The 57,671-nt window shown below is 38.5% G+C and carries 51 protein-coding genes (2 of these 51 cut by a window edge); 35 read left to right on the top strand and 16 right to left on the bottom strand.

Annotated features, from left to right (window positions below; translation table 11 throughout):
• The 6 genes from argA to ubiG all read right to left on the bottom strand — a co-directional run.
• On the bottom strand, nt 1–935 hold the 5' portion of the coding sequence (gene argA / locus AC07M3_RS17200; protein WP_375037438.1) for an amino-acid N-acetyltransferase. It extends 421 nt beyond the left edge of the window; only the first 935 of its 1,356 coding nucleotides appear in the window; it begins with the start codon at nt 933–935; its stop codon lies off the left edge, out of view.
• Nucleotides 936–1,056: 121 nt separating this feature from the next.
• Nucleotides 1,057–1,386 carry an RcnB family protein gene (locus AC07M3_RS17195; protein ID WP_494567818.1) on the bottom strand — a complete coding sequence of 110 codons (330 nt, stop codon included), beginning with the start codon at nt 1,384–1,386 and terminating at the stop codon, nt 1,057–1,059.
• A 242-nt stretch (nt 1,387–1,628) separates the two neighbouring features.
• A complete protein-coding gene (locus tag AC07M3_RS17190) occupies nt 1,629–2,042 on the bottom strand; it encodes an RcnB family protein (RefSeq protein ID WP_004795500.1) in 414 nt (137 codons plus the stop codon).
• A 217-nt stretch (nt 2,043–2,259) separates the two neighbouring features.
• The gene (locus AC07M3_RS17185; protein ID WP_092710455.1) at nt 2,260–3,006 is read right to left on the bottom strand and encodes a YciK family oxidoreductase; all 747 of its coding nucleotides are present in this window, start codon (nt 3,004–3,006) and stop codon (nt 2,260–2,262) included.
• Between the two features lie 68 nt (nt 3,007–3,074).
• Nucleotides 3,075–3,776, bottom strand: coding sequence for an HAD family hydrolase (locus tag AC07M3_RS17180; RefSeq protein WP_494567819.1), 702 nt, complete (start codon nt 3,774–3,776; stop codon nt 3,075–3,077).
• On the bottom strand, nt 3,773–4,486 hold the full coding sequence (gene ubiG, locus AC07M3_RS17175) for a bifunctional 2-polyprenyl-6-hydroxyphenol methylase/3-demethylubiquinol 3-O-methyltransferase UbiG (protein WP_003655787.1): 714 nt from the start codon (nt 4,484–4,486) through the stop codon (nt 3,773–3,775). The genes AC07M3_RS17180 and ubiG overlap by 4 nt, the downstream gene beginning before the upstream one ends.
• Before the next feature lie 180 nt (nt 4,487–4,666).
• Here ubiG and AC07M3_RS17170 point away from each other — a divergent pair, with 180 nt between their 5' ends.
• Nucleotides 4,667–5,284 carry a thiol:disulfide interchange protein DsbA/DsbL gene (locus AC07M3_RS17170; protein ID WP_494567820.1) on the top strand — a complete coding sequence of 206 codons (618 nt, stop codon included), beginning with the start codon at nt 4,667–4,669 and terminating at the stop codon, nt 5,282–5,284.
• 108 nt (nt 5,285–5,392) lie between these two features.
• On the opposite strand, the gene AC07M3_RS17165 is transcribed toward AC07M3_RS17170, so the two are convergent.
• On the bottom strand, nt 5,393–6,040 hold the full coding sequence (locus tag AC07M3_RS17165) for a TetR/AcrR family transcriptional regulator (protein WP_005037677.1): 648 nt from the start codon (nt 6,038–6,040) through the stop codon (nt 5,393–5,395).
• 137 nt (nt 6,041–6,177) lie between these two features.
• Nucleotides 6,178–6,816 carry a TetR family transcriptional regulator gene (locus tag AC07M3_RS17160; RefSeq protein ID WP_199990983.1) on the bottom strand — a complete coding sequence of 213 codons (639 nt, stop codon included), beginning with the start codon at nt 6,814–6,816 and terminating at the stop codon, nt 6,178–6,180.
• A 173-nt stretch (nt 6,817–6,989) separates the two neighbouring features.
• Between AC07M3_RS17160 and AC07M3_RS17155 the strand changes: the two genes are divergently transcribed.
• From AC07M3_RS17155 to AC07M3_RS17135, 5 genes are all read left to right on the top strand, one after another.
• Nucleotides 6,990–8,015 carry a ferredoxin reductase gene (locus AC07M3_RS17155; protein ID WP_494567821.1) on the top strand — a complete coding sequence of 342 codons (1,026 nt, stop codon included), beginning with the start codon at nt 6,990–6,992 and terminating at the stop codon, nt 8,013–8,015.
• A gap of 33 nt (nt 8,016–8,048) precedes the next feature.
• Nucleotides 8,049–9,212, top strand: coding sequence for a fatty acid desaturase family protein (locus AC07M3_RS17150; RefSeq protein WP_005037672.1), 1,164 nt, complete (start codon nt 8,049–8,051; stop codon nt 9,210–9,212).
• A gap of 174 nt (nt 9,213–9,386) precedes the next feature.
• Nucleotides 9,387–10,103 carry a ribonuclease PH gene (rph, locus tag AC07M3_RS17145; protein ID WP_199990986.1) on the top strand — a complete coding sequence of 239 codons (717 nt, stop codon included), beginning with the start codon at nt 9,387–9,389 and terminating at the stop codon, nt 10,101–10,103.
• Between the two features lie 290 nt (nt 10,104–10,393).
• Nucleotides 10,394–12,562, top strand: coding sequence for a phosphocholine-specific phospholipase C (locus AC07M3_RS17140; protein ID WP_494567822.1), 2,169 nt, complete (start codon nt 10,394–10,396; stop codon nt 12,560–12,562).
• A gap of 444 nt (nt 12,563–13,006) precedes the next feature.
• Entirely contained in the window at nt 13,007–13,174 is a 168-nt protein-coding gene (locus AC07M3_RS17135; RefSeq protein ID WP_004640355.1) for an ABZJ_00068 family colistin stress protein, read from the top strand.
• On the opposite strand, the gene nadC is transcribed toward AC07M3_RS17135, so the two are convergent.
• A complete protein-coding gene (gene nadC / locus AC07M3_RS17130; protein WP_199990988.1) occupies nt 13,171–14,016 on the bottom strand; it encodes a carboxylating nicotinate-nucleotide diphosphorylase in 846 nt (281 codons plus the stop codon). The genes AC07M3_RS17135 and nadC overlap by 4 nt on opposite strands.
• A gap of 171 nt (nt 14,017–14,187) precedes the next feature.
• Here nadC and ampD point away from each other — a divergent pair, with 171 nt between their 5' ends.
• The 3 genes from ampD to AC07M3_RS17115 all read left to right on the top strand — a co-directional run bounded on the left by ampD (nt 14,188) and on the right by AC07M3_RS17115 (nt 17,911).
• On the top strand, nt 14,188–14,757 hold the full coding sequence (gene ampD / locus AC07M3_RS17125; RefSeq protein ID WP_199990989.1) for a 1,6-anhydro-N-acetylmuramyl-L-alanine amidase AmpD: 570 nt from the start codon (nt 14,188–14,190) through the stop codon (nt 14,755–14,757).
• A gap of 72 nt (nt 14,758–14,829) precedes the next feature.
• The gene (murJ, locus tag AC07M3_RS17120; RefSeq protein WP_494567823.1) at nt 14,830–16,380 is read left to right on the top strand and encodes a murein biosynthesis integral membrane protein MurJ; all 1,551 of its coding nucleotides are present in this window, start codon (nt 14,830–14,832) and stop codon (nt 16,378–16,380) included.
• Between the two features lie 16 nt (nt 16,381–16,396).
• A complete protein-coding gene (locus AC07M3_RS17115; protein WP_307013084.1) occupies nt 16,397–17,911 on the top strand; it encodes a hypothetical protein in 1,515 nt (504 codons plus the stop codon).
• A gap of 83 nt (nt 17,912–17,994) precedes the next feature.
• Here AC07M3_RS17115 and bamJ (AC07M3_RS17110) read toward each other — a convergent pair whose 3' ends face one another.
• The 5 genes from bamJ (AC07M3_RS17110) to AC07M3_RS17090 form a co-directional block, all read right to left on the bottom strand.
• Nucleotides 17,995–18,684 (bottom strand): BamJ family beta-barrel-assembly machinery protein, encoded by a 690-nt coding sequence (bamJ, locus tag AC07M3_RS17110; RefSeq protein ID WP_307013086.1) that lies wholly within the window; start codon nt 18,682–18,684, stop codon nt 17,995–17,997.
• Nucleotides 18,685–18,732: 48 nt separating this feature from the next.
• On the bottom strand, nt 18,733–19,458 hold the full coding sequence (gene bamJ / locus AC07M3_RS17105; RefSeq protein ID WP_307013088.1) for a BamJ family beta-barrel-assembly machinery protein: 726 nt from the start codon (nt 19,456–19,458) through the stop codon (nt 18,733–18,735).
• 192 nt (nt 19,459–19,650) lie between these two features.
• Nucleotides 19,651–21,834, bottom strand: a complete 2,184-nt coding sequence (locus AC07M3_RS17100) for a polysaccharide biosynthesis tyrosine autokinase (protein WP_307013089.1) — start codon at nt 21,832–21,834, stop codon at nt 19,651–19,653.
• A gap of 18 nt (nt 21,835–21,852) precedes the next feature.
• Nucleotides 21,853–22,281: a low molecular weight protein-tyrosine-phosphatase gene (locus AC07M3_RS17095; RefSeq protein WP_307013090.1), complete on the bottom strand. Its 429-nt coding sequence runs from the start codon at nt 22,279–22,281 to the stop codon at nt 21,853–21,855.
• A gap of 3 nt (nt 22,282–22,284) precedes the next feature.
• A complete protein-coding gene (locus AC07M3_RS17090) occupies nt 22,285–23,385 on the bottom strand; it encodes a polysaccharide biosynthesis/export family protein (RefSeq protein WP_307013092.1) in 1,101 nt (366 codons plus the stop codon).
• Nucleotides 23,386–23,762: 377 nt separating this feature from the next.
• Here AC07M3_RS17090 and tviB point away from each other — a divergent pair, with 377 nt between their 5' ends.
• From tviB to galE, 18 genes are all read left to right on the top strand, one after another.
• Nucleotides 23,763–25,058 (top strand): Vi polysaccharide biosynthesis UDP-N-acetylglucosamine C-6 dehydrogenase TviB, encoded by a 1,296-nt coding sequence (gene tviB, locus AC07M3_RS17085; RefSeq protein ID WP_307013093.1) that lies wholly within the window; start codon nt 23,763–23,765, stop codon nt 25,056–25,058.
• A 32-nt stretch (nt 25,059–25,090) separates the two neighbouring features.
• Entirely contained in the window at nt 25,091–26,041 is a 951-nt protein-coding gene (locus AC07M3_RS17080) for a Gfo/Idh/MocA family protein (protein WP_307013095.1), read from the top strand.
• Complete coding sequence (gene wbpD, locus AC07M3_RS17075) at nt 26,038–26,616, top strand: UDP-2-acetamido-3-amino-2,3-dideoxy-D-glucuronate N-acetyltransferase (protein ID WP_307013098.1); 579 nt, start codon at nt 26,038–26,040, stop codon at nt 26,614–26,616. Before AC07M3_RS17080 ends, wbpD begins: the two co-directional genes overlap by 4 nt.
• Before the next feature lies 1 nt (nt 26,617).
• Nucleotides 26,618–27,700 (top strand): DegT/DnrJ/EryC1/StrS family aminotransferase, encoded by a 1,083-nt coding sequence (locus AC07M3_RS17070; RefSeq protein WP_307013100.1) that lies wholly within the window; start codon nt 26,618–26,620, stop codon nt 27,698–27,700.
• Nucleotides 27,701–27,707: 7 nt separating this feature from the next.
• Nucleotides 27,708–28,985 carry a lipopolysaccharide biosynthesis protein gene (locus AC07M3_RS17065; RefSeq protein ID WP_307013102.1) on the top strand — a complete coding sequence of 426 codons (1,278 nt, stop codon included), beginning with the start codon at nt 27,708–27,710 and terminating at the stop codon, nt 28,983–28,985.
• A 95-nt stretch (nt 28,986–29,080) separates the two neighbouring features.
• Nucleotides 29,081–30,313, top strand: coding sequence for a hypothetical protein (locus tag AC07M3_RS17060; protein ID WP_307013105.1), 1,233 nt, complete (start codon nt 29,081–29,083; stop codon nt 30,311–30,313).
• The gene (locus AC07M3_RS17055) at nt 30,314–31,396 is read left to right on the top strand and encodes a glycosyltransferase family protein (protein ID WP_494567824.1); all 1,083 of its coding nucleotides are present in this window, start codon (nt 30,314–30,316) and stop codon (nt 31,394–31,396) included.
• Between the two features lie 9 nt (nt 31,397–31,405).
• The gene (locus tag AC07M3_RS17050) at nt 31,406–32,509 is read left to right on the top strand and encodes a glycosyltransferase (RefSeq protein ID WP_307013109.1); all 1,104 of its coding nucleotides are present in this window, start codon (nt 31,406–31,408) and stop codon (nt 32,507–32,509) included.
• A 3-nt stretch (nt 32,510–32,512) separates the two neighbouring features.
• Entirely contained in the window at nt 32,513–33,583 is a 1,071-nt protein-coding gene (gene wecB / locus AC07M3_RS17045; protein WP_307013111.1) for a non-hydrolyzing UDP-N-acetylglucosamine 2-epimerase, read from the top strand.
• Nucleotides 33,584–33,587: 4 nt separating this feature from the next.
• On the top strand, nt 33,588–34,820 hold the full coding sequence (locus AC07M3_RS17040; RefSeq protein ID WP_494567825.1) for a glycosyltransferase family 4 protein: 1,233 nt from the start codon (nt 33,588–33,590) through the stop codon (nt 34,818–34,820).
• A gap of 52 nt (nt 34,821–34,872) precedes the next feature.
• Complete coding sequence (locus AC07M3_RS17035) at nt 34,873–35,820, top strand: NAD-dependent epimerase/dehydratase family protein (protein ID WP_307013116.1); 948 nt, start codon at nt 34,873–34,875, stop codon at nt 35,818–35,820.
• 7 nt (nt 35,821–35,827) lie between these two features.
• Nucleotides 35,828–36,844 carry an MraY family glycosyltransferase gene (locus AC07M3_RS17030; RefSeq protein ID WP_307013118.1) on the top strand — a complete coding sequence of 339 codons (1,017 nt, stop codon included), beginning with the start codon at nt 35,828–35,830 and terminating at the stop codon, nt 36,842–36,844.
• A complete protein-coding gene (locus AC07M3_RS17025; protein WP_307013119.1) occupies nt 36,834–37,361 on the top strand; it encodes a PglD-related sugar-binding protein in 528 nt (175 codons plus the stop codon). The genes AC07M3_RS17030 and AC07M3_RS17025 overlap by 11 nt, the downstream gene beginning before the upstream one ends.
• 182 nt (nt 37,362–37,543) lie before the next feature.
• Complete coding sequence (locus tag AC07M3_RS17020; RefSeq protein WP_307013121.1) at nt 37,544–39,418, top strand: polysaccharide biosynthesis protein; 1,875 nt, start codon at nt 37,544–37,546, stop codon at nt 39,416–39,418.
• Between the two features lie 11 nt (nt 39,419–39,429).
• Nucleotides 39,430–40,305 (top strand): UTP--glucose-1-phosphate uridylyltransferase GalU, encoded by an 876-nt coding sequence (gene galU / locus AC07M3_RS17015; RefSeq protein ID WP_494567826.1) that lies wholly within the window; start codon nt 39,430–39,432, stop codon nt 40,303–40,305.
• A gap of 117 nt (nt 40,306–40,422) precedes the next feature.
• A complete protein-coding gene (locus AC07M3_RS17010) occupies nt 40,423–41,685 on the top strand; it encodes a nucleotide sugar dehydrogenase (RefSeq protein ID WP_151743760.1) in 1,263 nt (420 codons plus the stop codon).
• On the top strand, nt 41,682–43,352 hold the full coding sequence (gene pgi / locus AC07M3_RS17005) for a glucose-6-phosphate isomerase (RefSeq protein ID WP_494567827.1): 1,671 nt from the start codon (nt 41,682–41,684) through the stop codon (nt 43,350–43,352). The genes AC07M3_RS17010 and pgi overlap by 4 nt, the downstream gene beginning before the upstream one ends.
• Nucleotides 43,345–44,361, top strand: a complete 1,017-nt coding sequence (galE, locus tag AC07M3_RS17000) for a UDP-glucose 4-epimerase GalE (RefSeq protein WP_494567828.1) — start codon at nt 43,345–43,347, stop codon at nt 44,359–44,361. Before pgi ends, galE begins: the two co-directional genes overlap by 8 nt.
• 43 nt (nt 44,362–44,404) lie before the next feature.
• Here the strand turns inward: galE and AC07M3_RS16995 are convergent, their stop codons facing one another.
• Nucleotides 44,405–45,775, bottom strand: coding sequence for a phosphohexomutase domain-containing protein (locus AC07M3_RS16995; RefSeq protein ID WP_494567829.1), 1,371 nt, complete (start codon nt 45,773–45,775; stop codon nt 44,405–44,407).
• Between the two features lie 376 nt (nt 45,776–46,151).
• Between AC07M3_RS16995 and lldP the strand changes: the two genes are divergently transcribed.
• The 4 genes from lldP to dld all read left to right on the top strand — a co-directional run bounded on the left by lldP (nt 46,152) and on the right by dld (nt 51,743).
• The gene (gene lldP / locus AC07M3_RS16990) at nt 46,152–47,819 is read left to right on the top strand and encodes an L-lactate permease (protein WP_494567830.1); all 1,668 of its coding nucleotides are present in this window, start codon (nt 46,152–46,154) and stop codon (nt 47,817–47,819) included.
• 19 nt (nt 47,820–47,838) lie between these two features.
• Nucleotides 47,839–48,591 (top strand): transcriptional regulator LldR, encoded by a 753-nt coding sequence (gene lldR / locus AC07M3_RS16985; RefSeq protein WP_005049187.1) that lies wholly within the window; start codon nt 47,839–47,841, stop codon nt 48,589–48,591.
• Nucleotides 48,588–49,739, top strand: a complete 1,152-nt coding sequence (gene lldD, locus AC07M3_RS16980) for an FMN-dependent L-lactate dehydrogenase LldD (RefSeq protein WP_494567831.1) — start codon at nt 48,588–48,590, stop codon at nt 49,737–49,739. Before lldR ends, lldD begins: the two co-directional genes overlap by 4 nt.
• A 297-nt stretch (nt 49,740–50,036) precedes the next feature.
• Nucleotides 50,037–51,743 carry a D-lactate dehydrogenase gene (gene dld / locus AC07M3_RS16975; RefSeq protein WP_494567832.1) on the top strand — a complete coding sequence of 569 codons (1,707 nt, stop codon included), beginning with the start codon at nt 50,037–50,039 and terminating at the stop codon, nt 51,741–51,743.
• A 50-nt stretch (nt 51,744–51,793) separates the two neighbouring features.
• On the opposite strand, the gene AC07M3_RS16970 is transcribed toward dld, so the two are convergent.
• Nucleotides 51,794–53,008: an amino acid aminotransferase gene (locus AC07M3_RS16970; RefSeq protein WP_003655711.1), complete on the bottom strand. Its 1,215-nt coding sequence runs from the start codon at nt 53,006–53,008 to the stop codon at nt 51,794–51,796.
• Nucleotides 53,009–53,523: 515 nt separating this feature from the next.
• Between AC07M3_RS16970 and AC07M3_RS16965 the strand changes: the two genes are divergently transcribed.
• The 4 genes from AC07M3_RS16965 to acnD all read left to right on the top strand — a co-directional run.
• A complete protein-coding gene (locus AC07M3_RS16965) occupies nt 53,524–54,234 on the top strand; it encodes a GntR family transcriptional regulator (protein WP_494567833.1) in 711 nt (236 codons plus the stop codon).
• Nucleotides 54,227–55,111 carry a methylisocitrate lyase gene (gene prpB, locus AC07M3_RS16960; protein ID WP_004706036.1) on the top strand — a complete coding sequence of 295 codons (885 nt, stop codon included), beginning with the start codon at nt 54,227–54,229 and terminating at the stop codon, nt 55,109–55,111. The genes AC07M3_RS16965 and prpB overlap by 8 nt, the downstream gene beginning before the upstream one ends.
• A gap of 66 nt (nt 55,112–55,177) precedes the next feature.
• Nucleotides 55,178–56,335 (top strand): bifunctional 2-methylcitrate synthase/citrate synthase, encoded by a 1,158-nt coding sequence (gene prpC / locus AC07M3_RS16955; protein WP_494567834.1) that lies wholly within the window; start codon nt 55,178–55,180, stop codon nt 56,333–56,335.
• Nucleotides 56,335–57,671, top strand: the 5' portion of a protein-coding gene (gene acnD / locus AC07M3_RS16950) for a Fe/S-dependent 2-methylisocitrate dehydratase AcnD (RefSeq protein ID WP_494567835.1). 1,270 nt of this gene lie beyond the right edge of the window; only the first 1,337 of its 2,607 coding nucleotides appear in the window; its start codon is at nt 56,335–56,337; the stop codon falls past the right edge of the window. Before prpC ends, acnD begins: the two co-directional genes overlap by 1 nt.

The following is a 57,671-nucleotide window of genomic DNA, read 5'->3' as shown; positions in this document are numbered from 1 at the left end:
CCACCCACATCTTGAATATGGGCTGTGCGAACTTCTTCATAATGTGCATCGGTAATCATGGTACCTATACCATCTCGAGTAAATAACTCTTGAAGAAGGGCGCCATCATAGGCATATGAAATAAGATGTACGCGATGTACGCCAGATAAAGACGCTTTTTTGGCTTGTTGCAAATGTAAAGTGAGCGTCGGACTAACAGTTTGGTATTGTTGAATATAGTAGTCGAGCTGATGTGGGCTTAACTCACGTAATATTTGTTCATCCTCATTAAGAAGCCCTTGTTGTTCCCCAAGAAAAATGAGTTTATCTGCTTTTAAATAAGTTGCAGTTTTGGTCGCAACTTCTTCTGCTCTTAAGTTAAATACTTCGCCTGTAGTGGAATAACCTGTTGGCCCCAGTAGCACAATATTATGATTATCGAGATGTCGATCAATCGCATCGGTATCAATAGAGCGAACTTCACCTGTGAGCTGGAAATCCATTCCATCACGAATGCCATAAGGTTTAGCAGTCACAAAATTACCCGATATCACATCTATTCGAGCGCCGTACATTGGAGAGTTCGCTAAGCCCATAGAAAGCAATGCTTCAATTTCTAGGCGAATGGAACCTACGGCACTCATGACACAGCTTAAAGATTCACGTGTAGTAATGCGGCAGTTGTCATAAAAAGGGGTTTCAATTCCTTTTTCTTTAAGATTTTGATTAATTTGCGGACGTGCGCCATGAACTAAGATTAAACGGATACCAAGAGAGTGTAATAAAGCAATATCGTGAATGATATGTTCGAAATTAGGATGACGGACTGCTTCACCACCAAACATCAATACGAATGTTTTATCGCGGTGAGCATTAATGTAGGGCGCTGAGTGTCGAAACCAGTGTACATAATGCTGGGTGTTATTATGCGACTTTTCTAAAGACTTGCTTGGCATACCGATCTCGAATCAACAGCAAAAAGATATAGAGATGATTCTAAACAAAAAAGATTAAAGTCGCATGTTTTAGATAAAAAAACACCCAAATCAGAGTTTGGGTGTTTAAAGAATTTTAGAATTAATGAACAACTCTAATGATTTTGTGGCTTTGTTCATTTACCAGCACATAATTTCCGTTCACTTTGTACCATTTTTGGTAGCGACCCGGCTTAGTGAGTTTCTGATGTTGACGGTAGTCAATCACGTAACGTGAGTGTTGATATTCACGGGGTACAACCTGACCTGCTCGCCATACATTGCGATGGTCATCTTTTTTAATCACTTTAACTGTTTTTACTTCATGGTTTTGGTAATTGCTATGGTGATTATGATCGTTAGGTGCTGCCATTGCTGTTGTTGCAACTAAACCACTGAGTGAAAGAACAATTGCTGTTGTTAGTTTTTTCATTGTAAACCTCGAATGATGAATTAAATTTCAATAACTAAAGATTAGTGAACAATTACAGATAAATCGTGGAGGCTACGAAGAATAAATGTGAAAACTAACGATGAAATAAGAAGAAATTAAGAAAATACGAAGTGTAAGAATATAAAAAAATCTTTTTATTTTTAAAATATATAAGTCATAAAAAAAGGATAAAACCATACGGCTTTATCCTTGTTGCTCAGCGATAGCGAGGTTCTATCGCGTTAAAAACCACGAATACTAACAATACTATTAGAATCAGTGTCGACTAAAATATAGTCATTGTTGATTTTATACCATTGTTGGTTTCGGTCTGGTTTCGGCAAGTTACTATCTTTATAGTCGACTTTGTAGCCATTACCACGATAGTGCTGTGGCATGACATAGCCAGGCTGCCAGCGATGCTGTTTAAGCCGTTCAAAACCACGTTCTTCGCGCATACGGCGTTCGTCACGGACACGATCTTCATCATGATCACGTCCAAATCCTGGCCCACGATCGTTCCATTCACCGCGTGGTCCTCCACCTTTAGGACCTTTGGGGCCATGGCCTCGGTCAAAAGGAGGATCAGCAAAGCTCGCCATACTTGTGGTGAGTACGGCTATGGAAAGGGTTAAGATTGTGAACAACTTTTTCATGATGCATCCTCGTTTACATCTGATGTCTCTCATGTTGAATACTCTACGCGCAAAATGCAGAGAAACTGTGAAGATCATTTAATGGTTCAATTAAAATTACGGATAGATCAAGAGTTTTTATCAATAATAAAAAAGGCTTGTATATATCTTTTCAGGTATAGGCAAGCCAGATTTGATGATCGGCTGTAATTTTATTTAGCTTTTCATCTTTAACATTTTAATCCTGTGCATCGATACTTTGACCATTGAGTGCCAAGCTATCCTCACCCATTAAATAGAGATAAGCAGGCAAAATCGACTCTGGTGTAGGTAAGGATTTCGGATCTTCTTGTGGGTAGGCTTTAGCACGCATTGCGGTACGTGTCGCGCCTGGGTTAATGCAGTTAAAGCGGATATTTGGATAAATATTTTCCGCTGCAAAAATTTTGCTCACCGCTTCAATTGCAATTTTTGAGACAGAATATGCACCCCATAAAGCACGTGCTTCACGGCCTACACCAGAACTGGTAAATACCACAGAGGCATTTTCTGATTTCTGCAAAAGTGGTAATAGCGCTTGAGTCAAAGCAAAAGGCGCGCGCAAATTAACCGCCATGACATCATCCCAAGTTTCGGTTGGGTAATGTGCTAGCTCTACGCGCTCACCTAAAATACCTGCATTATGCAAAATACCGTCTAGGCGTCCAAACTGTTTCTCAAGAGTATCGACTAAAAAGTCATAATCACGGTCAGAAGCACTCGAAAGCTGTAAGGGTAAAATTGCAGGTTGCGGTGCGCCTAGACTTTCAATTTCATCATAAATAACTTCTAGTTTGTTTAAGGTTCTACCATGCAGTACAACGGTTGCGCCATGTAGGGCATAAGTCAGAGCTGCAGCTCGCCCAATTCCATCGCCAGCGCCGGTAATTAAAATGATTCGATCTTTGAGTAGATCTGGACGAGGTTGGTATTCTGAATATTTCATTGGTAAACCTCCTTCTTTTTATATTGATAAAACGAATAACTGTTAAAAAAGCCTATAAAACTCTTATGTTAACTTATCATACGCTGATTTTCCTGTAGAGCAGGAAGCTTTTGACGTAACATATCGTGTAATTCTGTCACCGTATTTACAATCGAATCGGCCTGCCATGCAGCGAGATCATCACGATGTTCGATTGGTAAATAGCCATATGCAGCCAAAATAGTATACATATTGGCATATCGACCAGCATCAATATCACGTGGATGGTCACCCACATAAATAATTTCATTTGCTGGGATATTTAACTGTTTAGCCGCCAAATACATTGGTTCTGGATCTGGCTTGGTTTGACTGACATCTTCAGGACACACTAAAACTGCACAACGTTCGGTCAGATTTAACTTCTCTAAGAGAGACTCGCTTAAACCACGAGGTTTATTGGTCACAATACCCCACGGAATTTCTTTAGCTTCTAACGCTTCTAGAAGCGGATACATGCCTTCAAACAGGTCTGTATCGACCACAATGTTATTGCCATAAAGGTCTAAAAAGTTTTGGCGATGTGCCAAGAAAATTGGATTGGTCACATCCAGCTCTGGATAGACCAATTTAACCATCGCACGAGCGCCTTCAGAAACCTGAGTACGAATTAGGTCGGCATCAACAACCGGACGTCTTTCATCACGGCACATTTGCTGAATAATACGAATGAAGTCGGCAGCCGTATCGATAAGAGTACCGTCTAAATCAAATAAAACAGCTTTCATCATGCACCTGTATTGATTGTGTGAACCATATAATTAACGTCGACATTTGGCGCTAACCAGTAATGCTTGGTAAGCGGATTGTAGTGCAGTCCAGTCATTTCTTTTAAGGTAAGGCCTGCATTACGAATGTCATGTGCCATTTCAGAAGGGCGAATAAATTTATGATAATCATGAGTACCTTTTGGCAACATGCGTAGTACGTATTCTGCACCAATAATGGCAAATAAATAAGATTTTGGGTTACGGTTAATGGTTGAAAAGAACACATGGCCGCCCGGTTTAACCAAAGCCTGACAAGCTCTTACAATAGATGCAGGATCTGGAACGTGTTCCATCATTTCCATGCAAGTCACCACATCGTATTGACCTGCTTGTTCTTGTGCTAATTCTTCTACAGGAATTTGGCGATATTCAATATTTTGAACATTGTCTTGTTGAGCATGCAAACGGCCTACAGCTAGCGGTGCTTCACCCATATCAATACCGAGTACATCTGCTCCACGACGTGCCATGCTCTCGGCCAAAATACCGCCACCACAGCCGACATCAAGTACTTTTTTTCCAGCAAGACCGCCTACGCGTTCATCAATCCAATTTAAACGTAGTGGATTAATTTGATGAAGTGGGCGAAATTCAGAATGTTGATCCCACCATTTGGCAGCAAGTGCTTCAAACTTTGCGATTTCTTGTAAATCAACATTCAATTGCGACATGGTGCTACCTCTAAACTTGAGTTATCTTTTTGGATGTAATTCGCCGTTAGTGTAGCGATTATTGGGGAAAAAGCGATAAACCCAATAAAAAACTTCACAGAAGCAAAACGAATTTAGCATATTTGTTTTATATTTAGGGCATAAGCTAATGCATAACAACTTAGAGGAAAAGCTGTAGCAATGAAAAAATTGGTTTTGGGTGGTTTGAGTGCAGCAATTATGGCCGTATCGGGTAGTGCAATAGCAGCAGATTTTGTTGCTGGTAAAGACTACACCGTGATTGCCAATCCAGGCAAAGTGGAAGTTCCGGGGAAAATCGAAGTTCGAGAGTTCTTTTGGTATGGATGTCCACACTGTTTTAAACTTGAACCGCATATGCAAACGTGGTTAAAACAGATTCCTAAAGATGTACGTTTTGTACGTACACCAGCTGCAATGAATAAAATGTGGGAACAAGGGGCACGTACATATTATACATCTGAGGCATTAGGTGTACGTAAGCGCACGCATTTACCATTGTTCCATGCGATTCAAGTGAACGGTCAACAAATTTTTGATCAGGCTTCTGCTGCGAAGTTCTTTACTCGTTATGGCGTGCCTGAACAGAAATTTAATAGCACTTACAACTCATTTGCTGTAACTGCAAAAGTTGCCGAGTCAAATAAACTTGCTCAACAGTACCAATTAACAGGTGTTCCTGCGGTTGTAGTTAATGGTAAATATGTTGTGCAGGGTGAAGATGGTAAAGTCACTCAAGTTCTTAATTATTTAATTGAGAAAGAACGTAAAGCCAAATAAGTTGTTTAGGCTTTACTTCAAAAATGGGCTTCATCTGAAGCCCATTTTTATTCAATTAAAATTTATATCGATGTTTAATTTTTTGTTAATTATCACGAAATATTTCAATTAATTTTTTGGGTTTTCATCTTCAATTTGAAAATTTAACACATCAAAATTAACAGTTTGAGTTGGTAGCGATAATGCCTGATTAATATATAAATTAATTAATTTTTGGCGAGAACCAATAGAACGCTGGTAATACGTAGAATTTAAAAGCAATGATGCACCGTAGGTGAGTGACCAGATGTAAGACAAATAATCACGAATCGACATATCATAATTTAATGATTTTAAATAATTTTCAGTAATATCTTTAATAGCTAAAATGCGCTGTTGGCGGATTTCATAAAGTTCTTCGAAAAGATGCTTCAACTTAGACTCTGTCATCGTCAGATTTTCTTCAAGTTGATGCAATAAAATTGTTTTTCCAGGCGTAAGCAAATGGTGAAGCATGTAATGTGGTGCATACTCTTTGAAATCTGTATTATATTTTTTAGAAATTTCTAAAATTTGCTTTTCATTTTGAATAATTAACTCAAGTAGAAGCTCATTTTTGCTTCTAAAATGCTTATAAAGTGTGCCTTTAGCAATATCCAGCTCGGCCACTAACTCATCTAGAGTAATTTCCTGATTGTTTTCTAGTAACAATTTTTCTGCCACGCTCAGAATTTTTTCTTTACGCATCAAAAACTGTGTATGACGATCAAGATTCATAGGTATTCCCACACCAGTTTGGCCTAACTAATAGTTTACTTCCTGTAAAAAGAAAAAGACTTTTCTCGAAATTTTTAGCCTTTTTCTTTCTCTCTTTACGTATTACCACATAACCTGTTTTTTGTCATTTGCCGCTCTTACCGTTCCCAGTTTGCAATCCCTCTAAAGAGTAAGCGAACTTGTGTAGAAGCATTTTCGATAAAGGCAGTTTGTTGCTGTTTGAGCTGCTCGTCTTGATATTGTTTAGATAGATTGAGCCACGTCATTGCCCATGTAAAAGACATGTTGGTCAAAATAGTAGACAAGACATTTAAGTCTTGAGGATGTTGAATATGTTTAAAATTTTCGAGTTTGGTAAGATCGGTTGTTAAATCTTCAATCAGAAATTCGATTTCTCGGGCAATTGCTGCACGGACCGTTTCTGAACCGCCCCAACGCTCGGAAATCATAAATTGCCACTGCTTAGGGCTATGATTTACCGCCTGAACAAATAGCTCAATGCTGGTCTGAGTTTTGGTCGATTTATGTTGTAAATAACTTTGACCCAATTGATGTAAAACACTTTTTAAATGTAACGCAACTTGGTCGACTAGTTCCTTACCAAGTTCATCCATATCTTGAAAATGACGATAGAACGCTGTCGGTACCAAACCAACTTCACGTGCAACTTCACGCAAACTGATACTACTGAACGAACGCCCAGACGTGCTTAGATGCAAGGCTGCATCGAGGAGTGCCTGACGACTTTGCTGTTTTCGTTCATCCCGTATCGACATTAAAAGAGCCTATTTAAACCGTGAGCCAGAGTCTAACAAAAAAGAGCAAACTTTCATAAAAAAAATAGTGAACAAGTGTTGACTGAGTGAGCGGTTATAAATATAGTGTACATATGTTCACTATACGAACATGTGTTCACTCAAATAAATAGCCAGATACAAAAGAGGAACGTATGAACGCAACACTTAGTTATCAGCCACATTTGGTTCGAGAAGATTTCGTTGATTTTGTTTTGCAGAAAATTAACGTGACTTGGGCTTGGAAACGCGTACTTGCAGAAGTTACCGCAGTTCAGTCTCTACATACCGATATGGTGCTTATCAAGCTAAAACCGAATCGTAATTTCAAATTCGATCAGGTATGTGCTGGACAAAGTATTTTATTGACCCTACTTATAGATGGGGTTTACCACCAGCGTAGTTATTCAATTATTGAAGTAACGAATGAAGGTGAAATCTCTTTAGGTATTAAAGTACAGGGCTTAGTGTCTAGTGCAGCTCAACGATTACATGTTGGAGAGTGCATTGAGATTTCACAGCCACAAGGTGATTTTACTTTGCATCAAGGCCAGCAACCTGCGATTTTAATTGCGTCAGGTAGTGGCATTACTGCAATTTATTCACTTTTGCAGCAAGCATTGAAACAGCAGCTTGAACAGATTCATGTCATTTACTTTAATCGCGCAGAAATTTTTCATGCTGAATTAAAAGCTTTGGCAGAACTGCATCCAGAGCTTCAATATCATTTTTTTAATACCACTGAGCAAAAGCAGCATTTAGATGCGAAATTGTTGACGAAACTGGTGCCGAACTTTAAAGACCTACAAATGTATGCATGTGGTCATCACGGCATGATGCGTCAGGCACAAGATATTTATAAGCAACATGATGTGTTGGAAAACTTCCATCAAGAATTTTTCATGCCTGTTCAAATCGAACAGTCTAATGAAGCACAACCCATCATATTCCGTCGTTCGCAACAAAACTTTCTTGCCACGACAACGTTATTAAGCAGTGCAGAGCAAGCTGGCTTACGTCCACAGCATGGTTGTCGTATGGGTGTATGCAACCAATGTACGTGTACCAAAGTCAGTGGTGTCACCCAGAATATATTAACAGGTGAAATTGACGATCAACCAAATCGTGCAATTAAGTTATGCGTGAACCAAGCCCTTAGCCCAGTCACGATTGATCTATAAAAACAAACATAAAAGAGATTTGAGGATACCATTATGAATATGGCAGTAGAACTTAAAGCAACATCAAAATCGGCACATTTAACCCCAGAGCAAACAGAAGCTTTTGGTCGCCGTATTGAAGAAATTCGTCTTGAAGTGATGAAAGATCTCGGTGAAAAAGATTCAAAATATATTTACAAAGTACGTAATTTTGTACGCTACACCGAAATTGCATCACGTGGCATGTTGATGTTTGGTGGTTGGATTCCACCAGTATGGTTGTTGGGTACGGCTATGCTAGGCGTATCTAAAATCGTTGAAAACATGGAGCTCGGTCATAATGTGATGCATGGTCAGTTTGACTGGTTAAATGATCCAACGCTTAACGGTGCAACCTATGACTGGGATACAGTATGTACTGGTGAAGACTGGAAATATACCCATAACTATAAGCATCATACCTATACCAATGTGTTTGGCATGGATCATGATATTAGTGGTTATGGTGTGATGCGCATGAGCCGTGAACAAAAGTGGGAACCTCGTTTTTTATTCAACGTGCCAATGGGTTTTGTATTGTCAACGGGTTTTGAATGGCTACTGGCTTTGCAACGTCTAGAGATGGAAAAGGTGTTGTTTGATGGCACCAAAACTTGGAAAGAAGTGTATGTAGAATCTAAAAATCTACGTAAAAAAATGGTACGTCAGTTTGGTAAAGATTATGTGCTATTCCCACTAATTGCAGGACCAATGTTCTTGCCAGTATTGGCTGGTAACTTTTTTGCTAACTTGATCCGTAACTACTGGGCATCGACCGTGATTTATTGTGGTCATTTCACAGAAGACTCTGAAATTATCACTGACAATATTGATAATGAAACTAAAGCAGAGTGGTACTTGCGTCAGATTCGTGGTTCAGCAAACTTTACTGGCGGTAAAATCATGCATTTCTTGAGTGGTAACTTGAGTCATCAAATCGAACATCACTTGTTTCCTGATGTACCTGCCAACCGCTATCAAGAGATGGCACCTAAAGTACGTGAAGTCTGTGCAGAGTTCGGTCAACAGTACAATACAGCGCCCTTTGGATCTCAAATTTTGAGTGTGTATAAACGTCTGGCTGTTCACTCTTTGCCTGACAATGTGGTTGATCGTTTAGTGGCGACCAAGCGGACCTTTGTTGAGGCGGTGAAAGGCATGTTTGGGAAAGTTGCTTAATAAAGGCAGTGCATTGTTTAAGGTATTCCAAATAGCTCCTTTTAAGGGGCTATTTTTATTTTTGAGTCATTAAAAGTGCAGACTTACATTTGAAAGTAGGGAATAAACTCAACCTGTCAAAATCCTTTGCTATACTATGCCCAGATTTGTATTTAAGAGAAGTTAGGAAGGATTATGCGTATTGACCAACGTGAATTAGACCAGTTACGTGAAGTAAAAATCACACGTAACTATACCCGTTACGCAGAAGGTTCAGTTCTGGTTGAGTTTGGTCACACCAAAGTCCTTTGTACTGCAAGTATCGATAATTCGGTTCCACGGTTTTTAAAAGGAAAAGGACAGGGCTGGGTCACTGCTGAATATGGCATGTTACCGCGCTCAACACACTCGCGTTGTGACCGTGAAGCAGCGCGTGGTAAACAGTCGGGCCGGACACAGGAAATCCAGCGCCTGATTGGTCGTAGCTTACGTGCTATGGTCGATTTGAAAAAGCTTGGCGAAAACACGATTACCATCGACTGTGATGTGATTCAGGCAGATGGTGGTACACGTACTGCATCAATTACTGGTGCGGCTGTAGCATTGGTTGATGCTATGAATGTTTTATTGTCTCAAAAGAAAATTAAGCATGATCCGCTTAAAGGATTAGTTGCTGCAATTTCTGTTGGTATTTATCAAGACGAAGTGTTACTTGATCTTTGTTATGAAGAAGATTCGAACTGTCAAACTGACTTAAATGTAGTAATGACACAAGCAGGTGAATTCATTGAAATTCAGGGTACTGCTGAAGACAAACCGTTTACTCGCGCACAAAGCAATGCCATGTTAGAAATGGCTGAAAAAGGAATTGCCGAGCTAGTTAAAAAGCAACAAGAAGCTTTAGGCTGGTAATTTTACGCTTTCTAAAAAAGCGCATCTTCGGATGCGTTTTTTTATGCCTTCATCAAATCGACATAAAAACATCACTTGCCTGTCACTTTTACGCTTTATTAGTAGTTCGCATTTAAACCGTTTGGAAAAAACCAATGCGAAAACTTTCACTTTTATTAATTACATCTTTAGCACTTATGCTTAGTGCTTGTAACGATGATAACGACTCAGACAATTCATCGCCAACAACACCGCCGACCAGTAATTGCAAAATGCACTGTGCACCATAATAAGAACTCAGGATAGAACTAATGAATCGTCGCGAATTTCTTTTAAATTCTACAAAAACCATGTTTGGGACAGCTGCTTTAGCGAGTTTCCCGCTTAGTATCCAGAAAGCGCTGGCAATTGATGCCAAGGTTGAAAGTGGAACTATTCAAGATGTTAAACACATCGTGATTCTGACTCAGGAAAACCGTTCTTTCGATAATTATTTCGGAACACTAAAAGGTGTGCGTGGTTTTGGAGACCGCTTTACTATTCCAATGACGGAAGGCCGAAAGGTTTGGGAACAATATGATGCTAAGAAAAATAAAATATTGCCTTACCATTTGGATAGCCGCTTAGGAAATGCACAGCGCGTTTCAGGTACGCCTCATTCATGGTCGGATGGTCAAGCCGCTTGGGACAATGGTCGTATGAGCGATTGGGTGGCGCATAAAAAGCCGCAATCGATGGGTTACTACAAAAAACAGGAAGTGGAATATCAGTTTGCATTAGCCAATGCTTTTACCATTTGTGACGCTTACCACTGTGCGATGCATGCTGGTACCAATCCGAACCGTAAATTTATCTGGACTGGAACGAATGGCCCTACAGGTGCAGGTGTTGCCAGTGTTGTAAATGAGTTTGATGGTATTGGTCCTTCAAATGAGGGTTATGAATGGACGACTTATCCTGAGCGCTTACAACAGGCTGGCGTTAGTTGGAAAATCTATCAAAATATGCCGGATAACTTTACCGACAATCCTCTAGCCGGTTTCAAACAGTATCGCCGTGCGAATGAGCAGTCAGGGCAACCTGTAAGTAATGATGCTCTCGTTTGCCCAGCATACGATGACAAGATTGATGCAACACAACCGCTTTATAAGGGTATTGCTAACACTATGCCAGACGGCGGCTTTTTAGGTAGTTTTAAAGCTGATATTGCAGAAGGTAAATTACCTCAGGTGAGTTGGTTGGTTGCTCCTGCGACCTACAGTGAACATCCGGGGCCATCTAGTCCTGTACAGGGTGCTTGGTATATTCAGGAAGTATTAAATGCTTTAACTGAGAACCCTCAAGTTTGGAGTCAGACGGTTTTATTAGTGAACTTTGATGAGAATGATGGCTTCTTTGACCATATTCCTTCACCAAGTGCACCTTCTAAAGATGAAAAAGGTGTAGTTCAGGGGAAAACGACTTTAAGTGATCAACAAGTGTCTTATGAGTACTTTAATCATCCAGCAGTCGCTACAGCAAAATCTCAACCCGCAACAGATGGACGTGTTTATGGACCAGGTGTACGCGTTCCCATGTATGTGATTTCACCATGGAGTCGTGGGGGATGGGTGAATTCACAAGTCTTTGACCATACTTCTATTTTACAGTTCTTAGAAAAGCGTTTTGGTGTGCAAGAACCAAATATTAGTCCATACCGCCGTGCCGTGTGTGGCGATTTAACTACAGCTTTTGATTTTAAAACCCCGAACCTTTTGCCTGTAAATGAGTTAGTAGGTAAGAAAACAAAAGCAGAGGCCGATGCTATTCGTGTTGCTCAAGCTTTATTGCCACAAGTTCCGGTTCCAAGCCAGCAACAATTTGCACAGCAGGAAATGGGGATTAGACCTTCACGTGCTTTGCCTTATATTTTGCACACCAGTGCCAAAGTTGATGCAGCACAAAAGACTGTAAAACTGCTGTTCTCAAATACAGGTAAGCAGGCAGCGGTTTTCCATGTGTATAACAGATTAGATCTTACAGCGATTCCACGTCGTTACATGGTTGAGGCAGGTAAACAGCTCGATGATATATGGAATGCTACAAATGGGCAGTACGATTTATGGGTACTTGGTCCAAATGGTTTCCACCGTGCATTTAAAGGCAATTTGAGTCAAGCTAACCAGACTCAGGCATTGCCAGAAATTAGGGTGTGTGTGGAAGAGTGTGATGCGAATTTGTATTTAAAAGTGCGTCATGATGGTAATAAGTCAGTCAAGCTCACAGTCAAGGCAAATGCGTATCTTGCAAACAAGACATGGAATATAGAAACAGATCGTTCTGAAAAAGAACTGGTTTGGGATATGTCTGAATTTGGTGGCTGGTATGACTTCACTGTGACCTTAGCTGATGATGCTACTTTCAACCGCCGTTTTGCGGGTCGTATAGAAACTCAAGAAGATTCAATTTCTGATCCGTATATGGGTTATTTAGAGTCTTAAGTTGGTAAGTTATTTTCCTTAATGAGGGTATTGGAATTTATTCCTCATTAGCTGGTGCTAAAAGTCATCTGCAACCTGTCTATAATCTATAAGGATCTTATTTTTGCAACAAAATAGGATAGAGGATGAAAGTGGGCAGGTTTTGCAGATGACAATGCCTTTGGTTACTTTGGGCAAAACCAAAGTAACAGAATTAGCTGTTGGCAAAAAATTCTAGACGGTAAGACTCCGTCGCGTAGGTTGATAGAGAGAAACAAGATATCCCTGTCACAATAGTAAATACAGGGTTTAGGCTATTCATATAAAACTTTATGCGGGAAGATGCTGTCGTATAGATGAATAATAAAAATAAAGACTTACCTTTTGTAACAGAATCTCCTAAGCCTCGTCATATTTATCTTTTACCTTGGAACCCTGATTTTTTTAAAGTGATGGGGAAAATTTATGCTGCAAGGTTTTATTGTATTATTAGCAGTAGTTACATTTGTTTTAATGGCTGCCGACCCACGTGATAATGGGGCGCAAGCGACTCAGTCAGCATGGCAGAAAACACAAGCAGCAGACATGACCAAGTCGCAAAAAAATACTAATAACGATGTGGACTTTATTTAAGCATTAAAGCGCATTGATAAATCAACAGCTCTAACGTCTTTAGTTAGCACGCCCATAGAAATGTAGTCAACACCTGTGGTGGCAACTTCACGTAAGTTTTCAATGGTGATATTACCTGATGCCTCTAGCTTACAACGACCAGCAACGTGTTTTACGGCATCAATCATTTGTTGTTGGCTGAAGTTATCAAGCATGACAATATCTGCCCCAGCTTCGAGTGCTTGATTTAACTCATCCCAAGTTTCAACTTCGACTTCAACAGGCTTGCCGGGTGCAATTTGATGGGCTTTGGCGATTGCCTGAGCAATACCGCCTGCCGCCATAATATGATTTTCTTTAATTAAGAACGCGTCAAATAAACCTAGACGATGGTTTTGACCACCACCAATGGCTACCGCATATTTTTGTGCAATACGGAGGCCTGGTAAGGTTTTGCGTGTATCGAGGAGTTTTGTGTTTAAACCTTCAAGATGCTGTACATATTGGGCTGTTTTTGTCGCAACCGCAGATAAAGTTTGAATAAAGTTTAAAGCAGGGCGCTCCACAGTAAGTAAGCTACGTGCAGAACCAGCAAGCTTTAAAAAGGCTTCATTTGCAGCAACACGCTGACCTTCTTGTTTTAACCAAGTCACCTGAACCGTATTGTCATAAGCTGAGATGAGTGCATTGACCCAAGGCTGTCCAGCTAAAACCATATCTTCACGGCTGATAATGGTTGCTGTTGCCTGTTCATCTTCAGGTGTGAGCATAGCGGTAATATCACCGTCCCCAATATCTTCTTGTAATGCTTGTTGAATATTGATTTGAATTGATTGTTCAAGCAAAGACTGAGGTATGCTCATACGGTTTCCATTTTGTAGATGACCCTAAAACTTGCGATATATTAGCACCGTCAACTTTAAAAATAAGCTGTTTTATCAGATTAATCGCGATAAACAATCGCATTTACTACTTTGAAAAGTAGATAACTGTTTTAAACTAAAACAATTGGCAAGCAATTTATTGGCATCTCAATGAAGCAAATCACACCGTATGAAGTTATAGATGGACAATTAAAAGGGGCGAGACAAATCCCTTCTCCAAATTTTAACCAGCGTCCGACTGGTACCGAAATTCAAATGATTGTGGTTCATAATATTAGCTTGCCACCGTCTCAATTTGGAGGTGGATATATTGAGCAGTTTTTTCAAAACAAGTTAGATTGGTCAGTCCATCCTTATTTCCAGACCATTGAAGGAATGCAGGTTTCTACGCATTTGCTGATTTTACGTAGTGGGGAAGTATTACAGTTCGTTAATTTTAATGATCGAGCATGGCATGCAGGGCGTTCGAGTTATTTAGCCAAAGTGGAATGCAATGATTATTCAATTGGTATAGAGCTTGAAGGAAGTGATGATTTGCCCTTTGAAGAAGTACAATACGATGTATTAACCGACGTCACTACTGCCATTCGTCAGGCTTATCCAGAAATTAAAAACCATATTGCAGGACATTCAGATGTTGCACCCGGCCGAAAAACTGATCCGGGACCTTATTTTAAATGGCAGCACTTTAGACAATTGTTGGGTCAGAAAAAAACTTGAGTTTGTTCATCATTTCACAACGAAAAGATTTTCTAGTTTCATTACAATAGCGTCTTTCGAATATAGCTGTAGGTGAGTACGATGGCATTATGGCGATCGACTTTTATTGTCAGTGCAATGACGATGTTGTCACGAGTGTTAGGGTTAGTGCGTGACGTCGTATTGCTCAACGTGTTTGGTGCGGGTAAAGATTTCGATACCTTCGTCGTCGCTTTTCGTATTCCCAATTTCTTTCGACGATTATTTGCCGAAGGCGCCTTTTCTCAGGCCTTTATTCCAGTATTAACTGAATATAAAACAGGCCGAGCACACGCTGAAGTGCAGATCTTGATTAGTCGGGTATTTGGCTGCTTGTTAACAGTCATGACCTTACTTACTTTTGTGGCTATGGTCTTAGCGCCTGCTATCATTTATATGTACGCACCCGGCTTCCATAGCGATCCTGAAAAGTTCGATTTAGCCGTCAGTATGTTCCGGCTGACTATCCCTTATTTATTGTTTATGTCGCTGACTGCTTTTGCCAGCAGTATTTTAAATAGTTATGGTTCGTTTGCTTCACCAGCTTTTTCACCAGTTTTGCTGAATGTCGCGATGATTGCAGGTGCATGGTGGCTTACGCCGTATATGGCTGAACCGATCAAAGCATTAGGTTGGTCCGTGGTGGTAGCAGGGGTGTTGCAGTTAGCTTTGCAGATTCCAGAATTATGGCGTAAAAATCTGCTGATTCCACCTAAAGTTGATTTTAAACATGAAGGTGTAGAGCGTATTTTAAAATTAATGCTTCCAGCATTATTTGGGGTATCTGTTACCCAGATTAACCTGTTATTAAATACGATTTGGGCCTCTTTCATGCAAGATGGTTCAGTATCTTGGCTCTACAGTGCAGAGCGTATGACTGAATTGCCGTTAGGTTTAATTGGTGTTGCGATTGGTACAGTGATTTTACCTTCACTTTCTGCCCGTCATGCAGAACAAGATCAAGCAAAGTTCCGCGGTATGATCGATTGGGCTGCAAAAATTATTGTATTAGTTGGCTTACCGGCAAGTATTGCCTTATTTATGCTTTCTACACCGATTATTCAGGCATTATTCCAGCGTGGCGAGTTTGACCTACGTGATACACAAATGACAGCTCTAGCACTGCAATGTATGAGTGCAGGCGTGATTTCGTTTATGCTGATTAAAGTCTTTGCACCTGGTTTTTATGCACAGCAAGATACTAAAACCCCTGTACGTGTCGGTTTAATGTCGGTCGCAGCGAATGCTATTTTAAACGTTATATTTATTGGTTTCTTTAAGCTGATTGATTGGCATGCAGAGCATATGGCACTTGCATTGGCATCTTCAGGCTCGGCTTTAGTGAATGCGGGTTTACTCTACTTCTATTTACATAAACGTAATATTTTCCGATTTGGTTCACATTGGAAGAAATTAGGACTTCAATATGGTTTGGCGAACCTTGCCATGATTGCAGCACTTTGGTTTGCGTTAAATTGGTACAACGGTGAACTTTCACAGTGGTTACGTGTTGCCGAAGTGGTTGGATTGTGTGTAGTCGGCGTAGTCACTTATCTGGTTGCTCTCGTCGTTACAGGTTTTCGTCCTAGAGACTTAAAACATTAAAAAATGGAGAATAATAATGAAAACTATTAAATTAAAAGTTATAGTGGGTATTATCTTGTTGTATTGCGGTAGTGCAAAAGGCAATACTATAGAAATAGATAACTCTATAAAAAACATAACAGATATTTTAAATAATGCTCCAGAAAACAGTGTGATTAAAATAAAAAATGGTAATTATGAAGCATCAGGAGTACAAATAGAAAAAAATAATATTACTATTCAGGGGGAAACCTTGCAAGGAGTAAAAATAAAACTATATGCTAATAAAAATGGTGTTTTTTTTAGAGTTGGTAAAAGGGGGCCTGAATCCGATTATAGACCAGATAATCTTCCAGTATATAATGGAACATTTAATAGTTGGAGTGAAAATAATTTTAGTCCTTCAACTTTAAATTATCCTAGATACTCTAATATTAATGTAAGTAATATTACTTTTTTATTGAGTAATAAAAATGGAAAGGGTGTGGGGTCAGGTATAGAATACTATAGAGTTAATGATAGTAGTCTTAATGCTATAGTAAAATGGGAAAAATATTTTGATTTCGGTAATGCAGTTAGATTTCATTATTGTAAAAATTTAAGATTACCTTTTTTGAAAATTGAAAGTAATCCTAAAGTTATATTTGGAATGCTATATTATTGGTCTTATGGTTTGAAGGCAGGAGATTTAAATTTTGGTAATGCAGAGTTAGTTTCAGCAGAATTTAAACATAGTATTAATAGTTATATATCTAACCTAGTTACTACGGGAGATGGGAGGCCTAATTATAGAGGTGTTAATATAGGGTATGGTAGTATTAGTAATAAATTTAATAATTTAATAGTGAATAACGGAACACTCAACTTGAAATCCTCTGTCGAGTTTGATTTATCTAGAGATATAGATATAAAGAAGCTTAAAATAATAAATAATAAAGGAGTGGGGTTGTCAATTTCTCGTATCGAAAAACTTAATATTGAAAATTACTTTATAAGTGCTGAAAGTCCAATAGTAGGTACTACTATGAATTATTATGTGGGAAATAGTAATACAGGAAAACTATTAAAAAAAGAATCATTGTTCTCAAATAAAGGGGATTATATTTCTTTTGAAGATGAAAAAAATTATAAGAAATTTTATGATTATAGGCCTTTTCCTATTTTAAAAAATTCTAATTTTAAACAAGGAAATATTATTGTTGTCGGTAATGCTAATTATGGAATTCTTATAAAAATCCCCAAAGAAGCTAATTATATGTTTAATAAATATAAAAATCTTAATAAGTTTGATAATGTAGAAGTAAAAAAAGGGGGATATAAAGAAGAGATTAGAAATTCTTACAAATTTAATAACTCTTTTCCTTTCTCAGTAGAAAATGTTGATTTTGGTAATATGGTTATTAAGAATGAATCAAATAATCCTTTAAAAGCTTTTATTTATTTTGGTGCACCAATAGTGAATACTGAAGGTAATATACAGCTATATGGCGAGGGTAAGGAAATGATTTCTTATTGGTTGAATAATTCTAATATAAAACTAAAGAAAAATTGAGCCAATAAAATTAGAGGAAAATTTATTGAGTTTATATAACAAAAAACTTTATAAAAGTTTTTTGTTATATAAGAATTAAATTGTTATAAGATTTTTATTAATTCAATATCAAAAATTAAAGTACTATTTGGACCAATACTGTCGCCAGCACCGACCTCACCATAAGCAAGATTAGCCGGAATAAAGAAGCGAGTTTTACCGCCTTCTTTCATAGTTTGTAGACCTTCAGTCCAGCCTGCAATGACTTGACTGAGCTGAAACTCAACTGGCTGATTACGGGCAATAGAACTATCAAATACGGTCCCGTCGAGTAAACGACCTTCATAATTTACTTTAACACGAGATGTGGCTTTCGGCTTTTGACCATTACCTTCTTTTAATACTTGGTATTGAAGACCAGATTTAGTCGTGATTACACCTGATTTTTTTGCATTGTCAGCAAGAAATGCTGTACCTGCTTGGGCATTCTGTTGACCTGTTTTTTGAAATTCGACGAGTTGTTTGGCTTCTAAGGTTTTCTTATAGTCATTAATCGCTTTTGCCATTTCTTCATCAGTTAGGCGTGCTGTTTTACTTTGTGCGCCTTCTTGAAGACCTTGGTAAAAAGTATCAAGATTTAGATCTGTTAATGCATCAGTATTATTACGACCCATCAAATAGCCATAACTATAGCTAAATTGTTCTTTTGCTGGGCTTTTATTCGTTATAGGAGTTGCAGCAAGAACAGATAAACTCATTGTTGATGTTGCAATAATTAGACCAATTTTTTTCATGCCGTTTTCCAAAAAAAGGAGAGTAGTGTTCTACTCTCCTGAATGTTTTTATTTCACTGAAATGAGTTCTACATCAAAAATCAGTGTACTGTTTGCTGGAATGCCAGGAACTTCCTGAGGGCCATAGGCAAGATTTGATGGAATAAAGAAAGTCGCTTTACCGCCTTCTTTCATCAATTGAAGTCCTTCAGTCCAGCCTGGAATAACCTGATTGAGTGGAAACTCAACTGGCTCACCGCGTTTATAAGAGCTATCAAAAACTTGACCATTAATTAAACGGCCTTCGTAATGTACTTTAACTATAGATTGCGCAGTGGGTTGTTTACCTGTGCCTTCTTTAGTAATGATATATTGCAAGCTAGACGCCGTAGTTTTTACGCCAGCTTTTGTTTTATTTTCTGCAAGGAATTGAGCATCGGCAGACTCAGGAGCAGCACCAGCAGCTTGTTCTGGTTTATTTTGTTGCTGCATTTTTTGCTGTAATTCTTTTTCATAAGCGGTTACAGCAGTTTTTAACTCTTCTTGAGTATAAGCACTTGGCTGCTTGCTGCGAGCATCATGAATCCCTTTCACAAATGATTTTGTATCTAGTTCAGGTGGAGTTTGCTGAGCAACTTCATATCCAAGAACATAACTAATTTTTTCAATTGGGGTGGCATTCTTATTTGCCTTGCTTCCGACTTCTGTGGTCGGATGTTGGCTTGCATAATATACTGGTACAAGTGCAGCACCGCCTAAAACTACAGCGACAGCAATGGGTAAGGCTTTACTCATAAAAGGTTCCAAAAATAATCATTTGAGTCTAAAAAGGCTGCTTTTGATCTTAGCATGCTTAAGCATAGAATGTTTAAGAAAAAAAACGAGTGGTTTTTTATATATTTTAGTTAGTTTTAGTAGGGATATACTTAAAAAAATCTTAAATAAAAAAACCGGATCATTTGATCCGGTTCTCTTATCACTCTACAATTAATCTTCTTTTTGCGCTTTATAAGCATAGGCGTAGTTATAACCATAACCATAGCCTGCACTAGCACGTTGAATGTCGTTAAGAATAAAGCCGTTGACTTTAACACCTGCTTGTTCAAAGCGATTAAGAGTTAACTCAAGCTCTTTCATTTGTGATTTAGCATAACGGGCAACAATTAAGTTCACACCAGTATATTGCGAAATAATAATACCATCGGTTACTGCAAGCACAGGTGGAGTATCAATAATAATGTGGTCATATTGACTTTGTAGCTGTTCAAGTAATTCTTTAAATTGGTTTGAGCTTAAAATTTCTGAAGGATTTGTTGGGCTCTTACCACGAGTAATCACATCAAGGTTAGCAACTTGAGTTTTGTGAAGTGTCTGTTGAAGATTAGCTTGCCCACTCAATAATTCAGAAAGACCTGGTTTCACATCAACATCAAAATATTTGTGCATATAACCACGACGCATATCGGCATCAATCAGTAATACACGTTTATCACCTTGCGCAAAAATTGTTGCAAGATTCGTCGAAATAAAGGATTTACCGACTTCTGGTGATGGGCCAGCAATCATAATGATATTATTTTTCGCACTCGCCAATGCAAAATGAATCGCAGTACGGATACTACGTAAGCTCTCAATAGCAATATCATCACTATTTTTAACAGCAAGAATAGGAATACTCTTCTTCTTCTTTAAAATTTTGATGCGGCTTTCTTGAATTGGAGAGCGTGGTACAGTTGCATAGACTGGTAAATCCAACTCATTTTCAATTTGACCCGAATCTTTAATACCTGTGCGTAACATATTACGTAATAGAGCAATTAAAGTGCCAATAAAACCACCTAAGAAAATAGATAAAATCAAAATCTGAAGTTTTTTAGGTTTAATCGGTTCAATAGGTTCAACGGCCGTATCTACAATGCGTACGTTCCCAATCTCACCTGCTTTGGCAATACGAAGCTGTTGGTAAGAGTTCAAAAGAGCTGTGTAGAGCTGAGTTTTAACTTCAACTTCGCGGTACAACTGTAAATATTGACGTTGTACATCTGGCAATTGTTTTAAAGTACTATTGAGTTCACCAATTTGCTTATTAATGGCAGCAAGTTGTCCATTAATTTCACGCATTGCTGGGTGCTCAGCAGTGTACTTAGCTGCCATTTCAGCTTGTTTTTGTTCAAGCTCAGCTTTTTTAGTTTCTAAAGTGATACTTTGAGTTAAGTACAACTCGGATTCTTTAGTCACATCGACTGTGTTGTATTGTTGACGGAATTTGTTAAATTGGCGTTCTGCATCATCAAGTTGTTTTTTTAGGTCTGGAAGTTGTTCATCCAAAAACTTTAAGGTTTGAGCAGACTCAGCGGAGCGACGTTCAATATTTTGTGCGCTATAGGTCGCCAAAATCGCATTTAAAACTTTAGTGATATGCTCTTTGTCTTGACCTTGGTAATTTAGGCCTAAGACTCCTGTGAGCTTTCCTCGCTCGGCAACAGAGTAATTCGCACTAATGGCATTTACAGCTGCAGGAATAGATAAGTTTTTAATATTATAAGTTGTATTAAGCTGATCTTTAGTAAAAATAGCAATTTTCCAAGTTCCATATGGACCTGTAACTTGATTTAACTGATTAAGTGGCACGGTTAAAAGAGTTTTTTCTGTATCAGGATCAGTTAAACGTAATGATTGTTTGTCAAAGTTAAGATGCAAGGTTTTATCTAGGTAATAAGCTGGAACTTCTAATGCACGAATCTCAAAAGTTTTGAGACCATCCTTAAAGATAACTGATTTTTTATTATATTCAGTTTTATAGTCACTATCGCTCAACAAACGATGGCTAAAAGTATTCTCTGTACTGGAAACTTGTATATTTAGTTGCAAGTCTTTAATGACGGAACCTAAAACTAAACGAGATTTTAAAATTTCGATTTCAGCTTGAGCAGGGGATTTTTGCTCAATCATATTAGACAAATCGCCTAATAGGGCAGCAGACGCACCCTTGCTGTCTTCTACTTGAACTAGTGCATCAACAGAGTAAGTATTTGGGGTAACACGTAAGTACAGTAGAGCACATACAAGGCTTAAAATAACGCATAGAGCGATAAGCTTCCACTGAGCTATGAGTGAAAAAAACAATTCTTTTAAATCGATTGTATCTTCGGTGTTGGTATTTTGGTTCATAAGCTTAAAATCTTGGCGTTAAATATAGGGTTTCCAGTCAGCAATGCACTGTTGAATTAGTTGGCAGGTTTCATCAAACACCGTTTGGTCGTGCTGATAAGGGTCAGGCACATTTCTATTTTGCCAGTGCCCCAAACGATAAGTTTTACCTTTTGCAAATGGCCAAGTCTGTTCAATATGCTTTTGCTGGTTGTGACTCATGACCAAAACAAGGTCTGCTTTTTTGATATGTTCAGCACTAAGTTTTCTAGCAACATGTGGCTGTATGTCGATGCCTAGGTGTTGCATACAAAGTTGCGCTTTATTGTCTGCCTGATGTCCCACTAGTCCTGAAATGCCAGCAGACTCAATATGTAAATGGGGGTATTTCTGCTTTAAGAAATATTCTGCCATAGGACTACGGCAGATATTCCCAATACAGACCACCAAAATATTTTTAATTTGCATAAATTATTGTCCCAAACGGTCTATGTTATATAACGCATTTGAGAATGGAATAATTTGGTTAATCACACGTTGCCAGCGAGTTAAGCCAGTCGCATCCACATATACAATATCATTACTGCGTAGCTTAAACTGATTGGCTAAACCAAAGTCACCAATGCTCATTAAATTTAAATGATAAATTTCTGTTGCATGGTCATTTGGGTTAGTACGCACCACATAAATACGGCTTGCACTTGCCGAGTTTGGATTAATCCCTAAACTTTCACCTAAAGCATCAGTTAAGGTCATGCCCTGATCACGCATTGCTAAAGCTTGGTTTTTACCAGATTCACCCATCACATAAATTTTCTGGTTTTCACGAGTGCTGACATAAATCGTATCATTAGGTTGAACCAATAACTTATGTAGTGAATACCCCGTTTTTTCTAGTTCAATCGTATTTAAATTATAGGTACGGCCATTACGAATAAGTTGAATGTAAGTGTTGTCACCTTTCTCACTTACGCCGCCAGCAAGTCCTAATGCTGTGTATATACTCACAGGTTGGTCACTTAAATAAAATTGACCACCTTTTATGACACTGCCTTGGACGGAAAAGCGCTGACCTTCATAGGATAATACTCGTACAGTAACATCAGGGTTTTTTAAGAAGCGAGATAATTGACCACGTAACTCACGATTAACCTGAGCCAGAGTTTTACCGGTAGCTTTATAGCGACCTACAAGTGGAAACTGAATATAACCACTTTGGTCAATGGGGTAGCCACTTGCTTGTACAGATTGTTCATTATTAACGTTGTTTACAGGAGGAGTAATTTCAGGGTAAGCCCAAAGCTGAATTGATAGTACATCGCCTGGGCTTAAGCGGTAAACCGGTTGTTGATTTTTAAATAAAGTTGCATAGTCACGTTGATAGTCAACTTGAGCTGGTTGTATCGCAGGCAATGATTCTTGCGAGATTTTTACAACGTTAACCGTAGTTCCAAGGTCGGTTCTATAAACACCTTCATTTGGAATATCGTAAGTTTGTAAACCAGATGTAACTGCACAACTGGCAGCACTTAAACTTAAGGCAAGAACAGAAAAAAACTGACAATACTTCACAAGCAACCCTTTGTGTATTTATCTTTAATTGATACTGTCTGTATCGTTAATCGTATAGCATTAAATGCTTATGTTGGACAGAGATGGTCCGATTCTAGCTGAAAAAAAAATAAAAAACATGGAAAAAAACGTAGAGCTTTGTATGTTTAATTTATATCAATCCACTTTAGCATAAAGAATTAACTTTTATTATTCAATTATAGGTCTGGTGAATAGACTAGTTAGGTTGTCTTAACACAACTTAAGAACTGTAAACACTTTTATACAATTGAATTACGGTTAATAAAAAAAAACTGATATAGTTACGCACGACGATATTCGGTCAACATGTATCATTATTTAATATATACAATTTGTAAGGAATAAGGCTAACTTTTATGCAACTTGCCGATTTAAGAATAGCGATTATAGGTTTAGGTTATGTAGGCTTGCCATTGGCGGTTGAGTTTGGGAAAAAAGGGCCGGTAATTGGATTTGATATTAATCAAAAACGTATTGATGAATTGAAAAGTGGCCAAGACCATACTCTAGAAGTTACACCTGAAGAGCTGCAACAATCACAACACTTGAGTTTTAGTGCAACTTTAGATGACTTAGAACAAAGTAATTTTTTTATTGTAACTGTTCCAACACCTGTTGATCAGGTTAACCGACCAGATTTAACCCCTTTAAGGAAAGCGAGTGAGACTGTAGGTCAAGCCTTAAAGAAAGGCGATATTGTTGTATATGAATCTACGGTATACCCAGGTGCGACTGAAGAAGTTTGTATTCCTATCTTAGAAAAAGTCTCTGGGCTAAAATTTAACCAAGACTTCTTTGCTGGTTATAGTCCTGAACGCATTAATCCAGGCGATAAAGTTAATACGCTAACTAAAATTAAAAAGATTACGAGTGGTAGTACCCCTGAAGTGGCAGATACTGTAGATGCCGTCTACGCAAGCATTATTACTGCTGGTACTCACAAAGCAACTAGTATTAAAGTTGCGGAAGCTGCCAAAGTGATTGAAAACACGCAACGTGATTTAAATATTGCTTTAGTAAATGAGCTTTCTGTAATTTTTGATCGTATTGGTATCGACACTCTAGATGTTTTAGAAGCAGCTGGTAGTAAATGGAACTTCTTACCGTTCCGTCCAGGTCTGGTCGGTGGGCACTGTATTGGTGTTGATCCATATTATTTGACTCATAAAGCAGAAGAAGTTGGCTACCATCCACAAGTAATTCTTGCTGGTCGTCGTATCAACGACAATATGGCCCGTTATGTTGCTCGTAACACGATTAAGCTTATGCTTCAAAATGGTATTGATGTACCTCGTGCAAAAGTTGGTGTACTCGGAGTAACTTTTAAAGAAAACTGTCCCGATATTCGTAATAGTAAAGTAGCTGATCTTATTAAAGAGCTAGAGTTCTGGGGAGCACAAGTTGTAGTGGCAGACCCATGGGCAGATGCAGATGAAGTTAGACATGAATATGGTATTGAGCTTGGGAAAGTTGATGTTCAAAACCCTGTAGATAGCGTCATTATTGCGGTAGGTCACAATGAATTCCGTTCACTTTCAGCAAGCGAATTACGCAGTTATATGAAGGGTGAAAAGCCTGTGTTAGCTGATGTTAAGAGCCTTTTTGATCGCACTGAAATGTCGGATGCTGGCTTTACTGTATTCCGTCTCTAATTTTATCTTATTATTAAATTGAAGTTTTGATTATGAAAAAGTTTGCTCTTATTGGTGCAGCTGGATATATCGCACCACGTCATTTAAAAGCTATTAAAGAAACAGGTAATACTTTAGCTGTTGCCATGGATGTAAATGACTCTGTGGGAATTATGGATAGTCATTTCCCTGAAGCTGAATTTTTTACTGAGTTTGAAGAATTTGAAGCCTATGTAGAAGACCAAAAGCTAAAAGGTGAAAAGTTGGATTATGTAGCGATCTGCTCACCAAACTATCTACACGCACCTCATATGAAATATGCTTTGAAAAATGGCATTGAGGTCATTTGTGAAAAACCGTTAGTGCTGAATTCAGAAGACTTAAATATGTTATCTGAATATGAAAAGCAATATGGCGGTAAGGTAAACTCAATTTTACAATTACGTTTGCACCCATCTATTATCGCACTGCGTGACAAGGTTCAAGCTGCGCCGGCTGATAAAGTATTTGACGTTGACCTTACTTATTTAACTTCTCGTGGTAAATGGTATTTAAAATCATGGAAAGGGGTGGACAATAAATCAGGTGGTGTAGCAACCAATATCGGTGTGCATTTTTACGACATGTTGCATTTTATTTTTGGCAAAATCGTTAAAAATGAAGTGCATTTTCGTGATGAGAAAACTGCTTCGGGCTATTTAGAATACGAACGTGCGCGCGTACGTTGGTTCTTGTCAATTGACGCGAATAACTTGCCAGAAAATGCGGTACAAGGTGAAAAGCTGACTTATCGTAGTATTACCATTGAAAATGAAGAGCTTGAGTTTTCAGGTGGCTTTACCGATTTACATACACAAAGCTATCAACGTGTATTAGAAGGTAAAGGTTATGGTGTTGAAGAGAACCGTGCAGCAATTGAAACAGTTGAAGTGATCCGTGTTTCTCCAATTGTTGAAAACCCAGAAAAACCACATCCATTATTGGCAAAGGTGAAAAAAGCATGAGCTTTTATCAACATGAAACTGCCATAGTCGATGATGGCGCACAAATTGGTGAAGACTCACGTGTTTGGCACTTCGTTCATGTCTGTAGTGGTGCCAAAATCGGTAAAGGCGTGTCTTTAGGTCAAAACGTCTTTGTTGGTAACCGCGTTGTAATTGGTGACCATTGTAAAGTCCAAAATAATGTATCGGTTTACGATAATGTATTTTTGGAAGAGGGTGTATTTTGTGGCCCAAGCATGGTGTTTACTAACGTCTACAACCCTCGTTCTTTAATTGAACGTAAAGATCAATATCGTGACACTCTGGTGAAAAAGGGCGCTACGCTTGGGGCAAACTGTACTATTGTTTGTGGTGTTACCATTGGGGCTTATGCTTTTGTGGGGGCTGGTGCTGTAGTAAATAAAGATGTACCAGCTTATGCGCTAATGGTTGGGGTGCCCGCTAAACAAATTGGCTGGATGAGTGAATTTGGTGAGCAGCTTGACCTTCCTTTGCAAGGACAAGCTCAAGTAATCTGTTCACATACAGGAGCAGTTTATAAACTTGATGGAACGACACTGACAAAGCAGGGTTAATATGATTGACTTTATTGATTTAAAAGCACAGCAAAATCGAATTAAAGATAAAATTGATGCTGGTATTCAAAATGTATTGACACATGGTCAGTACATTTTAGGCCCAGAAGTAATTGAGTTGGAAGAAAAACTTGCTGCCTATGTAGGTGCTAAACACTGCATTACTTGTGCCAATGGGACAGATGCGTTGCAAATTGCACAAATGGCATTCGGTATCGGACCAGGTGATGAAGTGATCACGCCAGGCTTTACTTATATTGCAACGGCTGAAACAGTGGCATTATTAGGCGCAAAGCCTGTCTATGTTGATGTAAATCCGAAGACTTATAATTTAGACATTGAAAAATTAGAAGCAGCAATTACCCCTCGGACCAAAGCCATTATTCCTGTAAGTTTATATGGTCAATGTGCTGACTTTGATGCAATCAATGCGATTGCATCAAAGTATGGTATTCCTGTGATTGAGGATGCTGCACAGAGTTTTGGTGCAACCTATAAGGGCCGTAAAAGCTGTAACCTAAGTACGGTTGCTTGTACGAGCTTTTTCCCAAGTAAGCCATTAGGTTGTTATGGCGATGGTGGAGCTATTTTTACCAGTGATGACGAGTTGGCTAAAGTAATTCGCCAGATTGCACGTCATGGTCAAGATAAACGTTATCATCATATTCGGGTGGGTGTAAATAGCCGTTTAGATACCTTGCAAGCAGCTATTTTATTACCAAAATTAGAAATTTTGGATGATGAAATGCATGCACGTCAAAAAGTAGCTGAAGTTTATAATCAGTTATTTAATCAAGCAAGCATCCATACAACACCATATCTTGAATCGCATAATACGAGTGCATGGGCACAATATACTATTCAGGTTGATAACCGTGCAGAAGTACAAGAAAAACTAAAAGCACAGGGTATTCCAACTGCTGTGCACTACCCAATTCCTCTGAATAAACAACCTGCTGTAGCTGATACAAGTGTAATGTTGCCTGTAGGTGATGCGATTGCTGAAAGAGTAATGAGCTTGCCTATGCATCCTTACTTAAGTATTGAAGCGCAAGAGAAAATTGTTCAAGCTTTAGTAGGTTGATTAAACTGTGAAAAGCCTTCTTGTAAAGATTAACAATAAGCTCAATGCTCAAGGAGGCTTTTTAAAAGCTGTATCTGTTCTAGTAGGAGGTACAGCTTTTGCTCAACTTATAGGTTTAATCTGTTTACCTATCCTGACTCGATTATATAGCCCTGATGATTATGCTGTACTGGGAATATATATTGCGATTGTTTCAATTTTGTCTGTTATTGCTTGCTTGCGTCTAGAAATCGCTATACCTATACCTGAAAAAGATGAAGAAGCTAAATCTTTACTTATTCTTTCGTTATTAACTAACTTTTTTATAGTTTTAATTTTATATTTAATACTATTCTTTCTTAATCCTATTCTACAGAATTTTTATATTATTAAAAAATTATCTATATGGATATGGTTTGTTCCTTTAGGTGTCTTTTTATCGGGGTTATATTCGGCATTACAATATTGGTCTACACGTAGAAAACGATTTAAAGATATTGCTCAAACTAGAATGACACAAGCTATTTGTAATAATGGGGCAAGTTTGTCCGTTGGTTTTTTTACTGGTGGGTTTTGGGGGCTCATTTTAGGCCAACTATTTAGTTTTAGTGGAGGGTTACTAAAGCTAGGCTATGGCACTTATAAAGATGTTATGCAAGTTAAAAAGAATACTGAATTAAAAGTAGTATTACATAAATATCAAGATTTTCCTAAATATTCGACATTTGAGGCTTTAGCCAACACAAGTGCTATCCAACTCCCTTTAATTCTTATTGCAAGTTTTTTAGTGGGACCAGAAGTAGGCTATTTAATGCTTGCTATGAAGGTCTTAGGTATTCCTATGGGACTTATAGGTTCCGCAATGTCCCAAGTGTATTTATCACATGCTCCTACCTACTATCAGAAGGGTGAGTTATTTGAATACACGATAAGTATTCTAAAAAAAATATTAAAATTAGTGATTCTGCCATTTTTAATATTGTTAATAATTAGCCCTTATATATTTGGTTATATATTTGGAAAAGAGTGGGCTAGTGTTGGATATTATATTTCCGCCATGGTCCCTTGGTATTTTATGCAAATATTATCATCGCCGGTATCGATGTCTTTACATATAGTTGGGAAGCAAAAAATAGCCTTATTTTTACAAATATTCGGTTTTTTTGTTCGTGTAATATTGCTGCTGATGGTGGCTTCATATTTTAATAAAGGTATTCTTGTATATTATGTTTTATCCGGGTTTCTATTTTACACTATTTATATGATTGTTATTCTGGCTTGTTTAAAACATAAAGAGGAGAAGTAGGGATAATGTATTTGCTTTTTTCTTTAATATGCCTAGTTTTTTCTGCTTATTTTTTCTACCGAGCATCGGGGTCACTAAGCCCTAAGAAAATGAATATGATCTCATGGGTTTTTTGGTATTCTCTTGTTATTCAATCATTTATTGCATCAATATTAGTTGTTTACAATGTCGACGGTCACTACGGCGTACAAAAAATATATTTTGAAGAGTCTAGAGTACAAGGATGGCTTGCTGTTCAATATTGTATGGTTGCACTGCCATTATCTATGTGGGTTACTCTAATTTTCTTTAAAAGAAGGGTCAGTAATAAGGGGGCTTGGCATTTATTTATAAAAAAAGATTTGCAATCATGTTTGACCCATCGTGATGTTGCTTTACGAAAAGTATTTTATCTATTAAGTTTAATATCTATATTTTCAGTTCTTTACTCATTTTTGAGTGTTGGGATGTTTCCTTTTCAAGGTTATATAACAGGAGATAGTATTAGTGGCTTAAGGCAGAATGTAACTAGAGAGTTTGGGGGGGTTGTTTATATAAAAAATATATTTGGATTGGCTTTGACTCCTATACTGTCTTATATATTTTATTGTTATTATCGTTTGTATAAAGAGAAAATTGATCTTATATTTTTTGTGGCTTTATTATTAGCTAGTGTTGCAATTGTGACTTTTGATTATGCTAAATCTCCATTAGCATTTTATCTTTTAGGTTTCTTTTTTATAAAAGTAGCATTGGGTGATAATATAGATTATAAAAAATTATTTAAATATGTTTTGTTAATTATAGGTTTGTTGGTTGGTTTTTATATTTTAGCTGGTTATACAGATACTGTATTCTCTTTATTTAACTCTTATAATTCTGGTCTTATTGGTCGATTAACTATTTCACAAGCATTTGGAACATATTTAGCTTTCGATTTGTATCCTGTCGTATATGATCATATTGGATTTTCATCACTTACAGATTTGTTCGGTGAGTCAAGAGAGCGTATGGCTAGAGAAATTATGCTTAGTATAAATTCACAAGGTATAGCTGATGGAACTGCAGGAGTAGTAAATACACTTTTTGTAGCTGAAGCTTGGGCAAATTTTGGGTTATTAGGAGTTGTATTTTCAGTTATATGGGTGGGTATCTTAGTTCAGCTAATCTATAGCACAATTATTTATTCAAATAAGAATCCTGTCATTTTGGGGGTATATGCTTATTTGACATATAAGCTTCCTATTACTGGCGGTTTTAATGATTTTTTATATAATCCTGCTTTATTTTTATCCATTTTTTTAATTTTTTTAATAGTTTGGTTTGTTAAACTACGAGTCGTAAAGTAAATGAAGAATATAATATTCCATTGTCCTTTTCCTTTGGATAATAAAGCAAAATCCGCTAGTGGTATTAGACCAATTAAAATGCTCAATGCTTTTAGATCTCTAGGATATAATATTGATTTGGTTGTAGGCTATTCAGATGAGAGACGTATAGCAATAAAGAAAATAAAAGAAAAAATACAAAATGGTTATAGCTATAGTTTTGTGTATTCAGAAAGCTCTACCATGCCCACTGCTTTAACAGATCCTCATCATTTACCATTAAATCCATTTTTAGATTTTAATTTTTTTAATTTTTTAAAGAAAAATAATATTAGAATTGGGTTGTTCTATCGTGATATACATTGGAAATTTGATCATTATGGTATAGGTCTTTCTTGGTATAAAAAGCAACTCGCTTTATTTTTTTATTATTTTGATTTAAAACAATATAATAAGTTGGTGGATGTTTTTTATTTACCTTCAATGCAAATGGGTAAATATATTGATTATATTGATACAATAAAATTTAAAGCTCTTCCACCTGCGCATGATTTAAGTAATTATGGGGATCTTACTCCTGTAAGTAATATTATAAATTTATTGTATGTGGGTGGAATTGGAGAGAATTATAAATTAAATAAATTATTCGAAGCTATGATTTTAATTCCTAATATTAATTTAACGGTATGTACTCGAGAAGCTGACTGGGAAAAAAACAAGGATAAATATACTGTTATTCCAAAAAATATTAGAATAGTACATGAAAGTGGAAAAGGGCTTGATGAGTTATATAGAACATCACATATAGCATTACTTTTTGTTGAACCAAAAGATTACTGGGATTTTGCAGTTCCATTTAAGTTATTTGAATATATTGGAAGAAATAAACCAATAATTTGTTGTAAAAATACGTGGACTGGTGATTTTGTTGAGGAGAAAAATATAGGATGGGTAATTGATTATAATGTTCAAGCATTCGTAGATTTACTATCGAATTTAAATCCTTCTAGTATTATAGATAGTACTGAAAAGGTAATTGAGATAAAGGGAAATGAGAGTTGGATAAGTCGAGCTGAACAAGTTATACACGATTTAAATAATTGAAGGTAGAGTATGAAATTAGTTATTCTTTCAAGTGCAAATAGTATTCATACTATTCAATGGGCGAAATATTTAGCTAATTTAGGAATTGATGTACATGTCGTTTCACAACATCCTGCTAGTCAAGATTTTCCCCAGCATATTCCTGTGCATATTTTGCCGTTTAAAGGGTTCCTTGGATATTTCCTAAATAGTTTTGCTCTGAAGAAATTAGTAAAATTAATTAACCCAGATATCGTAAATGTACATTATGCTAGTGGATATGGAACAACTGCGCGGTTAACTAACTTTCACCCATATGTATTGTCTGTATGGGGGAGTGATGTCTTTGAATTTCCCTTTCGGTCACCTTTACATAGATATTTGTTAAAAAGAAATTTAGCAGTTGCAGATACGATCGCTTCAACAAGTATAGCTATGAGTAATCAAACGCAACAGTTTTTGATTCAAAACCGGAATATTCCGATTACTCCTTTCGGTGTAGATTTTTCTAAATTTAATAAAAATAAAATAAAAAATACTGATCAAGATGTTATTACGATTGGTACTGTTAAAACATTAAAACATGTTTATGGTATTGATATTTTAATACATGCTTTAGCAAAAGTTTATCAACTTTTAAAACAGCAAAATTGTGAGTTTATTGAGAAAATTAAATTTCGTATAGTCGGTGGCGGCCCAGATCTACAGAGTTTACAACAGCTTGCTTGTGATTTGGGAATAAAACACCTTACAACTTTTGTTGGCAGAGTTGACCATCAAGATGTTCCTGAAGAGCTTGGAAAGTTAGATATTTATGTGGCCTTAAGTCGACAAGAAAGTTTTGGTGTGGCGGTGCTTGAAGCACAAGCGATGGGATTGCCTGTTGTAGTTTCAAATGTTGGTGGTCTTCCAGAGGTCGTTCAATCAGGTAAGACAGGATATATTGTTGAAACGGAAAATCCAGACCAAGCTGCAGAAATGATCGTAAAACTTATTTTAGATCAAAATTTAAGAGATGAATTTGCTATTAATGCAGAAAATTTTTCTCGTCAAAATTTTTCTTGGGAAGCATGTGCCCAAAATATGCAAAAAGTTTATCAAGAAACGTTAGTTAATTTTAAGAACAGAGTTTAATTTATGAAAATTCTTACCGTTATTGGTGCACGACCCCAGTTTATTAAAGCAAGTGTAGTTTCAGCTGCAATCCAGAAAAGTTCAGGATTACAGGAAAAAATTATTCATACGGGGCAGCATTTTGATCAAAATATGTCAGATATCTTTTTTAATCAGTTAGGAATTCCTAAACCAGATTATCAATTAGATATTAACAGTAGTAGTCATGGCGCCATGACTGGGCGAATGCTTGAAGCGATTGAAAAAATTTGCTTAGAAGAAAAGCCTGATCGTTTAATGGTTTATGGTGATACTAACTCAACTCTGGCAGGTGCGTTGGCTGCTGCGAAACTACATATTCCTGTTGCACATATTGAAGCCGGATTACGTAGTTTTAATATGAAAATGCCGGAAGAAATTAACCGTATTTTAACTGATCAGGTAAGTGACATTTTATTTTGTCCTACTGAAACAGCAGTGAAAAATCTCAATAATGAGGGCTTTAATACTAAACCAGTAAAAGTTTTAAATGTAGGTGATGTTATGCAAGACTCATCTATGTTCTTTGCTGAGCGTGCAGTAAAAAGTGAAGTATTAGCTAATATTCCTGAAACTGGTTTTATTGTAGCTACCTTACATAGGGCTGAAAATACGGATGTACCAGAGCGTTTAAAAGCGATTATTGAAGCTTTAAATTATATTCACCATCATATCCAGCCTGTTGTATTACCGCTCCATCCACGTACACAAAAAGTGGTGAAATCTCTTGGGTTGAAGCTTGAGATGATTGTACTTGAGCCAGTAGGATATTTAGAAATGATCTGGTTACTCAAACATTGTAGTGCTGTGGTCTCTGATAGTGGCGGTGTACAGAAAGAAGCTTTCTTTTTTAAAAAGCCATGTATTACTATGCGAGATCAAACTGAATGGGTTGAACTTATTGAAAATGGTGTAAATGTTTTGGCAGGGGCTGACACTCAAAGAATTATTGAGTTTACACAATCAATGCTTCATAAGAATATTGAAGACCCATTTAATTTGTATGGTGGCGGAAAGGCCTCACAAAATATTGTTAATATTTTAGCTAGTATGTAATGTTATGAGTCAAAAAAAAACAATTTGGATTATCAATCAATACGCATCAACGCCCAATACAGGATTTATTGGGCGACATTATTATTTGGCTCAGGAGCTTGCTGATCTAGGACATAAGGTGTATGTAGTATCTGCTTCATACACCCATAGTCAAAGTAACCCCGTCTCTTTTGATGGGGACTATAAATTTGAAGAGTTTAGTGATAATTTCAAATTTTTATGGCTGAAAACACCAGTTTATCAAAAGTCTACTAGCAAAAGACGTGTTTTAAATTGGTTTGAATTTGGCTGGAAAATAACAGGCTTAAATAAAGTTATTAAAGATAAACCAGATGTCATTTTATATTCTTCTTTGAGTCTAGTTGGCTTTTTAGGAGCAGAGCGCTTAGCTAAAAAGAATAAAGTTCCTTTAATTTTTGAAGTGCGTGATATTTGGCCTTTAAGTTTAATAGAAATAGGAGGTTATTCTGCCTCTCATCCCTTTGTTCGCTTTTTGCAATGGGTAGAAGATCGAGCTTATCAAAAATCTCATAAAGTAATTTCTAATCTAAAAAATGCTGTAGATCATATGGTTTCAAGAGGCCTAGATCCTCAAAAATTTTATTGGATTCCAAATGGTTTCTCTAGTAAAGAGGTAGCAACTAAAGAAGCTTTGCCCAATAATATAGAAAAGCAACTTCCTGAACATAAGTTTATTGTTGGCTATACTGGTAGTATTGGTATTGCAAATTGCTTACAAAATCTTATTGGTGCCGCTATACAACTACAAGATAGAACTGATATTCATTTTGCAATAGTTGGAAAAGGTGAATATAAAGAGGTTTTGCAACAACAGGTTGCTGATCATCAATTATCTAATGTGACTTTTATTGATCCTATTCCGAAAACACAGATCCAAAGTATGCTTAATAAATTTGGAGCTTGCTATATCGGATTAAAAAAGGACCCTTTATTTAGATTTGGTGTTTCACCTAATAAACTGTTTGACTATTTATATGCTGCAAAACCCGTAATATATGCTATTGATTCAGGAAAGTATAAGCCTGTATCAGATGCTGGTGCAGGTTATGAAGTTACTCCAGAAAATACGGATGAACTCGTTGGTACTATTGAAAAGTTGGCTGCTATACCCGAATCAGACAGAATGGTGATGGGTGAAAATGGACGTAAATATGTAGAAGATTTATACGATTATAAAGCTTTGGCATTAAAGCTAGAACATACTTTGTTTGAATAATCCTTATCACTGAAATCAGACGAATGATATAAATTCTGAAGGATATTATTGTATGAAAATTTTGGTTACAGGTAGTACAGGGTTTGTAGGTCAAGCTTTAATGCAAGTACTAATAAATCGAGAAGATAAATTATTTACCCTAGCTAGACGTGTTGATCGTAATTTACCAGATAAGGTTCATCAAATTATACATGACTCTGATTCAGCCCCTTTCTCGGTTACTTTTCCAGAGAAAATTGATGTAGTTATTCATTTAGCTGGCCGAGCTCATATATTAAACGAGAAAGTGGATGATCCCTTACAAGAGTTCAGGAGGGTTAATGTTGAAGGTACTTTGCAACTTGCTAAAGAGGCTTTAGAGAATAAAGTAAAGCGATTTATTTTTATTAGTTCAATTGGCGTTAATGGTTCAAGTACAAATGGAAAAGCATTTAGTGAGCAGGATGTACCCCAACCTCATGCTGATTATGCTGTATCTAAGTTAGAAGCAGAGGTAGCACTTCAGAAAATTTTTGAAGGTACTGAAACAGAATTAGTAATTATTCGACCACCTTTGATTTATGCTGCTCATGCGCCAGGAAATTTTGCACGTTTCATAAAACTAGCGTCTACAAATATTCCTTTACCATTTGTTGGTGTAAATAATAAACGTTCATTTGTAGCACTTGAAAATTTAGTTAATTTTATTGAGTGCTGTATTACTCATCCATTAGCTAAAAATGAATTATTTTTAATTTCTGATAATGAAAGTTTATCTACTAAACAATTGGTGACCTATTTAAGACAAGGTATGCACAAAAAAGCGAACTTGATCTATATTCCTAATTTGGTGATGAAATTGGGAGCGTTAGGAGTAGGGAAAATAAAATTGTATGAACAGCTTTTTGGTTCATTAGAGGTAGATGCATCAAAAGCAAGAACATTGTTAGGCTGGCAACCGCCACTAAGTGCAGAATCAGCCCTACAAAATGCTGGCAATAAGTACACTAAAGTTAAGTGAGTAAAGCATGTCGATTTTTTTGCTAATAATTGTCGGTTTTTTAGCTGCGTTTTCTTTAACTGGGTATATGAGACAATATGCCCTCAAAAAAAATATTATTGATAATCCTAATGAACGTAGTTCCCATACTATGCCAACACCTCGTGGTGGTGGGGTCGCTGTAGTAATAAGTTATCTCTTAGGCTTGGCTGGACTGATTTACTTAGGATCTTTAACACCCTCTATCGGTATAATTGTAATTGCTGCAGGATTTATCATCGCATTATTGGGCTTTTTAGATGATCATGGCCATATTAATGCTTTGGTCCGGTTGGCAATTCATTTTTTAGTTGCAATTGGGGTAGTGATTGCTTTAGGTGGTTTTACTGAAGTTACTATTTTTAATAATTTAAAATTAGGCTTTATTGCAAATATTATTGCTGTACTCTTTTTAGTATGGTTATTAAATTTATATAACTTTATGGATGGTATTAATGGAATAGCCAGTATAGAGGCTATTACATCAGTTTTAAGTATGGCTTTGATATATTGGATATTATATCCAATGGTGAATAATCAGGTGCTATGCTTAATGGCTGCCACAGTGTTCGGATTTATGTTATGGAATTTTCCAAAAGCTAAGATATTTATGGGCGACGCCTGTAGCGGCTTTTTAGGGTTAGTTTTAGGTATCTGGGCTTTGTATGCACTTAAACAGGATACAGCATTATTTTGTGCATGGATTATTTGTTTAGGAGTTTTTATTGTAGATGCGACTTTTACCCTGATTCGAAGAATTTTGAATGGACATAAAATGTATGATGCCCATAGAAGTCACGCATATCAATATGCTTCTAGAAAGTATCAAAGTCATACAAAAGCAACCTTAGGTGTACTTACAATAAACTTAGTATGGTTATTGCCTATGGCTTACCTAGCCGCTAGTAAAGCCATGATGCCAGAGCTTATTATTGCTATCGCTTATTTTCCTTTAATTGTTCTAGCCATCTATTTTAATGCAGGGAAGACGGAACATGAGCAATGAAAGTACTTTATTAATTTTGGGTGCCGGTGGGCATGGTAAGTCAGTTGCGGAAGCAGCCTATTTATCTGGGAAATGGAGTAATATCGTTTTTGCAGATGATGCTTGGCCTGAAAAAACGGAGTTTTATGGATACCCTATATTGAGTAATATGAAACGTTTGGCTGAAGCATCTTTAAAAGTCTCAGCTGCTATTCCAGCAGTAGGGAATAATATGGTACGTCAACAATGGTTCCAGTTATTACAAGAAGCAGGTATCCCATTAGCGACTGTGATCCACCCCTCAGCAATTATTAGTTCTTCCGCTCGGCTAGGAAGTGGTGTAAGCATTATGGCTGGATGTATTATTGGTGTAGAAGCTGATATTGCTGATGGTGTAATTATTAACATGGGAACGGCTATTGATCATGATGTGACAATTGGCCAATTTGCACATTTGAGTGTTGGAGTAAAAGTGACGGGTGGTAAGAGCCTTGCTGCTTTTGAGTTTGTCCCAGCGGGAAGTATATTTGCTCATTAAATAAATTTTGGACAAAAGTCCTTACTTGAATACCTAAGAGATTGTAAATTTATACTTTATAATGAAGTATAGTGAATTATGGTTTGACATAGAGTTTGTAACCGATGCGTAAAATTTATTTCTAGTTGAACTAGAAATGAGTATAAATACCGCAGGGTTCGTAGAACGATTAGAAGAGTATTGTGAAAAAGATTATTTATCAGTTTGCGTCTGCGCCAAGACTCACCAAACAATGTTTTTTGGTTCTTATCGACCTTTTTGCTTTTCCTGTTATTTTATGGCTATGTTATGCCCTACGTTTATTTGACTTAGGTGTTGAAGTTATTTCAGGCATTAACTATGGAGTAGCGCTTGTTACCATTGTTGCTATTTTAAGTTTAATGGTAACAGGAGTATATCGGTTTATTGTACGGACATTTAATGAAGCCTTTATTGCAAAACTAGCTATCGCTGTTGCGCTAATGGTTATCGTTTTATATAGCCTGCCAGTTTTCTCCACAGCTTTTGTTCCAACATCAATTCCATTGATGTTTGGTTTCTTAATGTTTAGTTGGGTTTGGTGTAGCCGTGCATTTATCCGTTTTATTGTAAAGACTGCATTACTCACAGGGGAAGAGAGAAAGCGTATAGCAATTTATGGTGCAGGTGATGCTGGTCAGCAAATTGCAGCTGTACTTTATCGTTCTGGCAACCATTTACCTGTTTTCTTCATTGATGATAATAGTTCTTTGCAAGACCATATGGTTGGCGGTTTGAAAGTACTATCTTTAGAAAAAGCTTTACAACGTTTTGAAAAATATAAAACTGATGAAATTTTATTAGCATTACCTTCAGTAGGTCGCGTACGTAAAAGTGAAATTATTCAACAGTTAGAACCTGCACATCTTAAAATTACTGAACTTCCTGGCCTTACTCAGCTGGTTGATGGTGAACTAAAAGTTGCTGATATTCGTGAAGTAGACATTGTTGATTTATTGGGACGTGACCCAGTACCACCTGTAGATCATCTACTTGCAAAAAATATTCATAATAAAATCGTAATGGTAACAGGTGCCGGCGGTTCTATTGGCTCGGAGTTATGTCGACAAATTATTAAAAATCAACCTAAAATGTTGATCATTTATGAAATTACGGAATTTGCTCTTTACAGCATAGATAGAGAATTACGTCTAAGCGCTCAATGTGAAATTGTTCCAATTTTAGGTACTGTTCAGGATCAACAAAAATTAGAGCGTATTATTGAGCAGTATAGTGTACAGACGGTTTATCATGCCGCTGCCTATAAACATGTACCTTTAGTAGAATGTAACCCGATTGCTGGCCTCAAGAACAATGCGATTGGAACAGCGAATAGTTTAAATGCAGCTGTGAAAAAGGGTGTTGAGACATTCGTTCTAATCTCGACTGATAAAGCAGTACGTCCAACCAATGTTATGGGTGCATCAAAACGCATGGCCGAACTTTATTGTCAGGCAATGGCTGAAGCCCAGCAACGGACTCAAATTAGTATTGTACGTTTTGGTAATGTATTAGGGTCTTCAGGCTCTGTAGTTCCCTTATTTAAAAATCAGATTGCAAAAGGTGGTCCTATTACTGTGACCCATCCAGATGTAACGCGCTACTTCATGACGATTCCTGAAGCATCTCAGTTAGTTATTCAAGCTGGTGCTCTAGGTAAAGGTGGAGATGTCTTTTTACTTGATATGGGTGAACCTGTCCGTATTCAGGATTTAGCTCGACAAATGATTTCTTTAAGTGGTCTAACTGTGCGTGAACAAGACTCAGAGCAAGGGGATATCGCAATTCACTACAGCGGATTACGCCCAGGTGAAAAACTTTATGAAGAATTATTAATTGATCAAGAAAATACTGAATATACCGAGCACAGTAGAATTCTTCGATCATTTGAGAAGTTTTATCCTCTTACAGAGATTCAAGAGGTTTTTGAGCGGGTTAATAATATGACTGCTGTTCAAAAAGATATTGATTGGGCTCTTTGTCAACTCGAACACTATGTCGATGGGTATAAACGTAGCAAAGATATTATGGTTAATTAGAGAGTGAATCTGTGATTAAAAAGGCAGTTTTACCTGTAGCTGGATTAGGTACACGTTTTTTACCAGCAAGTAAGTCAATTCCCAAAGAAATGGTCACAGTGGTAGATCGCCCTGCAATTGAATATGTAGTGCGTGAAGCTGTAGAGGCTGGAATTGAGCAAATTATTTTGGTAACTCATTCATCTAAGGCATCAATTGAAAATTATTTTGATCGAAACTTTGAACTAGAAACGACTCTAGAGCAAAAGAAAAAGTTCGATTTACTTGAAGAAATTACACAGATTATTCCATCTCATGTGAGTGTGGTAAGTGTAAGGCAGCCTCAACCTTTGGGTTTGGGGCATGCTGTTTTATGTGCAAAAAGTATTGTTGGGCAAGATGATTTTGCTGTGTTATTGCCAGATGTATTGGTTCAAGATAACTCAGGGAAAAATGATCTATCGCGTATGATTTCACGCTATGAAGCAAGTCAAGCTGCTCAAATCATGGTTGAGGCAGTACCAGATCATCTTGTAGATCAATATGGAATTGTTGATGTGAAGCAGAGCCCGCATGAGGGTGAAAGTATTGCTATGCAGGGAATTATCGAAAAGCCTGCTATAGGTTCTGCGCCTTCTAATTTATCCGTGGTGGGGCGTTATATTTTACCTGCTAAGATTATGCAGCTTTTGGAAAATATACCCAAAGGTGCGGGCAATGAAATACAGTTAACTGATGCTATTGCGATGCTTCAAGAAACTGATACCGTTGAAGCCTACCGGATGCAAGGCCAAACTTTTGACTGTGGCAGCAAGCTTGGCTATTTGAAAGCTGTACTACACTATGGTGTTGCACACCCTAAGTTAGGATTGGAATTTAAACAGCTGATTCAAGAACTTAAATTATAAAGTTTTGTAGTTCTGCTTAAGCATTTGTAAAAACTACTGAATATAGTAGCTGAGCAGTATATTCTCTTCCTGTAAAGGGAAGAGAAATCTATAAAATACGAAAAAATCAGGTGTGCAATGAAAATCGCAGTATTTGGAACAACGTTACATGCCGGCGTGATGGCAGCGTTATTAGCTGAATATGGTAATCAAATTTACTGGTGTACAAGTGTCACCTGTGAAGAAAATATTTCTGTACTTTCGTATCAAGATCAAGACGTAAATAATTACTTAAATAAGCAGCGAAAAGCGGGTTTCTTAAAAGAGAGCCCTTTTTCTGAGATTCCTTTAGATATTGAAGTTTATTTATTCTGTTTTAGCCCAACACAAATTGAACTTGCATTAAAAACGGTTGAAAAATTGGGTGAACGACCAATTGTTCACCCACGGTTAATGATTAATGGTTCTACTTTTGGTTTGCACGGTACAGAAAAATTAAAACAGCATTTGCCAAAAGATGAGTGGGTTTACTTCCCTGATGTGATTCAGGAAGGTAATGCCATTAATAGTGTATTGAATGTAAAGCATGTCATTATCGGTGTGGAATCTAGAGATGCAAGTGAAACTATGCAGGAGTTATTGCGTCCTTTTTTCCAATTTAGTTACCAATATTTATTTATGCCGATTTTAGATGCTGAGTTCACCAAACTTAGTATTTCAGGCATGTTGGCTACCCGCATTAGTTATATGAATGACTTGGCTATGGTCGCCGAAAAGTTAGGCATTGATATTGCGAATGTAAAACATGGTATCGCTGCTGACACACGTATTGGTGCTGCATATTTATCACCAGGTGTAGGATTTGGTGGTGAGAATTTTTCGCATGATATTTTAACACTTTCGAGCACTGTGTCTGAAACTGGAACAAAAAGCCGCCTTTTGGAACAAGTTTGGGCTATTAATGAGCAGCAGAAAGAAATTTTATTTCGTAAGTTATGGAATTATTATCACTGTAGCCTAAATGGCAAAATAGTTGCGATTTGGGGTGCTTCTTTTAAAGAAAATACTTCGAATATACACAACTCACCGATTCATATTTTATTAGCTGCATTATGGGCACAAGGTGTAATAGTACGCCTACATGATCCTCAAGCTTTAGATGAAATAGCAGCAGCTTATGGGCATCGTGAAGATTTAATTTTATGTACTGATCAATATGAGGCGGTACGAGATGCTCATGCATTATGCCTAGTCACTGCATGGAAGCAATATTGGAGTCCTGACTTTAAGCAACTACAACAATTAATGAAGCATCCTTTAATTTTAGATGGGCGTAATATTTATGATCCTGCTTATGTAAAGGCGAAAGGTTTTGCTTATGAAGGAGTAGGGCGCTTATGAGTAAATCAATTGAGCAATTTCCAAAGGAATTAGTCTCGCCTTTAGCTCATCTGCAAACTTTAGGTGAAAAAAACTCGAAATTACATATAAAAGAGCTATTTGCTTTAGAGCCAGATCGTTTTCAAAATTATTCTGTAAAATTTGATCAATTATTTTTTGATTATAGTAAGCACCGTTTAACCAAAGATATTTTAGAACAATTAGTAGCTCTTGCGAATAATAAAAACTTAACTGAATGGATTAATCGTCTTTTTTCACAAGCTAAAATTAACTGTACTGAGCAACGTGAAGCAATGCACTGGGCATTGCGTTTACCGGTTGACTATTCAAAGTTTCCAGATTTAACAGAACAAGTTCATAGCCAGTTACAACGTATGTATGCCTTAGTGGAAAAAATCCATGCAGGGCAATATCGTGGTTCAACTGGTGAGGTGATTCAAGACGTTGTGAATATTGGTGTGGGGGGGGCTGATTTAGGACCGCAAATGGTTACACATGCGTTGTCTGATTTCAAGGTGAAAACGGCTAAGCCTTTAAATGTTCACTTTGTTTCGACTATGGATGGTAGCCAGTTATCAGAATTACTCCATCAACTTCGTCCTGAAACAACATTATTCATTATTTCATCTAAGTCTTTTGGTACGATTGATACCTTATCAAATGCACAAACAGTTCGTCAGTGGCTTGAAAAAGCATTAGGAGCACATGCTCGTGTATTAAAAAGTCACTTTATTGGTATATCGACAAAAGTTGACAAAATGTCAGAATGGGGAATCGCGTCTGAAAACCAGTTACTGCTTTGGGACTGGGTAGGTGGACGTTATTCTCTATGGTCTTGTATAGGTTTACCTATAGCCTTGACGATTGGTGTGGACGGCTTCCAGCAACTTTTAGCAGGGGCTCATGCAGTCGATGAGCATTTTCAAAATACGAGTTTTGATCAAAATATTCCAGTTTTGATGGCATTGTTAGGAATCTGGAATAATAACTTTTTAAATATTCAGACTCATGCCGTATTACCCTATGATGGACGATTAAAGTATTTTGCAGCCTATCTGCAACAGCTAGAAATGGAATCTAATGGGAAGTCAGTACAGCGCAATGGCCTAAAAGTTGAGCTTGATACTTGTCCTATTATATGGGGTGAGGTTGGACCAAATGCTCAACATGCCTTCTATCAATTGTTACACCAAGGAACGCAAGCTGTAAGTTGTGACTTTATTGCCCCAGTCCAACGTTATAATGCAGATCATTTTACCTATGTGGAAAATGCAGAAGCTCTGGTCGAACAACATCATCTTGCACTTTCAAACTGTTTAGCACAATCAAGATTACTAGCCTTTGGTAATGAAGCTTTAGACTCGACTGAATTAGAGAATTTACCAATTTATAAGCAATATGAAGGTAATCAACCAAGTTCTACATTATTATTGAAAGAATTAAATCCCTATAGTTTAGGAATGTTGATTGCTTTATATGAGCATAAAGTTTTTGTGCAGTCTGTGATCTGGAATATTAATCCATTTGATCAGTGGGGAGTTGAGAAAGGTAAGCAGATTGCTGATCAGCTACTTCCGATTTTAAACGGTGTTCAAAATGACCTTTCAACACTTGATGCTTCAACGCGTGGATTAATTAAAATATTGTTAGGAAAAGTAGATGGCTAAAATTCTAGTCACTGGTGGTGCAGGTTACATTGGTTCACACACATGTGTTGAGCTTTTGCAGGCTGGTCATGAAGTTATCGTTTTTGATAACCTTTCGAATAGTTCAGAAGAATCTCTAAATAGAGTTCAAGATATCGCTCAAAAAAGTTTAACTTTTGTGCAGGGCGATATTCGTAATGCAGATGAACTTGATCGTGTTTTTCAGACTCATTCGATTGACGCTGTGATCCACTTCGCGGGTTTAAAAGCCGTAGGTGAAAGCCAAGAAAAACCGCTCATTTATTTTGATAATAATATTGCGGGTAGCATTCAACTGGTTAACTCGATGGAAAAGGCGGGTGTTTATACACTTGTATTTAGCTCCTCTGCCACGGTGTATGACGAAGCCAATATATCGCCATTAAATGAAGACATGCCAACAGGTATGCCAAGTAACAACTATGGTTATACTAAGTTGATTGTTGAACAATTATTGCAAAAGTTGTCAGCGTCTAATCCAGAATGGTCAATCGCATTGCTTCGTTATTTTAACCCAGTCGGTGCACATAAGAGTGGGCGTATTGGTGAAGATCCACAAGGTATTCCAAATAATTTAATGCCGTATGTGACTCAAGTTGCTGTGGGCCGCCGTGAAAAATTGTCCATTTATGGTAATGACTATAACACGGTAGATGGCACTGGTGTACGTGACTATATTCATGTAGTTGACTTAGCGAATGCGCATTTATGTGCGCTAAATAACCGTTTGCAGTCGAAAGGTTGCCGAGCATGGAATATCGGTACAGGTAATGGTTCATCTGTTTTGCAAGTTAAAGATACCTTTGAACAAGTTAATGGGGTGTCTATTACTTTTGAATTTGCACCACGTAGGGCAGGAGATGTAGCGACAACTTTTGCAGACAATCGCCGTGCAGTTGCTGAGTTGGGTTGGCAGCCTCAATATGGTTTAGAAGATATGCTTGCTGATAGTTGGAACTGGCAGAAAAAAAATCCTAATGGATATAATTAAATATCAATAAAAAAGGAGCGAATCGCTCCTTTTTTATTATGGATTAGCCTTGAATCAATCCTGTCAACTCATCTACATAATGTTGCATAGGCTTGGCTTGGCGGTCTGCACGACTTTCAATGTTGAGGCGTAATAAGGGCTCGGTATTTGACGCACGTACATTAAAACGCCATGCGCCAAAGTCCAGACTTACACCATCGGTACGGTCAATTTGTGGGTTTTGATCAGCATAGAAATCAAAAATCTTTTGAATAGTGATCTGTGTATCTGCCACTTTAAAGTTGATTTCACCGCTACAAGGGAACTTGGCAATCATATTTTCAACCAGAGTTGAAAGAGATTGCTGAGTCTCAGAGAGTAGAGCAACGGTGAGTAACCACGGGATCATGCCGCTGTCGCAGTAAGCAAAGTCACGGAAGTAGTGATGGGCACTCATTTCACCGCCGTATACGGCATTATGTTCACGCATGACATCTTTAATGAAGGCATGACCAGATTTTGACTGTACTGCAACACCTTTATATTCATCGACAATATCAAACGTATTCCACACTAAACGTGGGTCATGAACAATTTTTTCGCCAGGTTGTTTAATCAAGAAAGCTTGAGCCAAGAGGCCAACAATATAGTAGCCTTCAATGAACTGGCCCTTCTCATCAAACAAGAAACAACGGTCAAAGTCGCCATCCCATGCGATCCCCATATCTGCTTGATGCTCAAGTACGGCATTACGGGTACTGTCACGGTTTTCAATTAAAATTGGGTTAGGAATCCCATTTGGAAAGGTACCGTCTGCTTCATGGTGAATTTTGATAAATTCGACAGGAATATTGAGTGCTTTAAATTTTTCTTCAATAGCATCAATGACGTGACCAGCAGCCCCATTACCCGCATTTACCACTAATTTTAATGGGCGGATTTTTGCAGGTTCGATATAGGTGATTAAGTGATCAACGAATTCAGGCAAGATGTTATAGCTTTGAGTTGTGCCTTTTTGGCTAACCTCTTCAAAGTGATTGGTTTCTGCTAAAGCCTGGATTTCCTTTAAACCGGTATCTGCACTAATTGGGCGAGCATTTTCTCGTACCAGTTTCATGCCGTTATAGTCCATTGGATTGTGGCTAGCGGTAACTTCAATACCACCTTGTACATCTAAATGAAAAGCGGCGAAGTAAACTTCTTCAGTCCCTGTCATACCTAAGTCAAGCACATTCACACCAGCATCATTTAGGCCGCGAATGGTCGCTTGTTTTAAAGACTCACTGCTTAGACGAATATCACAACCTATAACTACGGTCTTTGGTTTATAGATTTGTCCGTAAGCGCGGCCAATTTTATAGGCGATTTCTTCATTCAATTCGGTGCCGAGTTTACCTCGGATATCATAGGCTTTAAAACACGTTAAAGTAGTCATTATTCAGTTCAATACAAATGATTTGAGTTTTGAGCATTATTATACATTTATCAATTAATGGTTATGTTTATAGTTTTTATATTCAAGTTCTACGCTTCATTTCTGTAGTTTATATTTAATTTTATAAGAAATTATTTTTACGACTTTAGTCTAATAAATAAATTTATGAATTAGAAATAGCTTGATTTTACTTGGTGCTATTGGTCATACCAATTGTGATGATTATTTAATGCTTGAACTTGCTAATGCTCGTGTTTATGATGCGATCTGTGGTTTAAGGAATAACATTTGCACGTAAATTTTAATTGGTCATACCAATTGTGCTAAATGTTTAAAATTTTAAGGTACAAAAAATTCGCCCCAGCATTTCAAGGAGATGACAATGCTCAATATGTGGCAACAACTTTATGACCCTTTAAATAATATTTGGCTGTCCAGTGCGGTTGCATTAATCCCGATTATTTTCTTTTTTTTAGCCTTGGCGGTTTTTCGTTTAAAAGGCAGTATTGCGGGTACGGGTACAGTCATTATTGCATTGTTGATCGCTCTCTTTTTCTATCAAATGCCGGGTCAAATGGCCTTTGCATCCATTATTTATGGTTTCTTCTACGGTCTATGGCCAATTTCATGGATCATTATTGGGGCAGTCTTTCTATATAAAATTTCGGTAAAAACAGGCCAGTTTGAGGTGATTCGCTCAAGCATTTTGTCAATTACCGAAGATCAGCGCCTACAAATGTTACTGGTTGGCTTTGCTTTTGGTACGTTCCTTGAAGGGGCTGCCGGTTTTGGTGCTCCTGTCGCAATTACCGCTGCACTACTCGTTGGTTTGGGTTTTAAACCACTTTACGCTGCAGGCTTATGTTTGATTGTGAATACTGCGCCAGTTGCATTTGGTGCGATGGGTATTCCAATTATTGTGGCGGGGCAGGTTTCTGGTGTAGATACCATGGAAATTAGCCAGATGGTTGGACGTCAGTTGCCGTTTTTAACGCTGATTGTGCTGTTCTGGATTATGGCGATTATGGACGGCTGGCGTGGTGTTAAAGAAACTTGGCCTGCTGTATTGGTTGGTGGTGGCGCTTTTGCAATTGCGCAATACCTAACATCTAACTTTATTGGTCCTGAATTACCTGATATTACAGCGGCAATTGCGTCATTGGTCAGTCTGACTGTGTTGTTCCGTTTTTGGAAACCAAAACATATTTTCCGTTTTGAACCTGAAGCTGGTCAAACTCTAACTCAGCAACCTACAACAATTCAGCGTTATAGCATTGGGAAAATTGCTAAGGCGTGGTCTCCATTTGCCATCTTAACAGTGATGGTAACCATCTGGAGTGTTAAGCCGTTTAAAGCATTATTTGCAAAAGATGGGGCACTGGAACATTTAATTTTTAAACTTGAAGTGCCGTACTTGCATAAATTGGTCGAAAAAATGCCGCCGATTGTGTCAGAGATGAAGCCATATGAAGCGATTTATAAGTTTGACTGGTTCTCTGCGACAGGTACTGCAATTTTTATTGCTGCAATTATCACCGCTATTTTCTTGAAAATGAAAGCGAGTGAGGCAGTAACGACCTTTGGTGAAACACTAAATGAGTTAAAAACACCGATTTATTCAATTGGTATGGTGTTGGCTTTTGCTTTTATTGCTAACTATTCAGGTTTATCTGCAACTTTAGCTTTGGCTCTATCGCATACGGGTCATGCTTTTACTTTCTTCTCGCCATTCTTAGGTTGGCTTGGTGTGTTCCTTACGGGTTCAGATACATCTTCAAATGCTTTGTTCTCCGCATTACAAGCAACTACTGCTCAGCAGATTGGTATTCCAGAAGTATTGCTTGTAGCAGCGAATACCAGTGGTGGTGTGACAGGTAAGATGATTTCTCCACAGTCAATTGCGATTGCTTGTGCAGCAGTAGGCTTGGTTGGAAAAGAATCTGACTTGTTCCGTTTCACGGTAAAACATAGCATCATATTCACTGTCTTTGTTGGCATCATTGTTACGGTTCAGGCTTATCTGGTTCCGTGGATGATTCCATAACTCGAGTGAAGGAAACGCGATGAGAATCTCCGATCAAGTGGTCATGAAATTGCAGGCATTAATTGAAGAGCGTCACATGAGAAAAGGTGACCGTTTGCCTGCCGAGCGCCAGCTTGCAACTAGCTTAGGAGTTTCTCGTCCTTCTTTGCGTGAAGCGATTCAACAGCTCAATAGTCAAGGTGTGCTTATTAGCCGTCGGGGTGATGGTACTTATATTCAACAGTTACCTGAACAGTGGCCACAGCAACTCATTGTGAACCCGATTAGCAACTTGATTGAAGAAGATCCGCTGTACCGTTTTGATGTACAAGAGGCGCGGTTATTACTTGAAGGGGGTACTGCGTGGTATGCCGCATTACGTTCAACACCTGAAGACCGCGCTAAAATTCATCATTATTTTAATGAAATTAGTCGCCATCAAAATGCTGGTGACTCAGCGCAGGCTGCGGTGGCGGATGCTGAATTCCACTTAGCGATTGCAGAAGCATCTCACAATGTGGTGCTGATTCAAATGATGCGTAGCCTGTTTGATTTACTGCAATACAACGTCTTGTTGGGACGTAAAAAAGTTTATAACGACCCAATAAATAGTGACTTGCTGAGCGAGCAGCATTTTCAGGTCATGGATGCGATCGATCGTAAAGATCCCGAGGCCGCGCGCCAAGCTGTCTGCGGTCATATTGAATTTGTGATTAATCATGTGCGTTCTCTGAATGAAGACGAAGCTCGTCAGAAACGTGCAAACCGTTTAAATAGAGTTGATTCAAAATGATTATTTCTTCTGGCAATGATTATCGTGCTGCGGCACAGCGTCGCTTACCCCCGTTTTTATTTCATTATATTGATGGTGGAGCGTATTCGGAACATACCTTAAAGCGTAACGTACAAGATTTGTCAGAAATTGCATTGCGTCAACGTGTGCTCAATGACATGTCAGCGTTAAGTTTAGAGACAAAACTGTTTAATGAAACATTGTCGATGCCGGTTGCATTGGCTCCTGTTGGTTTAACAGGCATGTATGCGCGCCGTGGTGAAGTTCAAGCCGCGATGGCAGCCGACAAAAAAGGTATTCCATTTACACTTTCAACGGTTTCGGTTTGTCCGATTGAAGAAGTTGCACCTGCAATTAATCGTCCAATGTGGTTCCAACTTTATGTATTACGCGACCGTGGTTTTATGCGTAATGCTTTGGAGCGTGCAAAAGCGGCAGGTTGTTCAACACTGGTGTTTACTGTAGATATGCCTGTGCCAGGTGCACGTTACCGTGATGCACATTCGGGAATGAGTGGGCCAAATGCTGCGATGCGCCGTTATATGCAGTCTATGTTCCATCCGCATTGGTCATGGAATGTCGGCTTAATGGGGCGTCCGCATGACTTGGGTAATATCTCTAAATATTTAGGCAAACCAACTGGACTTGAAGATTATATTGGTTGGTTGGGTTCAAACTTTGATCCATCGATTTCATGGAAAGACCTTGAGTGGATTCGTGAGTTTTGGGATGGTCCGATGGTGATTAAAGGCATTTTAGACCCTGAAGATGCCAAAGATGCTGTGCGTTTTGGTGCAGATGGCATTGTGGTGTCAAATCACGGTGGTCGTCAGTTAGATGGTGTGATGTCATCTGCTCGTGCATTGCCTGCCATTGCCGATGCAGTTAAAGGTGATTTGGCGATTTTGGCAGACTCAGGCGTTCGTAATGGTCTAGATGTGGTGCGTATGTTGGCACTTGGTGCTGATACGGTTTTACTAGGCCGTGCATTTGTTTATGCCTTGGCAGCAGCAGGTGGGCAAGGTGTGTCGAACTTACTTGATTTGATTGATAAGGAAATGCGTGTTGCGATGACGCTCACGGGTGTTAAGTCGATTCAGGATATTAATGCGGATTGTTTAGTACAGGCGATGAAGCAAGGTTTTTAAGAAATAACTTTTTAAGTGAAGCAGTAAGCACAGCCTTAAAATTTGGTGATTTGCTAATGTTTTGCGTATAGGCATTTGTCACTTTTGAAAGGTCAAAAGTAACCAAAAACCTTTTGTTGAGCAAACAGTACTTCCTTGTACAGTTGCTCAACAGGCGGCATCCATGCCACCAACAGAGATAGTAAATATAGGGCTGATTCGAATTAGAGAATGAGCTAATTAAATTATAAATTACAAACGGTGAGACCCCGTCGTATTGGTCTAATTTGATAAATGGATGACCAAAAGGAAACCATCATGCAAACATTTTCTCCTCAAGCAGTGATTGAACGTTTACAGAATATTGTAGGGCGCTCGCATGTATTGACCGATGATCAAGGCACACGCCAGTACCGCCAAGGTCGTCGTTTTGGTGAGGGGAAAGTACTAGCTGTGGTGGTGCCGGGGACATTGCTAGAGCAATGGCAGGTGCTTCAAGCTGCATTTGATGCAGATTGTATTGTGATTATGCAGGCGGCAAATACAGGACTCACTGGTGGTTCAACCCCGTATGGGGATGATTATGACCGTCCTGTTTTTGTCATGAGTACGCGCCGTTTAAAGGGCATTCAAGTGATTCAAAACGGTAAGCAAGTGATTTGTTTACCGGGTGCGACTTTAGACAATTTAGAGCAAATTTTAAAAGGATATGACCGTGAACCGCATTCGGTGATTGGCTCATCATGTATTGGCGCATCAGTACTCGGTGGTGTCTGTAACAACTCTGGCGGTGCGTTGGTACGCCGTGGGCCTGCGTATACGGAACTAGCGTTATATGCTCAGGTGAATGCTACTGGTCAATTAGAACTGGTGAATCATTTGGGTGTGAATCTAGGCTCGACACCCGAAGAAATTTTGACTCGTTTAGAGAAGCAGCAATATCAAGCCGTAGATATTTTAGATGATGGTGAAAAGCAGGCCTCGGACCATCGCTATGCACATGATGTGACTCAAGTTGATGAAGATTCACCAGCTCGTTTTAATGCTGACCCATCACGATTGTTTGAAGCATCGGGTTCGGCAGGTAAAGTCTGTGTGTTTGCTGTACGCCTTGATACGTATGAAAAAGTAGAGAGCAATGTCTTTTATATTGGCAGTAATGATGCAGATGATTTAACAGCGATTCGCCGTTATTTACTCACCTCTTTGCCAAGTCTACCGATTGCGGGCGAATATATTCACCGAGATGCTTATCTGATTGGTGAAAAGTACGGAAAAGACACGTTCTTGTTTATTGAGAAATTCGGAACAGCCAATGTTCCAAAAGCCTTCGCCATGAAAGATAAAGTCGATGGCTTTTTAGAAAGATTTAAAATAAAAGGCTTAACTGATCATATTTTACAGGCCATTACGTTCTTTTTACCGAGCCACTTGCCAAAGCGCATGACCGAGTATCGAGACCGTTATGAGCACCATTTAGTGCTACGTGTTGAAAATAATTCAAAAGCACAGACCGAGCAGTTTTTAAAAGAATATTTTGCAGTACATCAGTCAGGTAGCTATTTCGTATGTAGCGAAGAAGAAGGTCGAAAAGCATTCTTACACCGCTTTGCGATTGCAGGAGCGGCAATTCGTTATCGTGACACGCACCGTAGTGAAGTTGAAGATATTGTTGCGCTAGATATTGCTTTGCGTCGTAATGACCGTGAATGGGTAGAACAATTACCAACTGAGATGGAACAAAATATTATCCATAAACTCTATTATGGGCATTTCTTTTGTCATGTTTTTCATCAGGACTATATCCTTAAAAAGGGCCATGACCCATTAGAAATGGAACATCAAATGTGGAAGTTGCTGGACGCCCGCCGTGCTGAATATCCGGCAGAGCATAATGTTGGGCACCTCTACATTGCCAAACCTGCTTTAGCCAATTTCTACCAAAAGCTCGACCCAACCAACAGCTTTAATGTGGGTATTGGGCACACCTCAAAACTTAAGTATTGGGGCAAAGCGAAATCTTAAGTTAGAGATATAAAAAAGGCGCCGAAGCGCCTTTTCTTTTAAAGCTGTTTTTATGCTGCTTCTGTTGATTTAGCAAGCACTTCAGCAACTGCTTTAGCAACGGTGTAAACATTGTTCATGTTTAAACCTGCTACACAAATACGACCACTACGTACTAAGTAGATAGCATATTCTTCACGCAAGATATCCACTTGCTCAGCAGTTAAACCTGTGTAGCTGAACATACCTTTTTGGTTTACAAGGTAGCTAAAGTCACGGTCTGGTAATGCTTTAGTGAGTTCATCTTTTAAGATGCTACGCATTTTGATAATACGCTCACGCATCTCTTTCACTTCACCTTGCCATTGTTGGTTAAGTTCAGCGTCATTTAACACTTCATCAACTAACCATGCACCTGTTGTAGGAGGGCTAGAGTAAATACGGCGTACAGTCGCTTTTAACTGACCGAATGTGCATTGAGCTGCTTCTGCATCGTCACATACGAAAGTTAAGCCGCCAACACGCTCGCCATATAAAGAGAAGATTTTAGAGAATGAGTTGCTCACAATGAAGTTTAGACCCGCTTGGTCTAAAGCACGGATTGCATACGCATCTTCTTCCATACCATCGCCAAAACCTTGGTAAGCGATGTCTAGGAAAGGAATAAGGTTACGATCTTTTAATACCGCAATCACTTGATCCCATTGCGCTGGGTTTAAGTCAGCGCCTGTTGGGTTATGGCAGCATGGGTGCAATAACACAATGCTTTGCTCAGGCAAAGTTTTAAGCGTAGACAACATACCGTCAAAATCTACACCACGAGTTTCGTTATCGAAATATGGGTAGAAATGAGTCTTGATGCCAGCGCCATTGAAAATCGCAACGTGGTTATCCCAAGTTGGTTGGCTTACCCAAACGTCTGAATTTGGGAAATAAGTTTTTAAGAAGTCAGCACCAACTTTCAATGCACCTGAACCACCAAGCGTTTGGATGGTTACAGCACGACCAGCTTTAACTGCTGGGCTGTTTGCACCAAATAAAAGTGCTTGAATTGCTTCACGGTAAGGTTTGAAGCCTTCCATTGGCAAATAAAGTTTGGTTTTACCGTTCTTAGGCTCAATACGCTTTTGCGCCTCAATAATGGTCTCTAACTGAGGAACAATACTGTCTTCGTTATAGTAAAGACCAATACTCAAGTTTACTTTTTCAGAACGAGTATCAGCATTGAACTGTTCCATTAAAGAGAGAATTGGGTCGCCTGCGTATGGGGGGATATGTTGAAACATCAAAAAAGTCCTTTCATTCAACAATATGCATAGAGTTAAGTTTTTTCTGTCTCGAAAAATACATTACATCTATGTCGATGCTCAATAATGTACCAATAAAGCTACTGTGAAGCACCAGATAATTTCACTAATATCGATATTTTCCAGAAGAAACGATAAAAAAGATTTAAAAGAAATTACGGTAAATAGATACTAATTTATAACTCATGATTTCATTCCAACAGATTGTCTACAATCTTACTGTCATACATGGGTTGTAGACTAAAGTTTGAAACAAAAGTTTAGTGCCCAAAAAACACTTGGGAAAGAACCATAAAACTATAGATAAATTGATATTAAATCTTTGTTTTATAAATACTAATAGATGGGCGGTGCAACAGTCTAAATATAAGGTGAAATAAGAGGTCAATCTATAAAAATTGACCTGATGCGTTCTCTGAAGTGTCAACAATCACCTTGATTTTTTTCATTCATACCGCTATAAAAGCCATAATTGATTAAAAATTGTCGACAATATGCAAGATTTGACCTTCGCACCAGAGCCTCTACAAAGTCAGGGTAGAACACTGACCGAGAATGTATTTAAACAAATACAGACGGCGATTGTTTTGGGTCAAATTCCGGCAGGTAGCAAAATTTCTGAACCTGAACTGGCGCGTACTTATGGCATTAGCCGTGGACCTTTGCGTGAAGCGATTCATCGTCTTGAAGGCCAAAAATTAGTTGAGCGCACTGCACATGTGGGCGCGCGCGTGGTTTCGTTATCGCTGCAACAGTTTAAAGAGCTTTACCAGATTCGTGCTTCTTTAGAGGGTTTGGCTTGCAGACTTGCTGCACAGCATATTGATAAAAAGCAAATCTTGGCATTGCGTGATGTATTGCGTATGCATGCTGAAGATGAAAATTTTAAAGCAGGTAAAGGATATTACTTGCAAGAAGGGCAGGACGATTTTCACTACTGCATTATTAAAAGTAGTGGCAATAAAACCCTAGAAAAAATGTTGTGTGATGAGCTCTATCACCTCATCCGCATGTACCGAATTCAGTTTTCAAACACACCCGATCGTCCGAGCAAAGCTTGGGACGAACATATCCGTATTTTAGATGCAATTGCAGAAGGCGATGGAGAACTTGCCGAGCTGCTCATGCATCGACATATCAATGCTTCTTACAAAATTATTGAGCAAACACTGCTACAAGCACAAGGAGAACATAACAATGGCTAAACAATCCGCAGGTCAGCTATTTCGCGATGCCGTAGCCCAAGAAAAGCCATTACAAGTGGTTGGAACCATTAACGCCAATCATGCACTTTTGGCAAAACGTGCAGGTTATAAAGCGATTTACTTATCAGGTGGTGGTGTAGCCGCTGGTTCTTTAGGCTTACCTGATTTGGGAATCAGTAACCTTGATGATGTGTTGACAGATGTACGCCGTATTACCGATGTATGTGATCTTCCATTATTGGTCGATGCTGACACAGGTTTTGGTGCTTCTGCATTTAACATTGCACGTACAACAAAAGCACTTATCAAGTTTGGTGCGGCGGCAATGCACATTGAAGACCAAGTGGGCGCAAAACGTTGTGGTCACCGTCCGAACAAAGCCATTGTGACTCAAGAAGAAATGGTTGATCGTATTAAAGCTGCGGTCGATGCGCGTGGTGATGACAGCTTCGTAATTATGGCGCGTACTGATGCCTTGGCTGTAGACGGTTTGCAAGCTGCAATTGACCGTGCAGGTGCTTACATTGAAGCAGGTGCAGACATGTTGTTCCCTGAAGCAATTACCGAGCTTGATATGTACAAGCAATTTGCTCAGAAGACTGGCGCACCAATTTTGGCAAACATTACCGAGTTTGGTTCTACACCACTGTTTACGACTGAAGAGTTAGCATCTGCCGATGTAAGCCTTGCACTTTATCCGCTTTCTGCTTTCCGTGCCATGAACAAAGCAGCCGAAACTGTGTATGAAACCTTGCGTAAAGAAGGTACGCAAAAGAACGTGGTTGATATTATGCAAACGCGTAAAGAGTTATATGAACGCATCAACTACTATGCGTTTGAAGACTACTTAGACAACGCATTTGCTAAAAAGAAATAAGAAGTAAAACACGGTACATATGCCGTGTTTCCCAAATAATTTAAATAGATAGGAAAGGACAATCTTATGAGCTCAAATGAAACAACAACAGGCTTCAAACCAAAAAAATCAGTTGCACTTAGCGGACAAGTTGCAGGCAACACAGCACTTTGTACCGTAGGACGTAGCGGTAACGACTTGCACTATCGTGGCTATGACATTCTTGACCTTGCAGCAGGTAGTCAGTTTGAAGAAGTTGCTCACTTGCTCGTACATGGTAAATTACCAAACAAAGCTGAACTCAAAGCCTATAAAGCAAAATTAAAAGCACTTCGTGGCTTACCAGCAGCTCTTAAAACTGCACTTGAACAATTACCACCGTCTGCACACCCAATGGATGTGATGCGTACAGGTGTTTCAGTTCTAGGTTGTTTAACTCCAGAACACGAAGACCATAACGAAGCTGGCGCAAAAGACATTGCTGATAAATTAATGGCAAGCCTAGGCTCAATGCTGCTTTATTGGTACCACTTCAGCAACAACGGTCGTCGTATTGAAGTTGAAACAGATGACGACTCTATTGCAGCGCATTTCTTACATTTACTTCATGGCGAAAAACCATCTGAAGAATGGATTCAAGCAATGCATACATCACTTATTTTGTATGCTGAGCACGAGTTCAACGCATCAACATTTACATCACGTGTAGTGGCAGGTACAGGTTCTGACATGTATTCGGCAATTACAGGTGGTATTGGGGCGCTTCGCGGACCTAAACACGGTGGTGCAAACGAAGTTGCATTCGTAATTCAACAACGTTACGACAACGCAGACGAAGCAGAAGCAGACATCCGTAGCCGTGTTGAGAAGAAAGAAGTCGTGATCGGTTTTGGTCACCCTGTCTATACAATCTCTGATCCACGTAACGAAGTCATCAAAAAAGTGGCACATGACTTGGCACAAGCACAAGAGAACACCAAAATGTATTTAATCGCTGAGCGCTTAGAAGCAGTGATGAAAGATGCGAAAAACATGTTCCCGAACCTCGATTGGTTCAGTGCTGTGAGCTATCACTTAATGGGTGTTCCAACTGCAATGTTCACGCCATTATTCGTGATTGCACGTACAGCAGGTTGGTCAGCTCACGTGATTGAACAACGCCAAGACGGCAAAATCATTCGTCCAAGCGCGAACTACACAGGCCCTGAAAACCTCAAATTCAAACCATTGGCGGAGCGTGGTTAATGAACACAAAATACCGTAAACCGCTGGCAGGAACCCAGCTTGAATATTACGACGTGCGTCAAGCCGTTGAAGATATTCAGCCAGGCACATACGAAAAACTGCCTTACACCTCTAAAGTACTTGCAGAGCAATTGGTACGCCGTGCCGATGCCGAGAACTTAACTGCTTATTTAACGCAATTAATTGAAGGTCGTCAGGACTTGGACTTCCCTTGGTATCCTGCGCGCGTGGTGTGTCATGACATCTTGGGTCAAACTGCATTGGTTGACCTTGCAGGTTTGCGTGATGCGATTGCCGATAAAGGCGGCGACCCATCTAAAGTCAACCCAGTTGTGCCAACACAGCTTATTGTCGACCACTCTTTAGCAGTGGAATACGGTGGTGCTGACCCAGACGCTTTTGAAAAAAACCGTGCTGTTGAAGACCGCCGTAACGAAGACCGTTTCCACTTTATTGAGTGGACCAAAACCGCATTTAAAAATGTCGATGTGATCCCTGCGGGGAACGGCATTATGCACCAGATTAACCTAGAGAAAATGTCTCCGGTGATTCAGGCGCGTGATGGCGTGGCATACCCAGACACTTGCGTAGGTACAGACTCACATACACCGCATACAGACGCTTTGGGCGTAATTTCTGTGGGTGTTGGCGGTTTAGAAGCTGAAAACGTGATGTTAGGCCGTGCATCTTGGATGCGTCTGCCAGACATTATTGGTGTTGAGTTTGTAGGTCAGCGTCAGGCAGGCATTACTGCAACAGATATCGTACTTGCTTTAACTGAGTTCTTGCGTAAAGAGCGCGTAGTCGGTGCTTACCTTGAGTTCTTTGGTGAAGGTGCTGACAGCATGTCTGTGGGCGACCGTGCAACCATTTCAAACATGACACCAGAATATGGTGCTACGGCTGCGATGTTCTACATCGACCAAAACACGATTGACTACTTGCGCCTAACAGGTCGTGAAGATGCTCAAGTGGCACTGGTTGAACAGTACGCAAAAGAAATCGGTCTGTGGGCAACTGACATGACTAAAGCAGAGTACCCACGTGTACTTCATTTTGATCTATCAAAAGTAACACGTAACATTGCTGGGCCATCAAACCCACATGCACGTGTTTCAACTGCGGACTTAAAAGAAAAAGGTATTGCTGGTGTTGTTGAAAACCGTTCTGACGGCTTAATGCCTGATGGCGCAATCATTATTGCTGCAATTACTTCATGTACCAACACCTCTAACCCACGTAACACCGTGGCAGCAGGATTGTTGGCGCGTAAGGCGAATGAGCTAGGTTTAGTTCGTAAACCTTGGGTGAAATCATCATTTGCACCGGGTTCAAA

Source organism: Acinetobacter sp. GW821-FHT09D10, from assembly GCF_059416285.1.
This window is presented reverse-complemented; position numbering and strand designations above follow the sequence as displayed.

Bases quoted from the DNA above. Each gene is read 5' to 3' on its own strand.
- AC07M3_RS17195 (WP_494567818.1), bottom strand. From the start codon at position 1,386: ATGAAAAAACTAACAACAGCAATTGTTCTTTCACTCAGTGGTTTAGTT.
- AC07M3_RS17190 (WP_004795500.1), bottom strand. From the start codon at position 2,042: ATGAAAAAGTTGTTCACAATCTTAACCCTTTCCATAGCCGTACTCACC.
- AC07M3_RS17185 (WP_092710455.1), bottom strand. From the start codon at position 3,006: ATGAAATATTCAGAATACCAACCTCGTCCAGATCTACTCAAAGATCGA.
- AC07M3_RS17180 (WP_494567819.1), bottom strand. From the start codon at position 3,776: ATGATGAAAGCTGTTTTATTTGATTTAGACGGTACTCTTATCGATACG.
- ubiG (WP_003655787.1), bottom strand. From the start codon at position 4,486: ATGTCGCAATTGAATGTTGATTTACAAGAAATCGCAAAGTTTGAAGCA.
- AC07M3_RS17170 (WP_494567820.1), top strand. From the start codon at position 4,667: ATGAAAAAATTGGTTTTGGGTGGTTTGAGTGCAGCAATTATGGCCGTA.
- AC07M3_RS17165 (WP_005037677.1), bottom strand. From the start codon at position 6,040: ATGAATCTTGATCGTCATACACAGTTTTTGATGCGTAAAGAAAAAATT.
- AC07M3_RS17160 (WP_199990983.1), bottom strand. From the start codon at position 6,816: ATGTCGATACGGGATGAACGAAAACAGCAAAGTCGTCAGGCACTCCTC.
- AC07M3_RS17155 (WP_494567821.1), top strand. From the start codon at position 6,990: ATGAACGCAACACTTAGTTATCAGCCACATTTGGTTCGAGAAGATTTC.
- AC07M3_RS17150 (WP_005037672.1), top strand. From the start codon at position 8,049: ATGAATATGGCAGTAGAACTTAAAGCAACATCAAAATCGGCACATTTA.
- rph (WP_199990986.1), top strand. From the start codon at position 9,387: ATGCGTATTGACCAACGTGAATTAGACCAGTTACGTGAAGTAAAAATC.
- AC07M3_RS17140 (WP_494567822.1), top strand. From the start codon at position 10,394: ATGAATCGTCGCGAATTTCTTTTAAATTCTACAAAAACCATGTTTGGG.
- AC07M3_RS17135 (WP_004640355.1), top strand. From the start codon at position 13,007: ATGCTGCAAGGTTTTATTGTATTATTAGCAGTAGTTACATTTGTTTTA.
- nadC (WP_199990988.1), bottom strand. From the start codon at position 14,016: ATGAGCATACCTCAGTCTTTGCTTGAACAATCAATTCAAATCAATATT.
- ampD (WP_199990989.1), top strand. From the start codon at position 14,188: ATGAAGCAAATCACACCGTATGAAGTTATAGATGGACAATTAAAAGGG.
- AC07M3_RS17115 (WP_307013084.1), top strand. From the start codon at position 16,397: ATGAAAACTATTAAATTAAAAGTTATAGTGGGTATTATCTTGTTGTAT.
- bamJ (WP_307013086.1), bottom strand. From the start codon at position 18,684: ATGAAAAAAATTGGTCTAATTATTGCAACATCAACAATGAGTTTATCT.
- bamJ (WP_307013088.1), bottom strand. From the start codon at position 19,458: ATGAGTAAAGCCTTACCCATTGCTGTCGCTGTAGTTTTAGGCGGTGCT.
- AC07M3_RS17100 (WP_307013089.1), bottom strand. From the start codon at position 21,834: ATGAACCAAAATACCAACACCGAAGATACAATCGATTTAAAAGAATTG.
- AC07M3_RS17095 (WP_307013090.1), bottom strand. From the start codon at position 22,281: ATGCAAATTAAAAATATTTTGGTGGTCTGTATTGGGAATATCTGCCGT.
- tviB (WP_307013093.1), top strand. From the start codon at position 23,763: ATGCAACTTGCCGATTTAAGAATAGCGATTATAGGTTTAGGTTATGTA.
- AC07M3_RS17080 (WP_307013095.1), top strand. From the start codon at position 25,091: ATGAAAAAGTTTGCTCTTATTGGTGCAGCTGGATATATCGCACCACGT.
- wbpD (WP_307013098.1), top strand. From the start codon at position 26,038: ATGAGCTTTTATCAACATGAAACTGCCATAGTCGATGATGGCGCACAA.
- AC07M3_RS17070 (WP_307013100.1), top strand. From the start codon at position 26,618: ATGATTGACTTTATTGATTTAAAAGCACAGCAAAATCGAATTAAAGAT.
- AC07M3_RS17060 (WP_307013105.1), top strand. From the start codon at position 29,081: ATGATCTCATGGGTTTTTTGGTATTCTCTTGTTATTCAATCATTTATT.
- AC07M3_RS17055 (WP_494567824.1), top strand. From the start codon at position 30,314: ATGAAGAATATAATATTCCATTGTCCTTTTCCTTTGGATAATAAAGCA.
- AC07M3_RS17050 (WP_307013109.1), top strand. From the start codon at position 31,406: ATGAAATTAGTTATTCTTTCAAGTGCAAATAGTATTCATACTATTCAA.
- wecB (WP_307013111.1), top strand. From the start codon at position 32,513: ATGAAAATTCTTACCGTTATTGGTGCACGACCCCAGTTTATTAAAGCA.
- AC07M3_RS17040 (WP_494567825.1), top strand. From the start codon at position 33,588: ATGAGTCAAAAAAAAACAATTTGGATTATCAATCAATACGCATCAACG.
- AC07M3_RS17035 (WP_307013116.1), top strand. From the start codon at position 34,873: ATGAAAATTTTGGTTACAGGTAGTACAGGGTTTGTAGGTCAAGCTTTA.
- AC07M3_RS17030 (WP_307013118.1), top strand. From the start codon at position 35,828: ATGTCGATTTTTTTGCTAATAATTGTCGGTTTTTTAGCTGCGTTTTCT.
- AC07M3_RS17025 (WP_307013119.1), top strand. From the start codon at position 36,834: ATGAGCAATGAAAGTACTTTATTAATTTTGGGTGCCGGTGGGCATGGT.
- AC07M3_RS17010 (WP_151743760.1), top strand. From the start codon at position 40,423: ATGAAAATCGCAGTATTTGGAACAACGTTACATGCCGGCGTGATGGCA.
- pgi (WP_494567827.1), top strand. From the start codon at position 41,682: ATGAGTAAATCAATTGAGCAATTTCCAAAGGAATTAGTCTCGCCTTTA.
- galE (WP_494567828.1), top strand. From the start codon at position 43,345: ATGGCTAAAATTCTAGTCACTGGTGGTGCAGGTTACATTGGTTCACAC.
- AC07M3_RS16995 (WP_494567829.1), bottom strand. From the start codon at position 45,775: ATGACTACTTTAACGTGTTTTAAAGCCTATGATATCCGAGGTAAACTC.
- lldP (WP_494567830.1), top strand. From the start codon at position 46,152: ATGACAATGCTCAATATGTGGCAACAACTTTATGACCCTTTAAATAAT.
- lldR (WP_005049187.1), top strand. From the start codon at position 47,839: ATGAGAATCTCCGATCAAGTGGTCATGAAATTGCAGGCATTAATTGAA.
- lldD (WP_494567831.1), top strand. From the start codon at position 48,588: ATGATTATTTCTTCTGGCAATGATTATCGTGCTGCGGCACAGCGTCGC.
- dld (WP_494567832.1), top strand. From the start codon at position 50,037: ATGCAAACATTTTCTCCTCAAGCAGTGATTGAACGTTTACAGAATATT.
- AC07M3_RS16970 (WP_003655711.1), bottom strand. From the start codon at position 53,008: ATGTTTCAACATATCCCCCCATACGCAGGCGACCCAATTCTCTCTTTA.
- AC07M3_RS16965 (WP_494567833.1), top strand. From the start codon at position 53,524: ATGCAAGATTTGACCTTCGCACCAGAGCCTCTACAAAGTCAGGGTAGA.
- prpB (WP_004706036.1), top strand. From the start codon at position 54,227: ATGGCTAAACAATCCGCAGGTCAGCTATTTCGCGATGCCGTAGCCCAA.
- prpC (WP_494567834.1), top strand. From the start codon at position 55,178: ATGAGCTCAAATGAAACAACAACAGGCTTCAAACCAAAAAAATCAGTT.